Source organism: Nesterenkonia alkaliphila, assembly GCF_009758175.1.
Taxonomy (GTDB): domain Bacteria; phylum Actinomycetota; class Actinomycetes; order Actinomycetales; family Micrococcaceae; genus Nesterenkonia; species Nesterenkonia alkaliphila.
Genome location: NZ_WRPM01000032.1, coordinates 1 through 54,553, shown reverse-complemented (window position 1 = coordinate 54,553; position 54,553 = coordinate 1). Strand labels below are relative to the sequence as shown.

53 protein-coding genes, 2 tRNA genes and 3 pseudogenes are annotated in these 54,553 nt (G+C 66.3%); 20 read left to right on the top strand and 38 right to left on the bottom strand.

The features are described from left to right. Positions 1-195 (top strand): hypothetical protein (locus GNZ21_RS15870; RefSeq protein WP_232532686.1); only part of this gene is annotated, 195 nt, incomplete at its 5' end. A 197-nt stretch (positions 196-392) separates the two neighbouring features. Next, positions 393-465 (top strand) — tRNA-Lys (locus tag GNZ21_RS05415). A 91-nt stretch (positions 466-556) separates the two neighbouring features. Here GNZ21_RS05415 and GNZ21_RS05410 read toward each other — a convergent pair. Further along, on the bottom strand, positions 557-1,099 hold the full coding sequence (locus GNZ21_RS05410) for a hypothetical protein (protein ID WP_157322088.1): 543 nt from the start codon (positions 1,097-1,099) through the stop codon (positions 557-559). Positions 1,100-1,251: 152 nt separating this feature from the next. Between GNZ21_RS05410 and bcp the strand changes: the two genes are divergently transcribed. From bcp to GNZ21_RS05385, 5 genes are all read left to right on the top strand, one after another. Next, positions 1,252-1,722, top strand: a complete 471-nt coding sequence (bcp, locus tag GNZ21_RS05405) for a thioredoxin-dependent thiol peroxidase (RefSeq protein WP_157322086.1) — start codon at positions 1,252-1,254, stop codon at positions 1,720-1,722. A 61-nt stretch (positions 1,723-1,783) separates the two neighbouring features. After that, a tRNA-Leu gene (locus GNZ21_RS05400) sits at positions 1,784-1,865 on the top strand. A gap of 1 nt (position 1,866) precedes the next feature. Beyond that, complete coding sequence (locus GNZ21_RS05395; protein WP_157322083.1) at positions 1,867-3,537, top strand: ABC transporter substrate-binding protein; 1,671 nt, start codon at positions 1,867-1,869, stop codon at positions 3,535-3,537. 70 nt (positions 3,538-3,607) lie between these two features. Beyond that, a complete protein-coding gene (locus tag GNZ21_RS05390; RefSeq protein WP_157322081.1) occupies positions 3,608-5,119 on the top strand; it encodes a malate:quinone oxidoreductase in 1,512 nt (503 codons plus the stop codon). A gap of 42 nt (positions 5,120-5,161) precedes the next feature. Then, complete coding sequence (locus GNZ21_RS05385; protein WP_157322079.1) at positions 5,162-5,944, top strand: alpha/beta fold hydrolase; 783 nt, start codon at positions 5,162-5,164, stop codon at positions 5,942-5,944. Here GNZ21_RS05385 and GNZ21_RS05380 read toward each other — a convergent pair. From GNZ21_RS05380 to GNZ21_RS05370, 3 genes are read right to left on the bottom strand one after another with little or no spacing between them, the layout of a single operon-like run. Further along, positions 5,925-6,440, bottom strand: coding sequence for a hypothetical protein (locus GNZ21_RS05380; RefSeq protein ID WP_157322077.1), 516 nt, complete (start codon positions 6,438-6,440; stop codon positions 5,925-5,927). The genes GNZ21_RS05385 and GNZ21_RS05380 overlap by 20 nt on opposite strands. Further along, a complete protein-coding gene (locus GNZ21_RS05375; protein ID WP_157322075.1) occupies positions 6,437-9,493 on the bottom strand; it encodes an AAA family ATPase in 3,057 nt (1,018 codons plus the stop codon). Before GNZ21_RS05375 ends, GNZ21_RS05380 begins: the two co-directional genes overlap by 4 nt. After that, entirely contained in the window at positions 9,490-10,665 is a 1,176-nt protein-coding gene (locus tag GNZ21_RS05370) for a metallophosphoesterase family protein (protein ID WP_157322073.1), read from the bottom strand. The genes GNZ21_RS05375 and GNZ21_RS05370 overlap by 4 nt, the downstream gene beginning before the upstream one ends. Before the next feature lie 94 nt (positions 10,666-10,759). Between GNZ21_RS05370 and GNZ21_RS05365 the strand changes: the two genes are divergently transcribed. Then, the gene (locus GNZ21_RS05365) at positions 10,760-11,428 is read left to right on the top strand and encodes a hypothetical protein (protein WP_157322071.1); all 669 of its coding nucleotides are present in this window, start codon (positions 10,760-10,762) and stop codon (positions 11,426-11,428) included. A 91-nt stretch (positions 11,429-11,519) separates the two neighbouring features. Here GNZ21_RS05365 and GNZ21_RS05360 read toward each other — a convergent pair whose 3' ends face one another. From GNZ21_RS05360 to clpS, 6 genes are read right to left on the bottom strand one after another with little or no spacing between them, the layout of a single operon-like run. Further along, complete coding sequence (locus tag GNZ21_RS05360) at positions 11,520-12,635, bottom strand: exonuclease domain-containing protein (protein ID WP_229659550.1); 1,116 nt, start codon at positions 12,633-12,635, stop codon at positions 11,520-11,522. 4 nt (positions 12,636-12,639) lie between these two features. Then, a complete protein-coding gene (gene rdgB / locus GNZ21_RS05355; RefSeq protein WP_157322069.1) occupies positions 12,640-13,323 on the bottom strand; it encodes an RdgB/HAM1 family non-canonical purine NTP pyrophosphatase in 684 nt (227 codons plus the stop codon). After that, positions 13,320-14,060 carry a ribonuclease PH gene (rph, locus tag GNZ21_RS05350; protein WP_157322059.1) on the bottom strand — a complete coding sequence of 247 codons (741 nt, stop codon included), beginning with the start codon at positions 14,058-14,060 and terminating at the stop codon, positions 13,320-13,322. The genes rdgB and rph overlap by 4 nt, the downstream gene beginning before the upstream one ends. A 28-nt stretch (positions 14,061-14,088) precedes the next feature. Next, positions 14,089-14,904 carry an MBL fold metallo-hydrolase gene (locus GNZ21_RS05345; RefSeq protein WP_157322057.1) on the bottom strand — a complete coding sequence of 272 codons (816 nt, stop codon included), beginning with the start codon at positions 14,902-14,904 and terminating at the stop codon, positions 14,089-14,091. Between the two features lie 41 nt (positions 14,905-14,945). Continuing rightward, positions 14,946-15,611 carry a DUF2017 family protein gene (locus GNZ21_RS05340; RefSeq protein WP_188503740.1) on the bottom strand — a complete coding sequence of 222 codons (666 nt, stop codon included), beginning with the start codon at positions 15,609-15,611 and terminating at the stop codon, positions 14,946-14,948. Beyond that, positions 15,611-15,910, bottom strand: coding sequence for an ATP-dependent Clp protease adapter ClpS (gene clpS, locus GNZ21_RS05335; protein WP_157322054.1), 300 nt, complete (start codon positions 15,908-15,910; stop codon positions 15,611-15,613). Before clpS ends, GNZ21_RS05340 begins: the two co-directional genes overlap by 1 nt. Positions 15,911-15,933: 23 nt before the next feature. Here clpS and GNZ21_RS05330 point away from each other — a divergent pair, with 23 nt between their 5' ends. Beyond that, on the top strand, positions 15,934-17,274 hold the full coding sequence (locus GNZ21_RS05330) for a nicotinate phosphoribosyltransferase (protein ID WP_229659549.1): 1,341 nt from the start codon (positions 15,934-15,936) through the stop codon (positions 17,272-17,274). A gap of 103 nt (positions 17,275-17,377) precedes the next feature. Continuing rightward, the gene (locus GNZ21_RS05325; RefSeq protein WP_157322052.1) at positions 17,378-18,022 is read left to right on the top strand and encodes an isochorismatase family protein; all 645 of its coding nucleotides are present in this window, start codon (positions 17,378-17,380) and stop codon (positions 18,020-18,022) included. A 5-nt stretch (positions 18,023-18,027) separates the two neighbouring features. Here the strand turns inward: GNZ21_RS05325 and GNZ21_RS05320 are convergent, their stop codons facing one another. The 12 genes and pseudogenes from GNZ21_RS05320 to leuC all read right to left on the bottom strand — a co-directional run bounded on the left by GNZ21_RS05320 (position 18,028) and on the right by leuC (position 30,510). Then, entirely contained in the window at positions 18,028-18,390 is a 363-nt protein-coding gene (locus tag GNZ21_RS05320) for a GntR family transcriptional regulator (protein WP_157322051.1), read from the bottom strand. Beyond that, positions 18,387-19,157: a hypothetical protein gene (locus GNZ21_RS05315; RefSeq protein ID WP_157322050.1), complete on the bottom strand. Its 771-nt coding sequence runs from the start codon at positions 19,155-19,157 to the stop codon at positions 18,387-18,389. Before GNZ21_RS05315 ends, GNZ21_RS05320 begins: the two co-directional genes overlap by 4 nt. Positions 19,158-19,394: 237 nt before the next feature. Further along, positions 19,395-20,072, bottom strand: coding sequence for a hypothetical protein (locus GNZ21_RS05310; RefSeq protein ID WP_157322048.1), 678 nt, complete (start codon positions 20,070-20,072; stop codon positions 19,395-19,397). A 769-nt stretch (positions 20,073-20,841) separates the two neighbouring features. Next, entirely contained in the window at positions 20,842-21,423 is a 582-nt protein-coding gene (locus GNZ21_RS05305) for a GNAT family N-acetyltransferase (protein WP_157322046.1), read from the bottom strand. Between the two features lie 245 nt (positions 21,424-21,668). Next, the gene (locus GNZ21_RS05300; RefSeq protein WP_188503738.1) at positions 21,669-23,447 is read right to left on the bottom strand and encodes a DEAD/DEAH box helicase; all 1,779 of its coding nucleotides are present in this window, start codon (positions 23,445-23,447) and stop codon (positions 21,669-21,671) included. A gap of 10 nt (positions 23,448-23,457) precedes the next feature. Further along, entirely contained in the window at positions 23,458-23,778 is a 321-nt protein-coding gene (locus GNZ21_RS05295) for a DUF3039 domain-containing protein (RefSeq protein ID WP_157322103.1), read from the bottom strand. A gap of 95 nt (positions 23,779-23,873) precedes the next feature. Next, a pseudogene (locus GNZ21_RS05290) lies at positions 23,874-24,989 on the bottom strand (D-alanine--D-alanine ligase family protein); the annotation flags it as partial. Between the two features lie 54 nt (positions 24,990-25,043). Continuing rightward, positions 25,044-26,057: pseudogene (locus GNZ21_RS15865) on the bottom strand (NAD(P)H-dependent glycerol-3-phosphate dehydrogenase); the annotation flags it as partial. Then, positions 26,054-26,815: a lysophospholipid acyltransferase family protein gene (locus GNZ21_RS05285; protein WP_157322044.1), complete on the bottom strand. Its 762-nt coding sequence runs from the start codon at positions 26,813-26,815 to the stop codon at positions 26,054-26,056. The pseudogene GNZ21_RS15865 and the gene GNZ21_RS05285, both read right to left, overlap by 4 nt. Before the next feature lie 81 nt (positions 26,816-26,896). After that, positions 26,897-28,219, bottom strand: a complete 1,323-nt coding sequence (murA, locus tag GNZ21_RS05280) for a UDP-N-acetylglucosamine 1-carboxyvinyltransferase (protein WP_157322098.1) — start codon at positions 28,217-28,219, stop codon at positions 26,897-26,899. Between the two features lie 138 nt (positions 28,220-28,357). Continuing rightward, positions 28,358-28,957, bottom strand: coding sequence for a 3-isopropylmalate dehydratase small subunit (gene leuD, locus GNZ21_RS05275; RefSeq protein WP_157322042.1), 600 nt, complete (start codon positions 28,955-28,957; stop codon positions 28,358-28,360). 53 nt (positions 28,958-29,010) lie between these two features. After that, a complete protein-coding gene (gene leuC / locus GNZ21_RS05270; protein ID WP_157322041.1) occupies positions 29,011-30,510 on the bottom strand; it encodes a 3-isopropylmalate dehydratase large subunit in 1,500 nt (499 codons plus the stop codon). Between the two features lie 167 nt (positions 30,511-30,677). Between leuC and GNZ21_RS05265 the strand changes: the two genes are divergently transcribed. Together GNZ21_RS05265 and GNZ21_RS05260 are read left to right on the top strand one after the other, a co-directional pair. Further along, positions 30,678-31,463, top strand: a complete 786-nt coding sequence (locus tag GNZ21_RS05265) for an IclR family transcriptional regulator (RefSeq protein WP_373868453.1) — start codon at positions 30,678-30,680, stop codon at positions 31,461-31,463. Between the two features lie 46 nt (positions 31,464-31,509). Further along, positions 31,510-32,862, top strand: coding sequence for a UDP-glucose dehydrogenase family protein (locus tag GNZ21_RS05260; protein ID WP_157322039.1), 1,353 nt, complete (start codon positions 31,510-31,512; stop codon positions 32,860-32,862). Here GNZ21_RS05260 and thiL read toward each other — a convergent pair. Continuing rightward, on the bottom strand, positions 32,859-33,962 hold the full coding sequence (gene thiL / locus GNZ21_RS05255; protein WP_157322037.1) for a thiamine-phosphate kinase: 1,104 nt from the start codon (positions 33,960-33,962) through the stop codon (positions 32,859-32,861). The genes GNZ21_RS05260 and thiL overlap by 4 nt on opposite strands. Before the next feature lie 50 nt (positions 33,963-34,012). On the opposite strand from thiL, the gene GNZ21_RS05250 reads away from it, so the two are divergent. From GNZ21_RS05250 to GNZ21_RS05240, 3 genes are read left to right on the top strand one after another with little or no spacing between them, the layout of a single operon-like run. Next, complete coding sequence (locus GNZ21_RS05250; RefSeq protein WP_229659547.1) at positions 34,013-35,236, top strand: aminotransferase class I/II-fold pyridoxal phosphate-dependent enzyme; 1,224 nt, start codon at positions 34,013-34,015, stop codon at positions 35,234-35,236. A gap of 5 nt (positions 35,237-35,241) precedes the next feature. Then, positions 35,242-36,414, top strand: a complete 1,173-nt coding sequence (locus GNZ21_RS05245; protein ID WP_157322033.1) for a trans-sulfuration enzyme family protein — start codon at positions 35,242-35,244, stop codon at positions 36,412-36,414. 12 nt (positions 36,415-36,426) lie between these two features. Next, positions 36,427-37,068 (top strand): LysE family transporter, encoded by a 642-nt coding sequence (locus GNZ21_RS05240; RefSeq protein ID WP_198345971.1) that lies wholly within the window; start codon positions 36,427-36,429, stop codon positions 37,066-37,068. On the opposite strand, the gene GNZ21_RS05235 is transcribed toward GNZ21_RS05240, so the two are convergent. Next, positions 37,061-37,723 carry a TetR/AcrR family transcriptional regulator gene (locus GNZ21_RS05235; RefSeq protein ID WP_157322031.1) on the bottom strand — a complete coding sequence of 221 codons (663 nt, stop codon included), beginning with the start codon at positions 37,721-37,723 and terminating at the stop codon, positions 37,061-37,063. The genes GNZ21_RS05240 and GNZ21_RS05235 overlap by 8 nt on opposite strands. An 85-nt stretch (positions 37,724-37,808) precedes the next feature. On the opposite strand from GNZ21_RS05235, the gene GNZ21_RS05230 reads away from it, so the two are divergent. Together GNZ21_RS05230 and GNZ21_RS05225 are read left to right on the top strand one after the other, a co-directional pair. Beyond that, positions 37,809-38,459, top strand: coding sequence for a hypothetical protein (locus GNZ21_RS05230; RefSeq protein ID WP_157322029.1), 651 nt, complete (start codon positions 37,809-37,811; stop codon positions 38,457-38,459). A gap of 19 nt (positions 38,460-38,478) precedes the next feature. Beyond that, positions 38,479-39,336: a UbiA family prenyltransferase gene (locus tag GNZ21_RS05225; RefSeq protein WP_157322027.1), complete on the top strand. Its 858-nt coding sequence runs from the start codon at positions 38,479-38,481 to the stop codon at positions 39,334-39,336. A 22-nt stretch (positions 39,337-39,358) separates the two neighbouring features. Here GNZ21_RS05225 and GNZ21_RS05220 read toward each other — a convergent pair whose 3' ends face one another. The 8 genes from GNZ21_RS05220 to nudC form a co-directional block, all read right to left on the bottom strand. Then, positions 39,359-40,471 (bottom strand): FAD-dependent oxidoreductase, encoded by a 1,113-nt coding sequence (locus GNZ21_RS05220; RefSeq protein ID WP_188503736.1) that lies wholly within the window; start codon positions 40,469-40,471, stop codon positions 39,359-39,361. Further along, on the bottom strand, positions 40,464-41,159 hold the full coding sequence (locus GNZ21_RS05215) for a methyltransferase domain-containing protein (protein WP_308805467.1): 696 nt from the start codon (positions 41,157-41,159) through the stop codon (positions 40,464-40,466). The genes GNZ21_RS05220 and GNZ21_RS05215 overlap by 8 nt, the downstream gene beginning before the upstream one ends. Positions 41,160-41,163: 4 nt before the next feature. Beyond that, positions 41,164-42,252 carry a type III polyketide synthase gene (locus GNZ21_RS05210; protein ID WP_157322025.1) on the bottom strand — a complete coding sequence of 363 codons (1,089 nt, stop codon included), beginning with the start codon at positions 42,250-42,252 and terminating at the stop codon, positions 41,164-41,166. 12 nt (positions 42,253-42,264) lie between these two features. After that, the gene (locus tag GNZ21_RS05205) at positions 42,265-42,978 is read right to left on the bottom strand and encodes an esterase/lipase family protein (protein ID WP_157322022.1); all 714 of its coding nucleotides are present in this window, start codon (positions 42,976-42,978) and stop codon (positions 42,265-42,267) included. Further along, the gene (locus GNZ21_RS05200) at positions 42,975-43,679 is read right to left on the bottom strand and encodes an alpha/beta fold hydrolase (protein ID WP_157322020.1); all 705 of its coding nucleotides are present in this window, start codon (positions 43,677-43,679) and stop codon (positions 42,975-42,977) included. Before GNZ21_RS05200 ends, GNZ21_RS05205 begins: the two co-directional genes overlap by 4 nt. A gap of 122 nt (positions 43,680-43,801) precedes the next feature. Beyond that, complete coding sequence (locus GNZ21_RS05195; RefSeq protein ID WP_308805466.1) at positions 43,802-44,353, bottom strand: cyclodeaminase/cyclohydrolase family protein; 552 nt, start codon at positions 44,351-44,353, stop codon at positions 43,802-43,804. A 141-nt stretch (positions 44,354-44,494) separates the two neighbouring features. Next, positions 44,495-44,833 (bottom strand): cupin domain-containing protein, encoded by a 339-nt coding sequence (locus tag GNZ21_RS05190; RefSeq protein ID WP_157322018.1) that lies wholly within the window; start codon positions 44,831-44,833, stop codon positions 44,495-44,497. A gap of 75 nt (positions 44,834-44,908) precedes the next feature. Beyond that, a complete protein-coding gene (gene nudC / locus GNZ21_RS05185; RefSeq protein ID WP_157322016.1) occupies positions 44,909-45,910 on the bottom strand; it encodes an NAD(+) diphosphatase in 1,002 nt (333 codons plus the stop codon). 215 nt (positions 45,911-46,125) lie between these two features. Here nudC and GNZ21_RS15860 point away from each other — a divergent pair. Further along, a pseudogene (locus tag GNZ21_RS15860) lies at positions 46,126-46,659 on the top strand (ATP-binding cassette domain-containing protein); the annotation flags it as partial. Positions 46,660-47,339: 680 nt separating this feature from the next. Beyond that, a complete protein-coding gene (locus tag GNZ21_RS15855) occupies positions 47,340-47,840 on the top strand; it encodes an ATP-binding cassette domain-containing protein (RefSeq protein ID WP_232532687.1) in 501 nt (166 codons plus the stop codon). Between the two features lie 18 nt (positions 47,841-47,858). Here the strand turns inward: GNZ21_RS15855 and GNZ21_RS05175 are convergent, their stop codons facing one another. From GNZ21_RS05175 to GNZ21_RS05155, 5 genes are all read right to left on the bottom strand, one after another. Further along, a complete protein-coding gene (locus GNZ21_RS05175) occupies positions 47,859-50,414 on the bottom strand; it encodes a bifunctional metallophosphatase/5'-nucleotidase (protein WP_157322014.1) in 2,556 nt (851 codons plus the stop codon). A 173-nt stretch (positions 50,415-50,587) separates the two neighbouring features. Beyond that, entirely contained in the window at positions 50,588-50,944 is a 357-nt protein-coding gene (locus tag GNZ21_RS05170) for a hypothetical protein (RefSeq protein ID WP_157322012.1), read from the bottom strand. Between the two features lie 20 nt (positions 50,945-50,964). Next, the gene (locus GNZ21_RS05165; protein WP_157322009.1) at positions 50,965-51,336 is read right to left on the bottom strand and encodes a nuclear transport factor 2 family protein; all 372 of its coding nucleotides are present in this window, start codon (positions 51,334-51,336) and stop codon (positions 50,965-50,967) included. 48 nt (positions 51,337-51,384) lie between these two features. Continuing rightward, positions 51,385-52,056, bottom strand: coding sequence for a LysE family translocator (locus GNZ21_RS05160; protein WP_157322008.1), 672 nt, complete (start codon positions 52,054-52,056; stop codon positions 51,385-51,387). A 71-nt stretch (positions 52,057-52,127) separates the two neighbouring features. Further along, complete coding sequence (locus GNZ21_RS05155; RefSeq protein ID WP_157322006.1) at positions 52,128-53,120, bottom strand: saccharopine dehydrogenase family protein; 993 nt, start codon at positions 53,118-53,120, stop codon at positions 52,128-52,130. Between the two features lie 113 nt (positions 53,121-53,233). Here GNZ21_RS05155 and GNZ21_RS05150 point away from each other — a divergent pair, with 113 nt between their 5' ends. Continuing rightward, a complete protein-coding gene (locus GNZ21_RS05150; RefSeq protein ID WP_157322003.1) occupies positions 53,234-53,656 on the top strand; it encodes a RidA family protein in 423 nt (140 codons plus the stop codon). Between the two features lie 95 nt (positions 53,657-53,751). Here GNZ21_RS05150 and GNZ21_RS05145 read toward each other — a convergent pair whose 3' ends face one another. Then, positions 53,752-54,384: a flavin reductase family protein gene (locus GNZ21_RS05145; protein WP_157322001.1), complete on the bottom strand. Its 633-nt coding sequence runs from the start codon at positions 54,382-54,384 to the stop codon at positions 53,752-53,754. Positions 54,385-54,553: the final 169 nt, after the last annotated feature.

Genomic DNA, 54,553 nt, shown 5'->3' with positions numbered 1-54,553 from the left:
TACGCCACTACGCACGCGACCCAGAACTCGCCGCCGAACTCACCGGACTTTGAGAAAGCCCTGCGAATCCTGGGGATCATTAGGACCGACGACGCCGGTGCCACGGCCAGTACGACGACGCCCCAGCCAGCCACGGTCCCGGCAGGCCCCCTGCCCCGCCTTGCCGTTTTCTGTATGGCTTTGCGCTCTGCATAGGGTTATTTCGCTACGTGGTGCGCAAAACCTTATGCAGGACGGAGCAAAGGCGAAGACTCGGTGACGGTTCCCGGCGGACCCCGATCAAGGTTCCCAGCCGCAGCGGGCACGCGGAGTTGGCAGATGGCTGCTAACCGTGATAAGTTTTTCTGTCGTTGCCCACTGAGCGTTCCGCTCGGATTGGGAGCACATCACGAGGGCCTCTAGCTCAACTGGCAGAGCATCAGACTCTTAATCTGCAGGTTGCGGGTTCAAGTCCCGCGGGGCCCACCGGCTTCAACCGCCGATCGGATATTTCAGACTTTCGTCTGGCCTATCCTGGTCGGCGGTTTTTGCGTGTCTGCGCAGGTTTTGGGCCCGATCAACGGTGCTTACGCTCCACCCGGTCCATGAAGTGGTCAAGGAACCCGTAGAAGTCCTCCACATCCAGCTCTTGGTGCAACGGCACCTGGGGAAGCTGCGGAAACTTCACAGAGGACTGCACGCGGAGCCTGACTCGCCGGCCGGTGGAAAGCGCGATCTCGGCGGTGGCATCCTCCACCGCCATACCGGCCAGATTGGTCAGGTTCACCAGCACCGGCACCCGGGGCAGGGGGGCGTCGTCGTCATCTGCTGGGGGCAGCACTGCGGCCGGATCCACCGGGCACAGCACCATCTCCACCGGCTCCCTCCGATACCCGATGAGCAGGTGCCGGGAAGACTCCACGGCCTCCTGGGCGGAGAGCTCGGCAGCGGGGGCCTGTTTGCTGCTGATCAGCATCTCCGGGTGATCCTCCTGGCCGAACAGGTTCTCCGCGTAGAGCAGGTTATAGGAACCGAAGTTCATCACCGATGCGTCGAACACCGCCCGGAAGGCCCCGATCAGGCGTTCCTCCTGAGGGCCGCGTTCGGTCTGGATGACCATTGTGCTCCCTGTCTCGACTCGGACCCGAAGTAGCTGCGGGCCGCTGTAGTAAGTCTACGGGTGGGCTGGGAGATGGTGGCGGCCCGCGCCCTGCCCGCAGTCACATAGGGTAAGAGAAGAAGAGATGACGACGCCGCCGAAGGGAATATCTGATGACTGCCCAGCTCGCCCCCGGGGACACCGCCCCGCAGTTCACCCTGACTGCTGCCGACGGCAGCAGGGTTTCCTTGAGCGACTACCGGGGGAAGCACGTCATCGTGTACTTCTACCCGAAGGCTTCCACGCCGGGGTGCACCACTGAAGCCTGTGACTTCCGGGATTCCCTGGAGCCGCTGCAGGCTGCCGGGTACCAGGTGCTGGGCCTCTCCCCCGATCCGGTGGAGTCGCTGGAGCAGTTCACTGTGCAGCAGTCACTGAGCTTCCCGCTGCTCTCGGACGAGGACCACGCAGTGGCCGAGGCCTACGGGGCCTGGGGTGAGAAGAAGAACTACGGAAAAGTGTTCGAGGGTCTGATCCGTTCCACGGTGGTGGTGGACCGTGAGGGCAGAGTGGCCCTGGCCAAGTACAACGTAAAGGCCACCGGGCATGTGGCACGCCTGCGCAAAGAACTGGGCATCGGCTGAGGCACTAGCGCAGCGACCTGCGCGCGCGGCCGGGACAGGCTAGAATGAGGCGCTGCTGCACGGGCGAGTGGCGGAATTGGTAGACGCGCTGGATTTAGGTTCCAGTGTCTTATGACGTAGGGGTTCAAGTCCCCTCTCGCCCACGTGAATCTCCTTTCCCGGCGCGTGTTCATCGGCGCGTCCTCGGCGGCCGGCACCGCTGCGGCACTGCACTCGGCGGCAACTCCCGAACCCGGGGAAGGCTCAGATGATCCGCTGGAGCAGTATCAGGAGGACTCCGGGACCGGGGAGGCCGCCGGCAGCATCACCATTGCTGGAATACACCTGCCCAGCTCGCTGGACCCAGGAATGGTGGTGGACACCGAGAGCGAGCGGATCATCCGCCAGATCTTCGAGCCCCTGGTGGGCATCGACCAGGAGACGGGGAGTGTGGCCCCGCTGCTGGCCGAGGACTGGGAGGTCAGCCAGGACGAGCTAACCTATACCTTCATCCTGCGTGAGGGCGTGGTCTTCCATGACGGCACAGAGCTCACCGCTGAGGTGGTCGCAGCCAATTTTGAACGATGGGGGCAGTTGGACTACCTCTACGGCTACGGCAATATCAGCCGGGCCACCCCCTTGGCCTTCCCTTCGGTGTTCGGCGGCTTCATGGGCGCTGAGGAATGTGTGTTGGAGGCGGTGGAGGCCGAGGATGAACAGACTGTGGTGCTCACCCTCAGCGAGCCTGTGCATTATCTGCTGCAGGCGCTGACCCTGCCGGCCTTCGGAATCGCCTCGGCTGAAGTCCTGGTGGACAGCGACCCAGGGCTGATCACCCGCCGACCGATCGGCACCGGCCCGTACCGGCTGGCTGAGCCTACGGAGGAGGACAACAGTACCGCCACCCGGCTGCAGGCCTTCGGCGAATACTGGGACGCCCATGAGGGACCGGCCGAGGTGGTGGTGCGGGCCCTGCCCAGGACCTTCGACCGGCTGCGTGAGCTGCAGCGCGGAGAGGTGGATGTCTATGACTTCATCACGGCGGACAACCTGCGCACCCTGGTGCAGTCCGGGAGGCTGATCCTGCAGCGGGACCCGTTCTCGGTGCTGTACATGGGCTTCAACCTCAACCACCCGGTGATGTCCGACTTCACCATCCGGCAGGCGGCAGCCCGAGCGATCAACCGGACGCAGCTGGTGGAGGACTATTTCCTGGACGGCTCCCGGCCCGCCTACCAGTTCACCCCCGCGGCGCTGGGCGTGCACTCCGACACTGCGCTGCAGTATGGGTACAGCCTGACTATGGCCCAGGAGCTGCTGGAGGACTCCGACTATGACGGTGAGCCGCTGGACTTCTACTACCCGATCAGCAGCACCCGCAGCTACCTGCCCCGGCCGGAGGCCGTCTTTGCGGCGATTGCCGCTGACCTTACCGCTGCAGGGTTTGTGATCCGGCCGCGGCCGGTGCGCTGGGAGGACGGCTATGTGGACCAGCTGATGGCCGACTCCAACCGGGCGATGCACCTGCTGGGGCGCAACGGCGGGTTCCGCTCCCCGCACACCTTTTTCTCCCCGCTGTTCGGGCAGCCGAGCCAGGAGTTCCACTTCCGCGACCCCGAGGTGATGGAGCTGCTCGACGAGGCGCGTGCCGAGCCGGATCAGAAGACCCGAACCGAGCTGTACCAGCAGGTGGCTGACCTGGTTCAGGACCAGCTCCCTGCGCTGCCGCTGGCCTATCCCATCTCCGGCATGGCGCTGGGGGCCAGAGTTGCGGACTATCCGATGTCGCCGGTGCTCAATGAGCGTTTCGCAGAGATCCGGCTCACCGAGTCCTGATCAGCTGAGAGCCAATTTCCTGCCGCGCACAGCGCGGCGGTAAAGTCGAACCGAATCATCCCTGTCAACTATGAGGAGCTCTGCCGTGACCGAGTCAGCGTCGACGCCGTCATCCCAACGATTCGATGTGATTCTGGTCGGTGGTGGCATCATGTCCACCACCCTCGGAGCCATCCTCAAGGAGCTCCAGCCGGACTGGAGCATCGCCCTGTTCGAGAAACTCGACGGCGCCGGTCAGGAGTCCTCCGACCCGTGGAACAACGCTGGCACCGGGCATACTGCCTACTGCGAGCTGAACTACACCCCCCGTGGGGCTGACGGTGCGATCTCCACGGCCAAGGCCGCCGGAATCGCCGAGCAGTTCCACGTCTCCCGTCAGCTGTGGTCGCATTGGACCGAGAACGGCACCCTGGGCGCTCCCCGCACGTTCATCAACGCGCTGCCGCATATCAGCTTTGTCTGGGGTGAGAAGAACACCCAGTACCTGCGCGACCGTTATGAGGCAATGCGGAAGGAGCCGCTGTTTGCCCATATTGAGCATGCTGAGGATCTTGACACCATCGGCAGTTGGGCGCCGCTACTGGCCGCCGGGCGCACTGCGGATAAGCCGGTAGCTGCCTCCCAGTTCCGCGACGGCACCGATGTGGACTTCGGCTCCATCACTCGGCAGCTGGCCGGGCACCTGGGCGCTGAGGGCGTAGAGCTGCGCTACGGCCACGAGGTCACCGGCCTCTCCCGGGGCACTGACGGGCGCTGGGAGATGAAGGTGAAGAACACCGCCGGTGGGGAGAAGTTCACCGCCAGCGCCCGGTTCGTGTTTGTGGGTGCCGGGGGTGGGGCCCTGGGGCTGCTGCAGTCCAGTGGGATCCGGGAGATCCGCGGCTTCGGCGGCTTCCCGGTCTCCGGTCAGTTCCTGCGCGCCACCGAGTCTGCGATCGCTGAGCAGCACCATGCCAAGGTGTACGGTCTGGCCTCGGTGGGAGCCCCGCCGATGTCCGTGCCGCATCTGGACACCCGGTTCGTGGAGGGCCGCCGCTCACTGATGTTCGGACCCTATGCCGGATTCTCCACCAACTTCCTGAAGTCCGGTTCCTACCTGGACCTGCCCTTCTCGGTACGGCCGCATAACCTGCTGCCGATGCTGCAGGTCGGTGCCACCAACACCTCGCTGGTGAGCTATCTGCTCAAGGAGGTCACCAAGTCCCAGCGCAAGAAGGTGGCTGCCCTGCAGGAGTTCTACCCCGAGGCTGACGGTGAGCAGTGGGAGCTGATCACCGCCGGCCAGCGGGTGCAGGTGATGAAGAAGGATGAGCGGGGCAAGGGAGTCCTGCAGTTCGGCACCGAGCTCATCGCCGCCGCCGACGGCTCCATCGCCGGGCTGCTCGGCGCATCCCCCGGGGCCTCCACCGCGCCGAGCATCATGTTCAAGCTGCTGGAGCGCTGTTTCCCCGGCCAGATCGAAGGCTGGAGGCCCCAGCTCGAGACCATGGTGCCCTCCTACGGCCAGCTGCTCAACGAGAACGAGAAGCTGCTGGCCGAGGTCACCGAGTCCACGGCCAAGACTCTGCAGCTGGACATCTGAGCCGGTCCGCTCCGGCTGCACCTAAGAACACAGGACGACGCCGTGGCACGACTGCAGTACCCCGCTGATTCCTCCTACCGGACCCCGCACGGGCTGACTGTGCACAGCTGGAAGCATCCGGAGCCTACCGGGGCGCCGGTGCTGCTGGTCCACGGCTTTGCCTCGAACACACTGTTCAACTGGGTCAAGACCGGATGGCTGGACCCTGTGGCCGGCACTGGGCGGAGCATCGTCTCGGTAGATCTACCGGGTCATGGGGCCTCAGCTGAGGTCGATCCGAGCGGGCTCCGCCTGGCAGACATTCTGAACGATCTGCAGCAGACCGCCGAGACTGCCGGCGGCCGGGTGCACCTGCACGGGTACTCCATGGGGTCCAGGATCTCCTGGGAGTTCGCCCACCAGCACCCGCAGCTGGTGGGCTCCCTGGTGATGGGCGGCTCCCCGGTCTCCGATGACGTGTACCAGGTGGCGCCCGCGCAGGCCCGCAGCTGGGCCCGGGGTGGGCCTGAGCCGGCGGATGAGGCTACGCGCCGGTTCATCACAGTGGCTGCGGCCCTGCCGGGGCAGAACCTCCCCCATGTGGTGGAGCTGCGTCTGGCCCTTGCCCAGGACCCCTACCGCCCTGAGGAAACAGTCCCGGCAGTCCCCACCCTGGTGGTGGCCGGAGCCCAGGACAGTATCGCTGCCGGGGCGGCGAGACTGGCCCAACTGGTGCGTGCAGCAGGGGCTGCGGCAGAGTTCGTGGAGATCCCGGGGCGCAACCACATCAATGTGCTGACGGCCCGGGAGTATAAGCAGACGGTGCTCAACTTCCTGGCCGGCTGAGCCCAGCCTCACCCTGGTCGGTGCCGCTGCTGCGCAGCATCACCAGTACCGGGACCGAGGCGGCTGCCGCGACTCCGCAGACCACCAGCGGCACGGCCCATGCGGAGACCAGGCCGCAGACAACCGCCAAAATGAAGCTCAGCGCCACCGCGGTGCGGTCCAGACGGGGGTTAGGCACGCAGACCCGCTCCGCAGGGGCGGCCAGAGCGGCGCCGAGGCTGAGCACCAGCACCAGCCAGAGCAGCTGCTGCTCCACCGCGGCGATGAGCAGCACCAGCAGGATGACGTAGACCACCGCTTGGGCCAGCAGCAGGTTGCGCGGGCTGCTCCAACGGTTCAGGAGCCGGCCCAAGGGCGCAGAGAGGAAGTAGCCTGCCACCGCGGCGGCGCCGATGCCCAGGGCAGCCCACCAGTCGGCGCCTACCAGTGCGAGCCCTACGGCGAAGGGCAGCAGGGTGCCCGGCAGCCGGGCCGCCAGTTCCAGCAGGCGGATCATGCGGTGCCCACCATGGTCAGCGTGGATCCGGTGGTGGTCTTGGTGACCTTCAGCTGGACGGGGATCTGCTGGTGCATCTCCGTAACGTGGCTGACCACACCGATCCGGCGGCCCTCTCCCTGCAGGGTGTGAAGCGCGGTCATCACCGCCTCCAGAGTCTGGTCATCGAGTGAGCCGAAGCCCTCATCGATGAACAGACTCTCCATGCCGAGTCCGCCCGATTCGGACTGCACCGTTTCAGCCAGGCCCAGCGCCATGGCCAGGGAGGCCATGAATGTCTCTCCCCCGGACAGTGAGGAGGTGGGGCGGTACTCATCGGAGTGTTCATCGTGGACCTTCAGATCCAAGCCCTTCTTAGCTGCCCCGGAGCCGCCCTCGTCATCGTGCAGCAGGCGGTACCGGCCTTCTGACATGGTCAGCAAATGCCGGGAGGCCGCCAGGGCCACCTGCTCGAGCTTGGCGGCAAGCACGAAGGTGGTCAGGGTCATTCGCATCGGGTTGTCCTGGCCGCGGCCGTTGACCGCTGCGGCCAGATCTGCGCGCAGCTGCTGCTCCCCGGCCTGGGCGCCCTTGGCCGCCAGCGCCTGACCGAGGGCGCTGATGCAGTCGGTGACCCCCTGCTGTCGGGCTTCGAAGGCGGTCTGCTCCTTTCGGCGGCCCTGCAGCTGCTCCTCGGCGGCAGCTGCCTGTTCGGCTGCGGCCTCCACGGCTTCCTGGCTGGGCAGCTGTTCTGCGGCCTGGTGCCGGCGGCGCCCCGCGGTGACCTCCGCCTGGGCGGCGGTGAACTCCAGGCGCTTGGCCTCGTCCTGGTAGGCGGTGATGATCTGCTCGGCCTCGGCCAGCTGCTGGTCATCCAGCACGGCGGCCGCGGCCTCTTGAGCACCGGCGAAGGGGGATCCTGTGATCTCACGCTGGGCGGCCTCGGCTGTCCTGGCTGCCTGGGCAATACGGCTCTGGTGCTGCCGGTGGGCCTCCAGCGCCTGGTGCAGGGCTTCGGCGCAGGCCTCAACCAGCTGCAGCCGGTCCTGGACGCTGGGATGGACCCCGCGCAGGGTGGCCAGCCGGTGCTCAAGCTGCTGGGCGTCCTGCTCGGCCCGTTGGGCCTGATCGGCGCAGCGTTCAGCCCGGTGCCCGGACTCGGCGTGCTGCTGCTGGAGGGTGTGCATCTGCTCGGTAAGCTCCTGCAGCTGCACGCTCAGGCGGCGCTGCCGAGTGCGCTCAGCGTCGAGCTGGTCCAGTCTCTGCTGGGCCTGCTCGGCGAGCCGAGCTGCCTCGGCGGTGCTTGTCTGGCCGTGTTCACCCAGCGCAGCCCTGAGCTCCTCGAGCCTGGCGCGGGCGGCGTCATAGGCGGCCCGGGCCGATTCTGCCGCGGTGAGCGCCTGACGCTCGGCCTTCCGGGCCCGGTCCACCTCTTGTCGGCTGACCGTGTGTTCGACCGCCTGTAAGGGGGCCGGGTGCTCGGTGCCGCCACAGACCCGGCAGGGCTTGCCGGGCTGAAGCTCCTCGGCGAGCTCCACGGCCAGACCATCGAGCCGGCGGCGCACCGCCTCGGTGTGGGACTGCGCCGCCGCCTGGGCCTGCTGCCGGGCTTCCTCGGCAGCGCGCTGAGTGCGCTGCTGCTGCTGGGCTGCGGCATCGCGCTGCTGGGTCAGCTCCGCGCGATGACTGGCGGCCTGCAGCTGTTGCTGGGCGGCCTGCCGCTGCTGGTCGAGCTGCTCGAGGTCCGTCTGCTCAGCGGCCAGCTCCTCACGTCTGCCACCGAGGGTCTCGATCTCTGCCTGCAGCTGCTCCTGGGCCTGACGAGCCTCCTCCGCCTGCTGCCGCAGCTGCTGAGCCTGGCTGCGCAGCGCGGCCTGCTGATCCTCCAGCTGGCGGGCATCCTGCTCGGTGAGACTGCTGCGCAGGGCGGTGAGCCGCTCCAGCACCGTCTCGATGGCCGCCTCCTGCGGAAGACCCTCGGCATCGGTGAGCGGATCCACGCTCACCTCGTTCTGCTCCGCCAGCACCTGAGCAGCTCGCCTCGCCTCCAGCTGCGCCTCAGCCTGGGCGGAAGCGGCCTGCTGCTGGGCAGATTCAGCCTCCTTCAGCCAGGAGGCGATCTGCACGGCAGCCATATGCCGATCCCTGAGACGCCGGGAGGCCTCAGCCTCCTCAGCCTGCCCCTGGTGGTCAGCAAGATCCTGCTGATACTGCTGGTAGGCCAACAGCTCCCTGCGCCGGGCCGCCTGGTGCTCAGCCTCGCGACGCGCATCCTGGGCCGCCTGGGCGGCCTGCGCGGTGCGGGCAGCCAGCTGCCGCTGCACCGTCGCGGCCTCCTGGGCCACCAACTCCCCCAGCTGGTCCTCAGGTGTGCCGTCAAGATCGAGCTGCTGTTCCTGGCAGTGCTCGGCACCCAGCAGCAGGGCTGCATCGCGGCGCAGCGTGCTGGCCTGGTGTTCGATCTGCGCCTGAAGCCGGCTGATCTGCTCCTCGGAGGCCTTTGCGGCCTCAGCCAACGCCATCTCCAAGGCCCGGAACCGGTGGGTGTCGAAGAGCCGTTCAAGCAGCTCCTGCTTCTCCTTACTGGAGGCGTGCAGGAACTCGGCGAAGTCCCCCTGGGGCAGCAGGATGACCTTGGTGAACTGGTCCACATTCAGCCCCAGGATCTGCTGCAGCTCAGCATTGGCTGCCTGGACACCGGATGTGACCGGCTCCCAGTCTCCACCGAGGAGACGTTTGAGCTGAATAGTGCTGCCCACTGCATTGGCCCGACCGGGGCGCCAGTACGGCGGGGTACGGCGCACCCACCATCGCTGCTCCCCACAGCTGAACTCCAGCTCCACAACGGGCTCGCGCTCCGGCGGGGCGTGGTGGGACTTGAGCATATTGTGGTCCCGCTCGCCGGGGACCTTCCCGTAGAGCGCAAAGGTCACAGCGTCCAGCACAGAGGTCTTTCCGGATCCGGTGCGTCCGCGCAGCAGAAACAGCCCTTCGGCACCTAGTGCGTCGAAGTCCACCGTTTCCTGACCCGGGAAGGGGCCGAAAGCGCAGAGTCTCAGACTGTGCAGCTTCATGGGGCACCTCCCAGCCGGACCGTCTCCATGGCCTCCTGGATCAGCTGCTGCTCGGCTTGACTGGGTCCGCGGCTGCGCACATGTTCCAAGAACCCGGTGATGATCTCAGCATCAGTCCTGGCCTCGGCGATCTTCTGCGAGTAGGTGGTTGCGCTCTGGGCCCGGGCTGCCCCGCTGTAGGTGAAGCTGGCCAGGTAGGGGTAGGCCTCCTGGACCCGCTGGTAGGCGCGCTCGGGCCGCTGATCGTCGACCAGGGTGATCTGGGCGTAGCAGTCCCGGTGCTCGGCCACGGTCTGCGGGTCAAGAATCACCTCGATCTCATCGCGCAGCTGCACCAGCCGCCGGCCGATCTGCCAGTCCAGGGGTTCGGCCTGCCCGGTGTCGGTGTCGTAGAGCCAGGCACCTTTGGCCTGCCGAGTCTCGGAGAAGGAGTACCGGATGGGCGAGCCGGAGTACCGCACAGTCTCGGAGAGCCGCTGACGGCCGTGCAGATGCCCCAGCGCGGTGTAGTCGAAGCCGTCGAAAACACCCAGGGGGACCACTGCCAGGCCCCCGGCACTCCGCTCGTGGTGGTCCAGTTGGTCCCCGGGGGCCGCCTCAGCGCCGATGTTCCGCTCCGATTCGGAGGCCACCCCGGAGGCAGCGAACAGATGCGCCATCACCACCACTCTGCCCCGAAGGCTGCGCCGGTCGCGGTCCTGGTGGATCCGCCGGATGACCTCGGCGGTGACGGCGGTGTGGTTGGCGCGCTCAACGCCCAGCTCTCCGGCCACCAGCTGCGGCTCCAGGTACGGCACCCCATAGACCAGGGTTCCGTCGGCCAGCTCCACCGGGGTCCAGGCGTCGCTGAGCGCAGTCCGGAAGTGCAGACCGGAGGCTGCGGCGACTTTCCGGATGAACCCCAACCGGGCCGCAGAATCGTGATTGCCGGAGGTGATGACCACCTCAGCACCCAGCTGGCGCAGCCGGCCCAGGGTGGTGTCCAGCAGCTGCACCGCCCATTCCGGGGGCAGGGCACGGTCATAGACATCACCGGCCACCAGCACCGCCCCCACCCCGTGCTCCTCCACGGTCCGGCAGACAGTCTGCAGCATCTCCTCCTGCTCATCGCGCAGGGAGAACCCGTGGAACCCCCGCCCGAGGTGCCAGTCGGAGGTGTGCAGCAGCTTCATCTCATCCCTTTCCGCTTAGCCTCGACTCTCACCTTACGGCCCGCCCCGGAGATGAGAATCGCCGGGAGGCTGAGTGTCGGTATTCTTACCCTTCGTGACACCGGATCCCGCCGAAGACGCCCAGCTCATCGCAGCTTTCGAACCTGCCCTGCGCGCTCTGCTGCCCGCCCCCGGGGAGCCTGTGCACGCAGAGACGCTGCTGGCCCTGTGCCTGGCCGAGGGACTGCTGGAGGTGCTGCAGTGGGCCCAGGAGGGCACCGGAGCCGATCCTGCGGCAAGCATGTGGCTGGCCGCTCTGCGCTGGCACCGGGTGGTCACCGGCAGCTTCCCGGCCGGAGCCCCGGAGCCTCCGCCGCGGCCCACTGATCATGCGTGTCAGCTGATTCTGGACTCCGGGAGCCTGCAGCTGCTGCCGCACAGCGCGGAGTCTTCACTCACCGGGCTGCGCACTGCGCTGTCCCGTCCCACTCCGATCGGCTCCCCGGCTCAGCCCGCCCAGCCGGATATCCAGTACGACGACGCCCTGCAGCGGGTCATCCCCATCAGCCTGGTTCCGTACGTGGCGGCTCCCATGAAGCAGGACTGGGCAGCCCAGGCGCTGTGCCTGACCCACGGGCACCCCGAGCTGGTGGCAGAAGCACGACGAGGCGCCCTCCGGACACCAGAGATCAGGGACCCGGGGCCGCGCCAGGAGCTGCTGAGCGTAGTGGTCGAGGATCTGGCCCACCGCTGGCGGGACGCAACCAAACCCGCATCCCGGTGAGGCTCGGAGTTTACCGATCGAGCCGACTTCAGGCGCGAAGGCCGCGGCAACGCGGCCGAGAGGCGAGCGGGGCGTGCACCCGCCGCCGGGACTAGCGCGGCAGCGGCCATCGCTGACCCAGAAGTTCGCGGAACTCTGACTCGGTGAGAATTCTGATCGGTTGGCCCTTGGCTCGGCGGGCCAGCGCCTCACGGACCTTACGGGCCTGCATCGGAGCAACCGGTGCGCCGCCGTGCACAGCCTGTTCGATGTCCTGAAGGCTCACCCCGTCGCCGATGACCAGCATGGTGGTGGCACCGATGACCTTGGAGGAGGTGGTGGCCCCGTGCTCGGCGGCGAGCGCCTTGGCCTCCGGGCGCGGCAGGGCCAGGTTGCCGCTGAAGACCAGGTGCTGGCCGTAGAGCGGATGGCCCGGATCCGCCTCGGGCGAGGGCGGCAGATTCCTCCCCTCCTCCTGCCAGCGCATCAGGTCCGGCATCATAGCGTCAGTGACGCCGGCTGCGGTGGCGTCAAGCAGGTGGGCGTAACTGCGCACCTGCCGGGTGGCCCGGGATTCATAGGCCCGGGGTGCGGTCCATGCTTCCAGCTCCTCGGCCTCGATCTGCTGGGCTGCGAAGAGCTGCTGAAGCCGGTTGGTCCGCTGCCGCTCGGCGATGTCCACCACAATGGCGGCCGCAGCCCGCGCGTCCCAGAGCGCATGGTGGTGGTGTTTGAGGTGGAAACCGGCCTCGGCGGCCGCCTTCGGCAAGGCGTGGGAGTCCAGCTGGTAGACCGCTCTGGCCAGGCGCACTGAGCACAGCATGCGCAGTCCGCCCGGGGAGTCCAGCCCAGAGACCTCCAGGGCAGATTCGAAGACCTCAGCATCGAAGGCAGCATTATGCGCCACCAGGGTGTCAGTTCCGATGAACTCCCGGATCTCGCCGAAGAGTTCGCCGAACCGGGGCTCAGCGGCCACCCGCTGCGGGGTGATGCCGTGGATCTCCACGTTGCGGGGGTCGAACCTGTCGAATCCGGCCGGCGGGCGCATCCGTTTGAAGTAGAGCTCGTCCACATTGCCGTCGCGGATGCGTACCATGCCGATCGCACAGGGCGAGCCGCGGAACCCATTGGCGGTCTCGAAGTCCACAGCGGTGAAGTCCAGGCCCCGCACCCGCGGCGGACGCAGCCCGGCCAGGGCGCCGCCGAGCGGTGATGCTGATGCTGCCATGGGGTTAGCGCAGCACCTCCACGATCCGCGGGGCCAGCTGGGCGAATGCCCTGCCCCGGTGCGAGATGGCGTTCTTCTCCGCCATGGAGAGCTCCGCGCAGGAACGGGTCTCCCCTGCCGGCTGCAGGATCGAGTCGTAGCCGAAGCCGCCCTCGCCCCGCTCCTCGGTGAGCAGGGTGCCCTCAAGCCTGCCCTCCGCGGTGTACTCAGCTGAGGTGACCTCTGAGCTGTTTCCAAGCCCGGCGGCGTCGTCGTACTTCTGGGGCAGCACCAGGGAGGCGACACAGACGAATGCGGCACCCCGGTGCTCTGCGGGGATATCCGCTAACTGCTGGAGCAGCAGGCGCCGGTTGTTGTCATCGCTGGCGCTGATCCCGGCCCAGCGCGCGGAGAAGATCCCGGGGGCTCCGCCGAGGACCTCCACGGCCAGTCCAGAGTCATCTGCCACTGCGGGCAGCCCGGTCTGAGCCGCCACGGTGCGGGCCTTCAGCAGCGAGTTCTGCTCAAAGCTCACCCCGGTCTCCGGGATCTCCCCGACCCCGGCGCTGGCGGCGTCAATGACTACCCGCTCCAGGTCCAGGTGCCCCAGCTGCGGCTGATCAGCCAGCAGCGCCCGGAACTCGCGCAGCTTGCCCGGATTGGCGGTGGCCAGCACAATCCGGGCGCCGAGCATGTCCGGTGCGCTCATTTGGCCAGGGCCTCACGCTGGATCTCGGCCAGGCGCTCACAGCCGGTCACCGCCAGGTCCAGCAGCTCGTTGAGCTGCTCGCGGCTGAACGGGCTGCCCTCGGCGGTTCCCTGAACCTCTACGAACTCCCCTGAGCCGGTGACCACAACGTTCATATCCGTGCCCGCGGTGGAGTCCTCCCCGTAGGGCAGATCCAGCACTGCGGTGCCGTCGGGCAGCACACCGACGGAGACCGCTGAGACGGAATCGGTGAGCACCTCGGCACGCTTGCGCACATGGCCCTCGGCGCGGGCCCATTCGATCGCGTCCACCAGGGCCACAAAGGCCCCGGTGATCGCTGCGGTCCGGGTGCCGCCATCGGCCTGGAGCACATCGCAGTCCAGGGTGATCATGTTCTCGCCCAGCGATTCCAGATCCACTACCGCGCGCAGGGAGCGGCCGATCAGCCGGGAGATCTCATGGGTGCGCCCGCCGATCTTGCCCTTCACAGCCTCCCGGGAGTTGCGGGTGTTGGTGGCCCGCGGCAGCATGGCGTACTCGGCGGTCACCCAGCCCCGGCCCTGGCCGCGGAGCCATCGCGGCACATCGGATTCGAAGCTGGCGGTGCACAGCACTTTGGTGTTGCCGAACTCGATCAGGGCGCTGCCCTCCGCGTGGGCAGACCAGCTGCGGGTGATCTTCACCTCGCGCAGCTGGTGGATGCTGCGTCCGTCCGCGCGTGCGTATTTCTGGCTCATGAACCCTCCTGCATGGTGTTTCTGCTGGTCAGATCTGGTAGGTGACCCCGTCGGCGACCACTGCGATGTTCCCGCTGTAGCGCTTGGCTGCGTGCTCGCGGACCACCTGTGCATCGGTCCAGGCTGGGATATGGGTCAGCAGCATCCGTCCCGCGCCGGCCTCGGCCGCTGCTGCTCCTGCCCGGTCACCGTTGAGGTGGATGCCCTGGAGCTCATCATCGCGGCCGTCCTGGTAGGCGGCCTCGCAGAGGAACACATCGGCGCCGCGGGCCGCCTCGATCAGCCCGGAGCAGGTGTCGGTGTCACCGGAGTAGGTCAGCACCCGGGTCCCGCCAGCTGATTCTGCGGCCTCCGAACCCTCGGGCTCGCTGTGCTCTACCTCGATCCGCAGCGCATAGGGCTCCTCGATCGGGTGCCGCACCGGCACCGGGGTGATCCGGAAGGGCCCGATCTGGGTGGCCCGGCCCGGACTCCAGGTGCGGAAGTCGAACTCGGTGTGCATACCCGGCTGCGGGTCGATGCCGTGGGCCACCGCGATCCGCTCATCGGTGCCGGCGGGCCCGTAGACCGGGATCCGCTCGGCCGGCCAGCCCCCGGGGCGCCATTTGACCGCGATATGCAGTCCGGTCAGGTCCATATAGTGGTCCGGGTGCAGGTGGCTCAGGCACACGGCGTCCAGGTCCTCCAGCGCGATGTGCTTCTGCAGCGGCCCCAGTGCTCCGCTGCCCAGATCCAGGGCGATCCGCCAGGTGCGGCCCTGGTACTCCTGGGAGACCAAGTAGCAGCTTGCTGCAGACTGCGGCCCCGGGAAGGACCCACTGCAGCCGATGATCGTCAGTTTCATATGTGGCTCAGCATAACGGCACCGGCGCTAAGGTGCGGCATTCAGTCCTGGCCCTCGGCCTCATCGGGCATCACATCAAGCATCGCGGAGAACAGGGTCTCCTGCAGCCAGGTGGAGAAGGCGTAGAGCTCGGCCATGAGGTCATCGGTGGTGGCGGCCTTCCCGCGCCCGGCGCGGCGGTGGACCTCCTCGGCATCGGCCTCATCCTCGATGCCCAGCCGGGTGGCCAGGGTCAGCCGCACATCGTTGAGCGCCCGGCCGAACACCGGGGCCTGGTCCTCGCTCAGCGTCACCGGATCGGATTCCAGGGCCATCCGAGCAGCCCGCAGGTCGGCGATCTTGGACTCGCGCAGGGAGCCTTCCGCCAGCCGCCGGAACTGTGCCGCCTGCTCCGGTTCGGCCGAGGCTGAGGGCAGCAGACGGGCCAGGGCCGGATCGGTGGGGGGTGCCACGCCGCCAGCTGCCGTCTCCTCTCCGGTCTGATCCTCGAGCCCGTCTCCCAACCCGGCAAGCTCCCGGCGGAAGTGGGCAAACTCATCCTGGGCGGCGTCGTCGGCTGTGTGCTCGGCGTCCTCGCCGCTGAGCTCTTTGGCGCGGGCCTGGAGCATCGTGATCACATCGGCACAGAGCTGAGAGAGCAGCCGCCGCTCATGGGGCTCCAGCTCTGCCTTATAGCCGCGGGTGGTGGCGCGGAAGGCCCGGGCCACTAGTCGGCCTCCTCGAGGGTGGCCTGCAGGCCGTAGCTGTGCATAGCGGTGACATCGCGCTCGGCCTTCTCCCGCGGGCCGGTGGCCACCACTGCCCGGCCCTCCTGGTGGACTTGGAGCATGAGCTTCTTGGCCTTCTCCTTGGAATGGCCGAAGTAGCTGCGGAAGACCCAGGCCACATAGCTCATCAGGTTCACCGGGTCATTCCACACCACCACCTGGTAGGGCTTGGCGGCCACTGTGCTCAGGTGGAGGTCAGTCTCCTCCTGGGTGAGCGTGGATCCTGCGGTGGAGCTCATAGGCCCAGTCTAGGATGTGGGGCATGGCTGATTCCACTGCGCTGCTCACCGATCAGTACGAACTCACCATGGTCCAGGCTGCGCTGCGCTCGGGGGCCGCGCACCGGCGGTGCACCTTTGAGGTGTTTTCCCGGAAGCTGCCGCCGGGGCGGCGCTACGGAGTGGTGGCTGGCACCGGCCGGGTGCTGGAGGGGCTGGAGCAGTTCCGGTTCGGGCAGGCGGAGCTGGATTTCCTGGAGTCCCGGGGAATAGTCGACGACGCCGCCCTGGACTTCCTCGCCGGCTACCGGTTCTCCGGGGAGATCACCGGCTACGCTGAGGGCGAGGTGTATCTGCCCGGCTCCCCGGTGCTGCAGGTCACCGCCTCCTTTGCCGAGGCCTGCCTGTTGGAGACCTTTGTGCTTTCGATCATGAACCATGACTCTGCGGTGGCCTCCGCCGGCTCCCGGATGGTGATGGCCGCCGGGGGGCCGCCTGAGCGCGGCGGCCGGCCCTGTGTGGAGATGGGGTCCCGGCGCACCCAGGAGCGCTCGGCGACCGCCTCGGCCCGGGCGGCAGCGGTGGTGGGCTTCGCAGCCACCTCCAACCTGGAGGCCGCGCGCACCTGGGGCCTACCCGCTCTGGGCACCGCAGCCCATGCCTTCACCCTGCTGTACGACACTGAGGAGGAGGCCTTCGCCGCGCAGGTGGAGGCCTTCGGCCCCGGCACCACCCTGTTAGTGGACACCTATGATGTGGAGGCCGCTGTGCGCAAGGCCGTGGAGATCGCCGGGCCTGAACTGGGTGCGGTGCGGCTGGACTCCGGGGACCTGGTGGAGCAGGCCTTCTGGGTGCGCAAGCTGCTGGACTCGCTGGGCAATAAGGAGACCAGGATCATCGTCTCCTCTGATCTGGATGAGCACGCCATCGCCCGGCTGGCCGCCGCTCCGGTGGACTCCTACGGGGTGGGCACCCGGCTGGTCACCGGTTCCGGTGCGCCCACCGCCTCGATGGTCTACAAGTTGGTCCAGCGCGAGGACGACTCTGGAACGCCGGTGTCAGTGGAGAAAGCCGCTGCGGGCAAGGCCAGCGCCGGAGGCAGGAAGCAGGCACTGCGCAGCGTGGACGATCACGGGCATGCGGAGGCTGAGGTCCTCGCGGCCGGCACACCGCTGGCCGAGACCGGCTATCTGGGCCGCCAGCTGCAGGTCCCGTTGGTGATCGAGGGCGAGGTCCAGCCCGGATTCACCGGGGCCGAAGGAGTTGAACGCGCCGCCCAGCGGCACCGGGACTCCACGGCTGAACTGCCTGCTGAGGCGCACCGGCTCTCCGAGGGAGACCCGGTGATCCCCACAGTGTTGGTCCCTGCGGCGGGTGCGCCATGACCTGGCAGCTGAGCTCACCCATCTCAAACCGGCCTGCTGTTCCGCTGCCGGGTCTCACCGGTAGGCTTGGTGTCAGCAGCACACCGAGAGTGAGGAGTGGATCATGGCTCAGGCACTGATCATCGTGGATGTGCAGAATGACTTCTGCGAGGGCGGGGCGCTTGCCGTAGAGGGCGGGGCCCAGGTGGCTGCGGACCTCAGTGAGTTCCTGGAGGAGAACCACGCCGAGTACAGCGCCGTGGTCGCCACCCAGGACTGGCATATCGACCCCGGTCCGCACTTCTCCGACAAACCTGATTTTGTGCGCTCCTGGCCGGTGCACTGTGTGGCCGGCACTAAGGGTGCGGAGCTGCACACCGATCTGGACACCGACCATATCGAGGCCCGGTTCCTCAAAGGGCTCTACGACGACGGCTACTCCGGGTTCGAGGGCCAGCTCGGGGACCCCGAGCGGGTAGGCATCCTGGAGGGTGAGAAGGGCATCAAGGTGGAGCCTGAGGATGTCATCCCCGCCGAAGCCCCGGATCTGGACACCTGGCTGCAGCATCAGGGCATCGACGCGGTGACCATCGTAGGCATCGCCACCGACCACTGCGTGCGGGCCACCGCGCTGGACGCCGCTGAGAATGACTACGCGGTCACCGTGATCTCCGACCTCACCGTAGGGGTCAGCCAGGACAAGATTGATCAGACCTATGAGGAGTTCGAAGAGGCCGGGATCACCGTCATCTCCCTGCAGGACCTCTGAGCGCCTCAGGGCAGCCCGGCAGCCTGCTTCAGACAGCTGAGCGCCTTCTCCGGTGTGTAGCCGAGTGACTCCATGGCCCTCAGATAATCCCGGGTGAGGCGGGCGGCGTCGTCGTCTCCCTGGTCCTCGGGGGGAGGCAGGACCACCGTGCCCCGGCGGCCCTGACCCTTCACGTAGCCGGCATGCTCGAGCTCCCGGTAAGTGCGGGCCACAGTATTGGGCGCCACCCCGAGGTCCCCGGCAAGCCGGCGCACCGGCAGCAGCGTCGCGCCAGGTTTCAGTGCCCCGCTGCGAATCTGCTCCACCAGCTGCTCCCGCAGCTGCTCATAGGGAGGCGCGGCGGAGGCGGGATCCAGCCGCAGGATCATAGGCGCTCCTGAGCCGGTGCCGTGTGGAACGGGTGACCGGCCCACAGCCGTCGGAGAACATGATGACCTGCCCCTCGAGCGGCTGCCAGAATCTGCGGCACCGCGGTCACCGCCACGGCGACCAGTCCGCCGGCTAGCATGACCACCCCGGCCAATAGGGTCTCTTCCGCCGCGCCCTCACGCACCTCGGCGGAGGTGACCACCAGGCCCACTGCGCAGACAGCGGTCAGGGCAGTCAGCCAGGAGAAGAGCACTGGCAGTCCACTGGTCTCGCGCAGCGCCTGTGAGCGGCTGTGGTCATCCCAGGCCAGCTCCAGTTCCGAGCGGGCCCGCTGCGGCTGGGCGAGCACATTGCGCAGGAGGACTTCGGTGCCCATCCAGCTGAGGATGGTCAGGCCCAGGCAGAGCCACATGGCCGCCACCCAGCCGGCCCAGGCATTGTTCTCGGGCCGGCCGAAGCTCCCCAGGTGGAGGATCAGCACCGCAGCGAAGGCCGCCAGGGCCGCGGTGACCGGGGCCAATCTCATGGTCAGCCGCTCATAGTGGGAGAGGTAGTCGGCCAGGGAGGTCGCCTGTGCCCTGGCATAGCGCGGGGCCTCTGGGGAGATCTGGTGCTTACCCCTGATGATGGCCAGCGTTCCGCCGAGTCCGGCACCCAGCATCATGGTGATAAGCACCAGCATGCCGTGGTCCTGTTGCCAGCCCATAACCAGGACCAGGACGGCGCCGAGCACCATCCGGCAGCGGCAGCCCTGATCTGCGTGCATAGGTGTCCAGCCAATCCCTGCCCCGCCGGCTGGGGAGTCGCCATCTGGTATCCCCCGCGGAGGCAGCGCTGATCCGGTGCGGAAGCAGCAGTGCGGAAACAATGACCCACATCAGAAGACTCATGCTCTCGCCTTTCGTATTGACACAATCTCAGTATGTATCAATACATAAGCTGCTGCAAGGGGCTCCGGCGCAGCCCTTGGGTTCCACGTTCACAGACTATCCGGGGGGACGATTCAGGCAGCCGTTGTGAACTGACGCAGCGCCCGGTGCGGGACACCGGCCAGCAGCAGCTTCCGGCCCAGCTCCTCAGGATCCTCGAGATCACTCCAGGTCAACCGGACCACGCGGTAGTCCAGCAGCCGCAGTGCATCCTCGCGCAACTTCTCCCACTGCACCACCTGCTCAGCCGCCTGGCCGCTGAACCCGTGGGTGTACTTGATCATCTCGTCGAACTCGCACACCACGTCCTCCCACCAGAAGTCCACACGAATACGCCCGATGCGCGGCACGCTGAGCTCCTTCTGCAGCTGCGGAGCCTGAAACCCGAGCTCATCAATGATCACCCGGCAACGGGACTCCCCCGGACTCTCGGAGCCGGCATCTGCGAACGCCCGCAGCTCCCGCCACCTCGCTGTGTCCCGTATCGGCAGGACATTCTCCGCCCCATCGAGGTCGGGGTCCCGCACTGCTTTGCCATAGCCGTACCGACCGGCGAGCGCGGCGTCGAACACCATCACCGCCTCCTGCCGCGGCATACCGGGCAGGGTGTCCACCAGCGCATAGGGCAGCGGCTCCACCTTGACCTTCACCGGGCCCCCGTCCTGCAGGCTCACTCCCGGCACCTCAACCTCCGTGGCTGGAACGCCGAGCCGCCCGGACTTGATTCTCGCCTCCGCCTCCACCCGGGTCATCCCCGCTGGCTTCAGCGGTACCCGCCCGCAGATGGGGAAGTAGGGGGTTCCGCGGCACCGCACCGCCCCTCGAGAACGGACTCGTCTGTGCACCGTTCGAGGCCAGGTCATGAGCGGAAGGTCATACAGCGAGAGTGCCGTGCGCTGGCAGAACACCGAATCCGGAGTCGTTAACCCCACTGCCGCCGCAAATGCTCGGTGCCGCGCACTGAGCCGCGCAAGGCCCCACTGTTTCGCACAGGTGTAGATCCCAGGCCTCAGGCGCAGGAGCTCTCCCTCTCCCACCCGGCGGTTCAAGGACGACCGCGAGCCGCCACGATTCCGCGCTGCCCGCAGCAGGACTAGCTGTGGCTGTTGATCCATGTGGCCGCTCATAGCCCCTATGCTCCAGCGGGCGGGCTCATGGTGGATGTGCCTCTGGGCATGCTGCGGAGATGGCGGCGTGTCGCACTTCCGCCATCGCGGCTGGGGAAAACTCCGCCTAGTGCAACCCCGGGGCATCGTGCCGCAGACCGAACACAACAGACCCCCTGGGCAGTTCATGACGACACCTCACCCTTCCCGCGAAGGCATCGTCACCTACTGCCCAGTAGACCTCCTCAGGCGCCCCATTCTGGGCAGAAGCCTACGACGCCGCCAACGGAAGCGGGACTCATCGTCACTTACTGCCCATCCGAGGGACAGGGCACTGGGCTCAACATGTCCCTCGCCTCCCCGGAGGCTGCGCGGCCCTGGGCTTGGATCGGAAGCAATCCGCAACGGGATGGGCTCAGAAGGGCCGGCGGTGACGAGCGAAGTACTCCTCGGCCATGATGCCCATGGTGACGTCGTCGTACCATCTGCCCGCGCGCATGACATTGCCCCGACGGCGCCCCTCAACCTGGAACCCGACCTTCTCATAGGTGTGGATCCCACGGTCCGAGTAGCTGAACACCAGCAACTCGACCTTTCGGCAGGCGTACTCGGTGAAGGCGATGCGCAGGGCAAGCTCCAGAATCTCCGTGCCATAGCCCTGGTCCTGGAACTCTGGGCCGACAACGATTCCCAGCTTGCCGATCAAGGCAGGCGCTTTGATCGAATGCACCGAGACCTGACCCACCAGCTGACCCTCAACCTCCGCGGCATAGGAGAATCCACCGGCGTCCTTATTGGCAGCCCAGGACCGGACCATCTCAGCGTTCACCACCCGCGGCCGCCGCACGATATGACTGTCGTTGAACAGGGTGATATCCGGGTTGTCCCACCAATCGCAGATTATCTCGATGTCGTGCTCTTCAATGGGTCGCAGTGTGACCCGCTCACCCTGGAAAAGCCCGGCTGCCCAATCCCGCAGCCTCTGATAGTCGCTCATCGTTCCAGCAGAAGCCTACGACGCCAACAGCGGAAGTCGGACTCATCGTCACCTACTGCCCAGTAGACCCCCTCAGGCGACCCATTCTGGGCAGAAGCCTACGACGCCGCCAGCGCAAGTCGGACTCATCGTCACCTACTGCCCGTCCGAGGGACAGCCACCCCAGGCTCCCAGCATTTCCTGCCTGGCCTGGAACCGGCGCAGCGCGGGGCGGTCAGCGGTCCCAATGCCGGGCGGGTTGCGGCTCAGGCGCGGGTGAACCAGAGCTGGACCTGCTTCAGGCGGGCCTCGAGCTGGTCCTGGGTGGCCTGGCCCACCGGGGGGCCGCCGCACTTCTCGCGCAGCCTGGTGTGGATGGAGCCCTGGTGCATACCGGTCTTGGCGGCATAGGCCGAGACGGACTTGTTGAGTTTGGCGCGCAGCGCTTTGAGCTGACGATGATCCACGACGCCGCCCCGGGGCGCCTCAGTGCCCTTGGGCCGGCGCTTGAGCTGCTCGGCCTGCTGCCTGCGCAGCAGTTCGGAGACCTGGTCGGGCTCCAGCAGCCCGGGGATGCCGAGGAAGTCGAGTTCCTCCTCGGAGCCCACCGCGCCGCCGAGGCCGAACTCCTCGCCGTCGAACATCACCCGGTCGAAGGCCGCTGAGGACCCCAGAGCAGCGAACTCGCCCTTGGTCAGCTCCTCGGAGGCTCGGTCCTCCGCCTGCTCCTCCTCCAGCGGGTCCTGCAGCTCGCCCTCCTCCGGCTGTTCGCCGCCGGGCACACCGAGCGCATGGTCGCGTTCGGCCTCCATGGCTCCTGCCAGGTCGGTGAGCACCGGGACTGAGGGCAGGAAGACGCTGGCCACCTCGGCCTTCTTGCGCAGCCGCACGAAGCGGCCCACGGCCTGGGCGAAGAACAGCGGTGTAGAGGTGGAGGTGGCATAGACCCCCACACAGAGCCGGGGCACATCCACGCCCTCGGAGACCATGCGGACTGCCACCATCCAGTACTTGGAGCCATCCGCGCTGAACTCCTCGATCTTCCGGGATGCCTCCTTGTCATCGGAGAGCACCACCGTGGTGCGCTGACCGGTCAGCGCGTCCAGCTGCGCGGCATAGGCGCGGGCTGCCTCGTGATCGGTGGCGATCACCAGTCCCCCGGCGTCGTTGATCTTGTCCCGGACTTTCAGCAGCCGCTGGTGGGCCGCACGCAGCACGGCCGGGATCCACTCCCCCTCGGGGTTCAGAGCGGTGCGCCAGGCATGGTTGGTGATGTCCTTGGTGGCCGCCCCGCCCAGGGTGGCCTCCATCTCCTCACCGGAGGCGGTGCGCCAGCGCATATTTCCGGAATAGGCCATGAACACCACCGGGCGCACCACGTGGTCGCGCAGGGCGGGCCCGTAGCCGTAGGAGTAGTCGGCCGAGGAGCGCGGGACGCCGTCGGCGTCCTTCACATACTCCACAAAGGGGATGGCGGCGGTGTCGGAGCGGAAGGGGGTGCCGGTCAGTGCCAGGCGCCGCACGGCCGGTTCGAACGCTTCACGCACGCCCTCGCCCCAGCTCAGCGAGTCACCGGCATGGTGGATCTCGTCGAAGATGACCAGGGTGCGCCCGGCCTCGGTCTTGTTACGGTGCAGGGCCGGCTTATTGGCCACCTGGGCGTAGGTGACGGCCACGCCGATGAACTGGGAGCCGTGCCGGCCGTCGCTGTTCTTGAAATTGGGGTCGATGGAAAGACCCACTCGGGCGGCGGCGTCGGCCCATTGCCGCTTCAGATGCTCGGTGGGGGCCACCACGTAGATCCGGTTGACCTCCCCGGAGCCCACCAGGAGTTTGGCCACGCGCAGGGCGAAGGTGGTTTTGCCGGCTCCGGGGGTAGCCACGGTCATGAAGTCCCGCGGACGTTTACGGATGTAGAGGTCCAAGGCTTCCTGCTGCCATTGGCGCAGGGTGCCGGCGGTGCCGTGCGCAGCCCGGTGGGGGTAGACCGGCGGGAGGTCTGATCCGACGTCGGTGCCGACGTCGAAGAGTGTCGGTTCAGTCACGCCCTGCGGACTAGTTCTTGCCGAAGCCGAAGAGTCCGCGGCCGCCCCGGCCGGAGCCTTCGCCGTCTCCGCCGCCCTTGAGTTCCTCGTAGATCTCTTTGCACTCAGGGCAGACCGGGAAGTTCTTGGGATCCCGGGAGGGGATCCAGACCTTGCCGCAGAGCGCGACCACGGCGTTGCCCTCCAGGGCGGACTCCATGATCTTGTCCTTCTTCACATAGTGGCTGAACCGCTCGTGATCGCCGGGCTCGGACAGCTGTGGGGTGTGCTCACGCTCGATGGTGGCCGCCCCGCCCGGAGAAGGGCTGGTGGCAGGATCGGCGGTGTGCATCCGGAACAGGTCTTCGGCGGAGGACTTCATGCTGGTAATTCTAGCGAACCCGGGAGCCTGTGTGCAGTGCCGTCCCCGGCTCAGCGCAGCCCGGCTCAGCGCAGGCCCACTGGGCGATCGAGGGCCAACTGGATCAGCTCGGTGATCAGCTCGGTGTAGTTGAGCCCGCTGGCCTTCCACATCTGGGGGTACATGCTGATCGGGGTGAACCCGGGCATAGTGTTGACCTCGTTGATGACCAGCTCACCCTCACTGGTGTAGAAGAAGTCCACCCGGGAGATGCCTTCGCCATCGATGGCGTTGAAGGCGATCACCGCTTGGCGCCGGATCTCCTCACTGACCCCGGCCGGGAGGTCGGCGGGGCAGGAGAGCTCGGCTGCGGCGTCGTCGGTGTATTTTGCGGTGAAGTCGTAGAACTGGTGGGACTCAGCGCCCTGATGCACCACGATCTCCCCGCACTCTGAGGTGCGGGCGGCAGCCCCGCCGGCGGAGCCCAGCACTCCGCATTCGATCTCGCGGCCCTGGATGCCCTGCTCCACGATGACCTTGGGGTCGAACTTCCGGGCGGTCTCCAGGGCCTGCTCAAGCTGTGACCAGTCGTCCACCCTGGTGATCCCGGTGGAGGATCCGGCGCGGGCAGGTTTGACGAACACCGGCAGGGTCAGCTGCCGTACCCGCTGCAGGCAGGCCTCGGGATCTGCGGCCCACTGCCGGGCGGTGATGGTCTCCCAGGGCCCCACGGTCAGTCCGGCCGCGGCGAAGGCCAGCTTCATGAAGTGCTTGTCCATGCCGACTGCGCTGGTCAGCACGCCAGCGCCCACATAGGGCACCCCGGCCAGCTCCAGCAGGCCCTGGAGTGTGCCGTCCTCGCCGAAGGGTCCGTGCAGCAGCGGCAGCACGGCATCCACCCGGCCCAGGGAGGTGACGCTGAGATCAGGGGCGATCTCCACCAGTTCGGCGCTGCGCTGCGCGGAGCCGCCGGCCCCCGGGTGCAGCTGGACGCTGGAGGCGGTGGGCTCCACCCGCGGCAGCTGGGCTCCGTCAAAGCTGTGACTGCGCGGATCGGTGACCGGCCTGGTCCACTGCCCGGCGGCGGTGATCCCGACTTCCACCACCTCAAACCGGGAGGTGTCGATGGCGCGGAGCACACCGGCAGCGGTGACACAGGAGACGGCGTGCTCGGAGGACTGACCGCCGTAGAGGACCAGGATGCGGGGCTTGGCGCTGCTGGTGGTGGGCGTGGGGGCGCTGGAGCTGCCGGCCTGTTCGGCCTTGAGCTCACGGGCCAGCAGCAGGCTGGCGATGTTCTGCACCGGCAGCCGGCCGGCCAGCACTGCGGTGACGGCCTCGGTGATCGGCATCTCCACACCGTGTTCCCGGGCCAGATCCAGTACCGCGGAGGCGGACTTCATGCCCTCCGCAGTCTGGGTCATCTGTTCGGTCACCTGCTCGGGGGTGAGCCCTTGGCCCAGCAGCCGTCCGGCGCTGCGATTGCGTGAGAGCGGTGAGGCGCAGGTGGCCACCACATCCCCGAGTCCGGCCAGCCCGGAGAAGGTCTCCAGCTTCCCGCCCAGGGCTGTGGCCAGGCGGGTGGCCTCAGCCAGGCCGCGGGTGATCACCGAGGCTTTGGAGTTGTCGCCCAGCTGCTGGCCGTCGCAGACTCCCACCGCCAGGGCGATCACGTTCTTCACGATCCCGGCGATCTCCACGCCGGTGACATCGGTGTTGGTGTAGGGGCGGAAGTACTTGGCGCTGCACAGGGTGGCGATCTGCTCGGCCACCGCCTCGTCCCGGCAGGCCACCACGGAGGCGGTGGGCTCCTCGCGGGCGATCTCCATGGCCAGGTTGGGCCCGGAGACCACGGCGATCTGCCCCTCCGGCAGTCCCAGCTCGGCGGCGATGACCTCTGACATCCGCAGGTTGGTGCCGCGCTCCAGGCCCTTGATCAGCGAGACCACCACCGCCTCTGGGCTCAGCGCTGTCCTGACCTGCGCCAGGTGGCCGCGCAGGTGCTGGGCGGGCAGGGCCAGTACGACGACGCCGGCCCCGGTGACTGCCGCAGCCAGATCGTCAGTGGCGCTGATCGCATCTGGCAGCCGAATATCGCCCAGATAGGTGGTGTTGGTGTGCTGGGCGGTGATCTCTTCAGCCACCTCGCTGCGGCGTGCCCAGAGCTGGATCTGAAGCCCGGCGGCATCGTTGCCGGCATCAGCGAGGACTTTGGCGAACGTGGTGCCCCAGGAGCCTGCTCCCAGCACGGCGATCTTCTGCGGCTTCACGCGCCGTTCTCCTTGCTCTGGCGGGCCTTGAGCTGGTTGCGCGGCACCCGCTGGTTCAGCGCCCGGTCCCAGATGTCCTGCGGCGGCTGCTCGCCGCGCAGCTGCGCCACCCCCTGGGTGAGGGCCTGCTCCACCCGCTGGGTGGCCTCGGTCAGCACGGTGCGCCTGAGCGGCTTCTGACGCAGGTCCTCCAGATTAATGGCCTCGCCCACGGTGAGCCGGTACTTCTTGCGCGGCAGGGGCTTGGGCAGCTTGGCATAGGGCGGCAGAAAGTCCTGGACCCCCCAGTGGGTGATGGGCACCAGTGGGGCGCCGGTGCTCAGCGCCAGCCGGGCTGCCCCGGTCTTGCAGCGCATCGGCCACTGCTCGGGATCACGGCTGAGTGTGCCCTCGGGGTAGATGATGATCACCCCACCGGCGGCAAGCACTTCGCGGGCCACTTCCAGAGAACGGTTGGCTGCAGTGCGGTCGCCGCGGGCCACCGGGATCTGCTGCAGCCCACGGGCCACAGCACCCAGCCCGGGGACTCGGAACAGGGAGTCCTTGGCCAGAAAGTGCGGGGTGTAGCCGGCGGAGTAGACGGCGTGGCCCACGGCCAGCGGGTCGAGCTCGCTGATGTGGTTGGTCACTGCGATGAAGCCGCTGGCCGGCAGATTTTGGGCCCCGCGCCACTGTCTGCCGATTGCGAGGTTCATGGCGGACCGGACGATACCGGCGGCCAGGTGCCACCGGAGTGAGCGGCGCACTGGTTCTGTCATTGTTCGTTCGCTTCCGGTCTCATCGCTGGCATTGAGCCGGGACCCGGCTCGCTCTGTTTTCACCCTACCGGGCAGATCGGTTCAGCGTTCGGAGATCGCAATATCGGCGCCGAGTCCGGCGATCTTGTCAATGAAGTGCTCGTAGCCGCGGGAGATGATCTCGATCCCGGTGACGTTCGAGGTGCCGGCGGCGGCCAGGGCGGCGATCAGGTGGGAGAACCCGCCGCGCAGGTCTGGAATGTCAATGTCTGCGCCTTTGAGCTCGGCCGGGCCTGAGATCACTGCTGAGTGCAGGAAGTTCCGCTGTCCGAACCGGCAGGGGTTGGAGCCCAGGCACTCGCGGTGCAGCTGGATGCCCGCGCCCATCCGCTTCAGTGCGTTGGTGAAGCCGAACCGGTTCTCATAGACGGTCTCATGCACGATCGACACACCGTGGGCCTGGGTCAGGGCCACCACCATGGGCTGCTGCCAGTCGGTCATGAAGCCGGGGTGCACATCAGTCTCTAAGACCAGCGGTTTCAGCGGGCCCCCGGCGTGCCAGAAGCGCATACCTTCCTCGTCCACCTCGAACTCGCCGCCGATTTTGCGGTAGATGTTCAGGAAGGCGGTGAGGTCCCGCTGGGCAGCGCCCCTAACGTAGATATCGCCCTGGGTCACCAGGGCGGCGGAGGCCCAGGAGGCTGATTCGTTGCGATCGGGGATGGCCCGGTGCTTGAATCCGGAGAGTCGGGCTACGCCCTCGATCCGGATGGTCCGGTCGGTGTAGACGGTGATGATCGCGCCCATCTGCTGCAGGATGGCGATCAGGTCGTGGATCTCCGGCTCCACGGCGGCGTTCTTCAGCTCGGTGATGCCCTCGGCCAGCACTGCGGTCAGCAGCACCTGCTCGGTGGCACCCACGGAGGGGTAGGGCAGCTCCAATTTGGCTCCGCGCAGTCCCTTGGGGGCGGAGATGTGGATGCCGTTGGGCTGCTTGTCCACCACCGCCCCGAAGTTCCGCAGCACCTCCAGGTGGTAGTCGATGGGCCGGTCGCCGATCCGGCAGCCGCCCAGATCGGGGATGAAGGCCTCACCGTTCTTGTGCATCAGCGGGCCGCAGAACAGGATCGGGATCCGGGAGTCCCCGGCATAGGCGTCGATCTCGGAGTGCTCAGCGGAGTAGGTCTCCCGCGGGTCCAGGGTCATGGTCCCGCCGGTGGAGTCCCGGTCCACCTTCACCCCGTGGATGGTCAGGAGATTGGTGACAATCTCCACATCCTTGATCTCCGGGACGTTGCGCAGCTGCGAGGGTTCCGATCCCAGCAGCGAGGCGACCATGGCTTTGGGCACCAGGTTCTTGGCTCCCCGGACGTGCACTTCGCCCTGCAGCGGTTTACCGCCCTGAATGGTGAGCAGCTTGGCCATGGAGTCAGGTGGTCCCTTCGGATCAGTCGGCGGATTCTCGGCCATGCCACTGTACCCGAAAAGCATGGGGGTTCCTGGATGCGCAGTGGGGTTGAGCACGACGCCGCCCCACTCACCGGTGCTCTCCGGCGGGAGAGGTCAGACCTTGGCAGGCAGGGTGGTGGGCTTGAACCCGGGCCGGGTGGCCTCATAGGTGGTGATGGTCTCCTCCTGGCGCAGGGTCAGGGAGATATCGTCCAGGCCCTCCATAAGCCGCCAGCGGGTGTAGTTGTCGATCTCGAAGGTGGCATCGACCGAGCCGCAGCGCACAGTGCAGGACTGAAGGTCCACGGTGATCTCGGTGCCGGGCTCCTTCTCCAGCTCCTTCCAGATCAGCTCCACATCGGGCTGGGCGACCTTAGCGGCCAGCAGCCCCTGTTTGGCGGAGTTGCCGTAGAAGATATCGGCGAACCGGGAGGAGATCACCACTCGGAATCCGTAGTCCTTCAACGCCCAGACCGCATGCTCGCGGGAGGAGCCGGTGCCGAAGTCCGGTCCGGCCACCAGTACGGTGCCGCGGCTGTAGGGCTCTTGGTTGAGCACGAACTCGGGCTTCTTGCGCCAGGCGTGGAAGAGGGCGTCGTCGAACCCGGTTTTGGTGATCCGTTTCAGGAACACCGCGGGGATGATCTGGTCGGTGTCCACATTGGACTGCTTCAGCGGTACGCCGATGCCGGTATGGGTGATGATCGGTTCCATCAGAATGTTCTCCTGTGAGGCTCTGTGAGGCGCGAGCGGAGCAAGCGCCGACTTTAGGCGTGAAGGCCGGCGCCCGCCGGCCGAGAGGCGAGCGGGGTCTCCCCGCCGCCGGGACCAGCACCGACGTCGGAGGGGGCGGAGAGGGTGCCGCGGATCGCAGTGGCGGCGGCCACCACTGGGGAGACCAAGTGGGTGCGGCCACCCTTGCCCTGCCGGCCCTCGAAGTTGCGGTTGGAGGTGGAGGCGCAGCGCTCCCCCGGTTCGAGCTGGTCGGGGTTCATGCCCAAGCACATGGAGCAGCCGGCGAACCGCCATTCGGCGCCGAAGTCCTTGAACACCTGGTCCAGCCCCTCGGCCTCGGCGTCGAGGCGGACCTTGGCCGAGCCGGGGACCACGATCATCCGCACATCCGGGTCCTTCTGCCGGCCTTTGATGATCTCAGCTGCCTTGCGCAGGTCCTCCAGACGGGCGTTGGTGCAGGAGCCCAGGAACACAGTGTCCACCCGGATCTCCTTCATCGGGGTGCCGGGTTCCAAGTCCATGTACTGCAGGGCACGTTCGGCCGATTCGCGGTCCACCGGATCGTGGAACTGGGTGGGGTCCGGCACTGATTCGTTGAGGCTGACACCCTGGCCGGGATTGGTGCCCCAGGTCACGAAGGGGTCCAGCTCATCGGCGTCGATGATCACCTCGGCGTCGAACTCCGCGCCCTCATCAGTGCGCAGGGAGCGCCAGTACTCCACCGCGGCGTCCCAGTCCTCACCCTGGGGAGCGTGCGGGCGCCCCTTGACGTATTCGAAAGTGGTCTCGTCCGGGGCGACCATCCCGGCCCGGGCACCGGCCTCGATGCTCATATTGCAGATGGTCATCCGGGCTTCCATGGACAGCTGCTCGATGGCAGTGCCGCGGTACTCCAGCACATAGCCCTGCCCGCCACCGGTGCCGATCTCGGCGATGACCGCCAGGATGATGTCCTTGGAGGAGACCCCAGGGCGCAGGGTGCCGTTGACGGTGATCGCCATGGTCTTGAAGGGCTTCAGCGGCAGGGTCTGGGTGGCCAGCACATGCTCCACCTCGGAGGTGCCGATGCCCATTGCCAGGGAGCCGAAGGCACCGTGGGTGGAGGTGTGTGAGTCCCCGCAGACCACGGTCATCCCGGGCTGGGTCAGGCCCAGCTGAGGGCCCACCACATGCACGATGCCCTGATTGGCGTCACCCAGGGAGTGCAGCCGGATGCCGAACTCCTGACAGTTGCTGCGCAGGGTATCCACCTGTTTGCGGCTGATCGGGTCAGCGATCGGCTTATCGATCTCCAGGGTGGGAGTGTTGTGGTCCTCGGTGGCGATGGTCAGGTCCGGCCGGCGCACCGGGCGCCCGGCCAGCCGCAGCCCCTCGAAGGCCTGCGGGCTGGTGACCTCGTGGACCAGGTGCAGGTCGATATAGAGCAGGTCCGGGCTGCGCTGCCCGTCCTTGTCCTCGCCGCGGGCCACCACATGGTCCCGCCAGACCTTCTCCGCCAAAGTCAGCGGCTTCTCCGCCGAGTTCTCAGCCATGGTTCCTCCAGAAATCTAGTGGGCGCCGTCGTTGGTTTTCATGGTGGTGAAGAACGACGACGCCTTGCCCGGTGGGGCATCACTACTAGGGAACCACTGTTGCCGGGGAGGCTGAAGAGCAGGCAGTCCAGGTCTCATTATGTGAGACCCTGTATAGACTGTTGGGCATGGTTCAGAACACTGCTGCGCGGGGCGGCCCCGGTCCTGAGGGGCTGGCGGCGCTGCGCTCCCCCTCAGGCATCGGCGTGATCGACAAGTCCGTGATGATCATGGACGCCCTGGAGGCCGGACCCGCCACCCTTGCCCAACTGGTGGAATGCACAGGTCTGGCCCGGCCCACAGTGCACCGGCTGGCCAGCGCCCTGGTGCACCACCGGTTCCTGGCCCGGGATGTGCGCGGACGCTATGTGATCGGCTCCCGGATGGAGGAGCTGGCCTCAGCTGCCGGTGATGACCAGCTGGTCTCGGCGGCCGGGCCGATTCTGCTGAAGCTGCGCGATGTCACCGGGGAGTCCTCCCAGATCTTCCGCCGGCAGGGCGATGCGCGAGTATGCGTGGCCTCAGCTGAACGGCCGATCGGGCTGCGGGACTCCATCCCGGTGGGCACCCAGTTGTCGATGAAGGCCGGTTCGGCCGCCCAGGTGCTGCTGGCCTGGGAGGATCATGAGCGCTTGGTGGAGGGCCTGCAGGGGGCGCGATTCACCCCCACTGTGCTGGCCGGGGTGCGGCGCCGCGGCTGGGGCGAATCCCTGGGCGAACGCGAACCCGGGGTGGCCTCGGTATCGGCCCCGGTGCGCGGGCCCTCCGGGCGGGTGATCGCGGCGGTCTCGATCTCCGGTCCCATCGAGCGGCTCTCCCGCCAACCGGGCCGGAAGTTCGCTCCGGCCGTGGTGGGGGCGGCCCATCAGCTCACTGAGCTGGTCCGGGCCAACCCGGAGACCGAGCTGCGTTAGGCGCTTGCAGCGCTGATTGCTCTTTTCCCTCTGCCGACGGCATAGGATGGTGGTTGTGACTGCTCGAGTTGAGAACATCAGTGTTATTGGCACCGGGTATTTGGGTGCGACCCATGCTGCGTGTATGGCCGAGTTGGGCTTCAACGTCATCGGTGTCGATGTTGACCCGGAGAAGATCGATTCGCTCTCCCGCGGTGAGCTGCCTTTCCATGAGCCCGGCCTGCCGGAGCTGATCCGCAAACACGTCGATACAGGACGGCTGCGCTTCACCACCGACATGGACCAGGTCGGGGCCTGGGCTGATGTGCATTTCATCGCGGTGGGCACACCCCAGGTCAAAGGCGGCACCGGAGCGGATCTGCGGTTCGTGGATGCCGCCACCACCTCCCTGGCAGCCTCGATCACCAAGGATGCCCTGATCGTGGGCAAATCCACTGTGCCGGTAGGCACCGCAGCCCGGCTGGCCGACCTGGTCCAAGACACCACACAGGAGGGGGTCCAGGTCTCCCTGGCCTGGAACCCGGAGTTCCTGCGCGAGGGCTTCGCCGTAGAAGACACCCTGCGACCAGACCGGCTGGTCATCGGCACCCGCAACCCGGGTGATGAAGCCACCCTACGTGAGGTCTACGCCGAAGCGTTGGGCCGGGACACCCCGTTCATCAGCACCGACTTTGAAACAGCAGAACTGGTCAAAGTCGCCGCCAACGCATTCTTGGCCACCAAGATCAGCTTCATCAACGCCTTCGCAGAGGTCACCGAAACCGTCGGCGGAGACATCACCACCCTGGCCGATGCCATCGGATACGACACCCGCATCGGACGGAAATTCCTCAACGCCGGAGTCGGCTTCGGCGGCGGCTGCCTGCCCAAAGACATCCGCGCCCTGCAGACCCGGGTGGCGGAACTCGGGCTGGACCACAGCATGAAGTTCCTCGATGAGATCGATCAGATCAACCTGCGCCGGCGCAAGAAAGCCGTCGCCCGAGCCTTTGAACTGCTGGACCAAGACATCGTCGGCAAAAAGATCGCCGTACTGGGCATCACCTTCAAACCCCTCTCCGATGATGTCCGCGACTCCCCCGGACTCGATGTCGCAGCCAGGCTGTTCAACGCCGGAGCCGATGTCGCCGTCTATGACCCCGAAGGCAACCGCAACGCAGCCAAACGCTACCCCCGCCTGGGCTACGTCAACACCCTCACCGAAGCCGTCACCGGGGCCGAACTGGTCATCCTGACCACCGAATGGCAAGAGTTCCGCGCCCTGACCCCCGCAGACCTCAACGACCTCGTCGCCGCCAAACGCTTCATCGACGCCCGCAACGTCCTGCCTGCCACCGACTGGGAAAACCACGGCTGGACCTTCGCCCAACTGGGACGGAAGATGCAGCACAGCAGCTAGAGGATTTGCCGCAGCGAGTCCCAGCCGGTGCCCGAGGGCTCAGCGGCCACCAGGACCCCGGGCTGGCCATCGGCCGGTACCGGCTCCACTGTCCCCAACGCGCGGAAGCCATCGGGCAGCGGGGCATCTGCGGGGAAGGTGGCCAGCAGGCTGTAGTCCTCTCCCCCACTGAGTACCCACTCTGAGCCTGCCGCCGGGCCCAGGCCCAGGATGCCTGCCACCGGTTTCAGCGGCTGCGCCTCGGCGGCCAGAGCGGCATCATCGCACCGGATCTGCACCCGGGAGGCTGCCGCCAGCCGCCCGGCGTCGCGCAGCAGCCCATCGCTGAGGTCCAGACCTGCGCTCGCGCCGGCCGCCAGGGCCGCCGGCCCTGCATTCAGCGGGGGCTGCGGCTGCTGCTGAGCCTGCAGGCATTCCCGGATGATCGCGGCGTGATCCTGCCAGTGCCGGAGCTCATCGCTGCTGACTGATGCCTCCCCGGGCCGCTCCAGCAGGGCCAGGCCGGCTGCGGCACGGCCCAGCTGCCCGCAGACCGCCAGCACATCGCCGGGCTCAGCCCGGTCCCGGCGCAGCAGCTGCCCGCCTGCAGCCGGCTCCCCCAGTGCGGTGATCGTCACCGAGATGGCCTCGCCTGCGCCAAAGTCCCCGCCGGCGACCACGCAGCGGCCCGCACCTGGCGCCTCACAGGCGCGCAGCACCCCGCGGTAGAAGTTCGCCACCCAGGCCACCGTGGTCTGCGGGGGCAGGGTCAGGCTCACCACCAGCGCAGTGGGTACAGCCCCCATGGCGTTGATATCGGAGAGGTTCTGCGCTGCGGCCTTGGTGCCCACATCCTGGGGCCACTCCTCGGCGGGTTCGAACTCTGCGGCACCCAGGGACTCCGGGTCCAGCCACCACTGGCGGCGGAAGTCCTGGCCCTCGCTCATTGTGTCGGTGGTAATCACGGCCTGCCCGCTGCCCAGGGTGAGTGCGGCGGCGTCGTCCCCTGGTCCCAGTGCCAGGCCTGGGCGCTGGGCGTTGAAGGGATCGATTACCTCCCGCACCGCGGCCAGCACGGCATCCTCCCCGGCCTGGCCCACGGTGAGCTGCTGATCAGTCATAGCGTCATCTTTTCACGGCCGCGCCGGTGATCCGGATTAGCATGTGCAGTATGCCTACTCCGCCCTGGGCCCGGTCTGCTGCCGGTGCCAATACATACGACGCCGCCACCGCCACAGTGCTGCCCACCATCTATGAGCGCACCACGGCTGCGGCCATGACCCACGGCGGGATCAACTTGGGCCAGGGCTTCCCCGATGCCGATGGGCCGCAGTGGCTGCGCGAGGCCGCCGCCGAGGCGATCAGCACCAATGCCGGTCCCACCAACCAGTACTCCCCGGGGCCGGGCTTCCCGTGGTTCCGGGAGGCGGTGGCGGCACATCAGCGGCGGTTCTACGGCGTTGAGCTGGATCCCCAAGATCAGGTGCTGCACACCACCGGGGCCACTGAGGCGATCGCGGCCACCATCCTGGCATTCGCACCGGCAGGCAGTGAGGTGCTCGCCTTCGAGCCGTTCTACGACTCCTACGGTGCCATTGCGGCCCTGGCCGGGGCGGAGCTGAAGACGGTTCCGCTGCGGGCCCCGGAGTTCCGGCCCGATATAGCGGCCCTGGAGGCTGCGGTGACTGAGCGGACCTCGATGATCCTGGTCAACTCCCCGCATAACCCCACCGGTGCGGTGTTCACCCGCGAAGAGCTGGAGGCGATTGTGGGCATAGCGGCCGCAGGCGGTGCGGTCGTGATGTCTGATGAGGTCTATGAACACCTGATGCTCGATGATGCTGCGGGGCATTCCACCATCCTGAGCATCCCCGGGGCAGACCAGGTGGCGGTGGCCATCGGTTCGGCAGGCAAGTCCTTCAGCGTCACCGGGTGGAAGGTGGGCTGGGTGACCGGCAGCGCCCGGCTGGTGAATCAGGTGCGCGGGGTCAAGCAGTTCACCACCTTCTGCACCGGTGGGGCGTATCAGTATGCGGTGGCGCAGGGGCTGCAGGATGACCGGGGGTTCTTCGCGCAGAACCAGGCTGAGCTGCGTGCCGGCCGGGACCTGCTGGCGGCAGGGCTTGCAGAGGCGGGGCTGCGGGTCTTCAGCCCTGATGCCGGCTATTTTGTGCTGGCCGATGTGCGGGGCGTGACCCCGAAGACGGCAGCGGAGTTCGCTGCCGAGCTGGTCTCAGCGGCCGGGGTGGGGGCGATCCCGGTCTCCTCACTGACCCTGCCGAGCACCCAGCACAACCCTGAGGATGAGCTGAACTATCTGCTGCGGTTCGCCTTCTGCAAGCGCCACGATGTGCTCGCCGATGCGATCGGCCGCCTCAGCGACTGGCTAGGCTAGTGACGATGCCACAGAATCAGCGCACCCGAGTGGTGGCCGCCGGCCGCCCGCATGAGCCCAACTCCCCGGTGAACCCGCCGGTGGACTTCACCTCCACCTATATGTACCGGCCCAGTGTGGCCTACCCGCAGGTCTACGCCCGGGAGGGGATTCCCAGCTTTGAGCCGCTGGAGCAGCTGCTCGCGGAGCTGGAGGCGGGGGCGCACGGGCTGCTGTTCTCCTCCGGGCAGGCCGCCATCTCCGCGGTGATCAGCCAGCTGCCCCTCGGCGGGCACCTGATCATCCCCAAGCATGCCTATATGGGGTACTACACCCTGGCCGCACAGCTGGCGGCCAAGGGGCACTTCAGCCTGCACCGGGTGGATATCACCGAGACCGAGCAGGTGCTCAGCACGGTCCGTGAGGCCGCCCAGCTGGCGGCGGCCCAGAACACGCAGGCTCTGCTGTGGATCGAGTCACCCACCAATCCGATGCTGGAGGTGGCTGATGTACCTGCGCTGATTGCCGGGGCCCGTCAGCTGGGGGTGCGCACTGCGGTGGACAACACCTTCGCCACCCCGCTGCGGCAGAACCCGCTGAAGCATGGGGCGGATGTGGTGATCCATTCGGTTACCAAGTTCATCTCCGGGCATTCGGATGTGATCATGGGCGCGGCGGTCACCGCTGATCCCGCGCTGCACACGGCCCTGCATGCACACCGGAACCTTCACGGGACTATCCCGGGGCCCATGGAGGTGTTCCTGGCGCTGCGCGGGGTGCGCACCCTGGCGGTGCGGTTGGATGCCGCCGAGCGCAACGCGGAGATATTGGCCCGCCGTCTTGATGAGTTGAGCAAGGACGACGCCGTCCCCCTCACCAGGGTCACCTACCCCGGGCTGGACAGCCACCCTCAGCACGAGCGGGCGAAGGCTCAGTTCGGCGGTGAGGACGGAGGCTTCGGGGCGATCATCACCATCGACACCGGCAGCCTGGAGGCTGCCGACGCAGTGCTGGAGAGCCTGCAGGTGTGGACCCCGGCAACCAGCCTGGGCGGGGTGGAGTCTCTGGCGGAGCGGCGTCGTCGCCATCCCGGTGAGCCGGAGACTGTCCCTGAAGGGCTGATCAGGCTCTCAGTGGGCATTGAGGCGGCTGAGGACCTGTATCAGGACCTGGCCCAGGCCTTGCGCGCCGCCGCATGAGGCTTGTGCACTATGGGTGAGATGATTCAGGTCATCCTCACCGGATTCTGGTTGGGCCTGGTCTTCAACGCAGCACCCGGCCCCATCTTCACCGAATCGCTCCGGCGTGGGGTACGCGGCGGATTCCGGCCCGCTTTCGCAGTGCAGGTGGGCTCTCTAGTGGGAGACGCCGCCTGGGCGATCCTCGGGCTGGCAGGTGCTGCCGCGCTGTTGACCCAGCCTCAGCTGCATATCCCGATCACCCTGGCCGGCTGCCTGGTGCTCACCTTTCTAGGGGCCCAAGGGGTGTATGCCGCAGTCAGGCCGCCGGAGGCTGAGGAAATCCAGGCCAGCGGCGCGTCCTCCAGCCCGCTGCGCGGTCCGCTGGTGGCCGGTGCCCTGATGTCGCTGGCCAGCGTGTGGAATGTGGCCTACTGGGGCGGGGCCGGTGGCGCGGTGGGCGGGGCGCTCGGGGAGACGGCTCCACTGAACTCACTGCTGGTGTTCTTCGCCGCGTTCATGGCCTCCTCGCTGATCTGGTGCTTTGTCTGCGCCTGGTTCATCGCCGGGCTGCGCCGCGCGGCGAGCCTGCGCTGGACCCGGATCATCGAGGGCGGGGCCGGGGCATCCCTGGTGGTGATGGCAGCACTGCTGGCCGTGCAGGCTTTCAGGTGATCTCCGAGGGGGCTTCGGCGCCGGACTGACGCTGCTGTTGAGCCTCGAGTATCTGATTCCAGAGGTGATCGGCGGGATCAGCCGTGCCGACAAAATGTCCGCCCAGCTCCAGGACCAGGGCGCCCACCAACTGGGAAGTCTCCGCCAATGCCTGGCCGAGCTGCGCGGGTGAGACGCCGAAGTCCCGGGCTGGGCCCGCCAGTTGCGCATGGAGGGAGGCGTTCAGGTGCTCCTGCGGCGTATCAGGCACACGTGAGATGAACACAGCCGCCACCCGAGCTGCGGCCGCCACAGTCTCCACCGGTGCTCGGTAGCCGGGCACCGGGGTTCCGTAGATCAGCAGGAACTCATGGCGATGCCGCAGCGCCCAGGCCCTCAGTGCCTGTGCTGCCCGGCGCCAGGAATCGCCGGCGATCCGGGTCCCCACGGCCGCCTCCAGGGTTTCGGCAAGGCTGGTGTAGGCGTCGAGGATGAGTTGGGTCAGGAGGGCATCGCGGGACTCGAAATGCCGATAGACCGCCGAGGGAACCACCCCGGCGCGCCGGGCCACGCCTCGTAAGGACAGTGCCGAGGCGCCCTCCTTCTGCACTGCCTCCTGCGCGGCGGACAGCAGCTGCTGCCTGGTGCGGGCCTTTGCTTCGGAACGAGCGATCATACCTCCATAGTAGTTCAGTGAACACTGTTCACCTACGTGTTAGACTCCCCTTGAGAGAACATCGTTCACTGAAAAGGAGAGCCAGATGGCCCGCGATTCTCACTCCCAACGGCGAGTCAGTCCCCTCACCTTCACCCTGATGGGACTCAGCGGCGCTGCGTTCGCCGCTTTTCCGCTGCTGCGCCCCTGGGGAGATAAGGCCGGCAGTCCCGAGGCTCAGGCCGCCGCCTTTGCCGATTCGCTCTGGGTGTTCTCCCATCTCAGCGGCATGGTGGGATGGGCACTTCTGGCCACGGCAGCAGTAGTGTCAGCTGGACTGGCAATCAGAACCAAGGCGCTGTTAGTCCTGGGGGTCGCCGCACTGCTGCCCTACTACGGGGCTGAGACCTTCGCTCTGCATGTGCTGGGCCGCGCCGCCCTCCGGCGGGAAGACCTCTCGCTGATGGAGTTCGAAGCTGTGATTCGAGGAGAACCCGTGGCAGTAGTGCTTTTCGGACTGGGGCTCATCGTGGCTGCAATCGGAGCGATCCTCGTAGCCGTGGACACCTGGCGAGCCGGGCACCTGCGGTGGTCCGGTATTCCACTTGCCGTGCTGATCGCCCTCTATCTGCCGCAGTTCTTCGCTGCCGGCGGCGCGCGGATTGTTCATGGGCTGCTGCTCGGTGTCGCCTGCCTACTGTGGGCAATGGCCTCGCAGCGGACCCCCGTTGAGGTGACATCTGCCGCCCAGCCCTAGGGTGAGAGACTTAGATGTCATGAGGGCTGCGCAGGTCAAGACGCTACTGAGCCTGTGGAGGTCCGCTCACCCCGGGCCCACAGCAGTCGTCACTGTGCTTGCTGCCGCGCTGGGCTTCGGAGTGGGGCTGAGCCCTTGGCGGATCGCGCTGCTTGCGGCCGCCGTGTTCGCAGGGCAGCTCTCCGTCGGCATCTCCAATGATGCGATTGACGCCGAGCGGGACCGTGCGGTGGGCCGGCAGGACAAGCCGATTGCCTGCGGTGAGCTCAGGGTCCGCACAGCGTGGATCGCAGCTGTGAGCTGCTTGGCAGCGGCGCTGATCCTTTCGGCACCCATGGGCCCGGGGCTGCTGGGTGCCCACGCGGTGGTGCTGGTCTCGGCGTGGTCCTACAACGCCGGTCTCAAATCCACAGCACTGTCTGTGCTGCCCTACATCATCACCTTCGGGCTCTTCCCCTCGTTAGCCACACTCTCGGCACCCCAGCCGCAGCTGGCAGCACCCTGGGCGTGCTTCGCCGGCGGCATTCTGGGCATCGCCCTGCACCTGACCAATGTGCTGCCGGACCTCGACGACGACGCCCGCACCGGAGTGCGGGGACTTCCGCACCGACTCGGCGGCAGAGTCTCAGCAGCTGTCGCCTCGGTTGCCGTGCTGCTGGGTGCCGCAGCCGTCACAGTTGGGCCGCTGAACGGACGTGTCTTGGAGGTCCCCAGCGTCTCCTGGGTCTTCTTCGCAGCTGTGGTCGGCGTGGCCCTTGCGACTCTGATCCTCAACCGCGCCGGGAGGTCCGGGCGTGCGCTTTTCCGGCTGGTCATGCTCGCCGCAATGCTGCTCACCGCGCAGTTGGTGGCCGCAGGCGGCTCTCTGGCCGGATAGCTGGTCACCGGTCTGCTCGGCGTCACGCGTGCAGGTCTAGGCCCATGGCGTATGCGTGGGCAAAGAACCGCCCACTGCCTGGTCCCAGCATCATACGCACCCCTTGACGGCGGGCAGCGTGTGCCGCGGCGCCTGCGGGCCGGCCCAGGCGTGTGTTCAGCTCGGCCAGGGCCGCAGCCCGGCTGGCGGAATGGATCCGCCTGCGCTCCCACTGCCTCAGATCCGCCTCGGGGGACTCCCCGGTCCGCACCCAGGCCGCCAGCAGGGGTGCTAAGGTCACTGCGTCCAGGAGCCCCAGATTAAGACCCTGACCGCCGATGGGGCTGACCTCATGGGCGGCATCACCGATCACGAAGACTCGATCATTGCGCAGGCGGGGTGCTACGTAGCGGCGTACTCCGAATCCAGTCACCTCACCGATTGTCGCCTCAGCGCGGCCCTTCAATGCCTGCCCCATCCGGATACGCCTGTGCTCGGGATCCGGGGAGGCCCCTGGAGCATCCCAGGTGACAAACCGCCGCTGGTTCCCCGGGAGCGGAAAGGACTCCAGCACGCCGGTGGAGTCCAGATGCACTACGGCTGTGCGACTGGCGGCGGACTCAGGAACTGGCGCGTCGGACATCAGGTAGCGGTCCGGGTAGTTCCTTCCCTCGGGGCTGCGGTATACCAGGTGGCGGGAGCGCGCTCCGCCGGCCAGCACCACCAGAGGTGATCGCCGCTGGCCCGAGCAGGTCTCAAGCCGGACCTCACTGCTGGTGAGGTGTATGGCGTGCACGCCTACTCCCCTGCTCGGCGCCGGCGCAGCCCGTGCCAGAATCGCCTCCGTGGCCGGCTGCGGGAGTGTGGCGACGAAGGGGAATCGGGTGTGGAGCTGGTCGAAGCGCACCGTGCCCAGAAGCCGACCCTGCGAGCGCGCTTCGCCGCGCTCCACCCGCAGCGCATGCTCCAGCAGCTCCGCGGTCAGGCCTGCGTCCTCTAGGGCGGCGAGCACCGGTGGGTGCACGCCGATGGCGCGGCTGCCCGGACCTGCCTGCTCCCGCTGTTCCAGCAGCTCCACTGCGACTCCGCGGCGGTGCAGCTGCGCGGCGAGCAGCAGACCGACTGGGCCGGCTCCAATCACGGTCACCTCAGGCACAGCCGGGCGCCTCGGCGATGAGTCGGAAGGGCACCGGTGAGCTGACCTGCCACTGGGGGCCCAGGGCAGCGGAGAGCTCGTCCTGCCGGTAGCTGCGGCGGATCGAGCGCAGCCCATCGGTGCGCAGGAACGTCCCGGGACTCAGCGGCGCCACACCCAGGGAGAAGAGCCGGTAGGCCAGCCGGCTGCGCGCGATATCACTGTGCAGGGCCCGCACTGTGGCCAGCTGTCGGGAAGCGGCTGTGAAGGCTGAGAGCTCATCAGCGGTCAAGTGGTGCAGCACGTGGTTGGACAGCACCAGATCGAAGCTGTTGCCCTGCGCTATCAGATCCTCTGCCGCACAGCACATAAAGGTGATGCCGGGTGCTTGCCGCTGCCGTGCGGCATGATGGGCGCGCGGGTCGGGGTCGACGCCGGTCCACGTGACCTCTAAACCGTCGCGGGAGGCCAGGCGCGCCAGGCGGACCAGCACGTCACCGCCACCGGACCCCAGATCCAGCACTCGCGCCGGCCGGTCTAGATCTGCCAGCATGGGCCGCAGTCGGGTGCGGTAGACCTTCTCCCATCCGGACACCAGCCGGTTCACCACGCCGAAGCGCCGCAGGGTGGCGTGCAGGCGTTGGGGGTCACAGTTGGGATCGTCCATGAGCTCGCGCAGATCCGGGTCGCGTACTGAGAGGTTCATCATCTGCTCAGGTCACCGGTTCCTTGTACATCAGTGCTGATTCGACAGTCAGTCCCGGGCCGAAGGCCAGGGCCGCTATGCCGCCGCTCACCTCTGGGTCCGCCATCAGCTGCTGAAGGATGAACAGTATGGTCGCGCTGGACATATTGCCGTAGTCCCGCAGCACCTGCCTGGAGGCAGTCAGGGCCTGGGAGCTCAGGTTCAGGCCTGTCTCCACCCGGTCCAGCACGCTGCGCCCGCCGGGGTGGACCGCCCAGGTGTCCGGGGGCGGAGTATCTGCCAGAAATCCGCTGACTGCTGCGCGGATTTCGCGTCCGATGATACGGGGCACTTCGGCGGAGAGAGTCATCTGGAATCCATGGTCTCCGATGGTCCAGGCCATATCTGACTCGCCCTCTTCTGTGAGTGCGGTGGCGAAGCGCTCCAGGATCAGGCCTGCGCCGTTCTTCCCAATCTCACCACCGGTCACCACTGCGGCAGCAGCACCATCGGCGAAGACGGAGGCGGCCACAATCTGTTCGGGGTCCGAGGTGTGGCGGATATGGAGTGAGCACAGTTCTACGCACACCACCAGCACAACAGCCTCCGGGCGGGCCTCGGTAACCTGTGCGGCCAGGCGGAGTCCAGGAAGCGCGGCGGCGCATCCCATGAACCCCAGGTGGCTGCGTTCCACGGTGCTGGAGAGCCCCAGGTCCCGGATGAGGCGGTAGTCGATGCCGGGGGCAAAGAAGCCAGTGCATGAAACGGAGACCACGTGAGTGACCTGATCCGGGTGGATATTTCCCCCGGTCAGCGCCCGGCGCGCAGCGTCCGCCGCCAGAGGCGGGGCCTGCTGTTTGTAGAGATCATTGCGCAGACCGGTCCCGGGGGTCTGCAGGGTGCCGTCCTCGGCGATGAACGCACTGTCTGGGGCCCCGCTGAGACCCTCCAGAACTGTGTGTCTTCGATCAATCCCCGCGGCGTCGAACGCGGCGGGGATGAGTCGCCGGGTGAGCCTGTCAGCTGTGGGCTGCGCGGCGAAGAAGGCACTGAGCTCCTGCTGGCTCACACAGGTCTCGGGTACCGCGGTGCCGATGGAGGTGATGCGCGTTGGCATGCCTCCAGCTAATCACGGGACTAGGTGTCGGATCCCCTCGAGAACTGCGGTGTGGACCTGGGCATCACCGAGCGGAAGGAAATGCCCGCGGGTATCCAGCTGCACATTATGCGCACCCTCCAGGTGGCTTCCCCCCGGAATGTGGGGGTCAAATTGCCCGTAGATCGAGACGATCTGCCGATTGAGCCGCGGGTTCGCGCGGAGGTTAGTCAGTTCCGGGGATCGCGGGAGGAATACGCGCAGCGCCGGCAGCGGCAGCAGGCGAGCCAGCGGGGACCCTTCGAACGGGGTGTTGATAGCCACCAGGCCTCGGATGGCACTGGCCCGGTGGCGGCGGGCGAGCAGCAGCTTGCCGATGAGTCCGCCCTTGCTGTGAGCCACTAATACGCAGTCTGAGATGGTGTTGCGCTCTAGATAGCTCTCTACCAGGTCTGCCATGTCCTCGATGGTGCCGCCGTTGTATCCCAAATCGACCACGGGGTGGACGTCATAGCCGTGCTGGCGCAGCACATCTGCCACCGGGCGCAAGAATGCCCAGGTTTCATAGATTCCAGGCAGCAGTATGACCGCGGGCCTGCCCGTACCGTGCCGGCGGTAGGCCAGGGGGTCAGGTCGGCGCAGCAGTCCATTGGCCTGGCGGCTCAGCGCGTAGGCGTAGTCCCGTACCCAGGCGTTGAGATTGATGCTGGCCTGGGTCAGCACCTCAAGCAGGCGGCTTGGACTCATCGGCCGCCAGCTGCTCTGAGAAAGGGTCTGCAGGCGGCGAGAAGTTCCTGCGGTCTGTTGTGCTGCAGGGCGTGGGGGCCATCTGGGACTTCTAGGGCCCGGGCGTCCGGGGCTAGTCGGCTCAGTTGGCGCACCCAGTCGTGGGAGGCGATCGGATCGCGTGCGCCGCGGATGATCAGTCCAGGAACAGCACAGGTCTGAATCGTCTCATCCAGGCGGTCGGCGAGCATGTACTGGCTGGTGCGCAGGTACCGCAGCGGGCCCATCCTCAGGTAGTTGCGGAAGATCACGGCATTGCTGAGGAGCGGTTCGCGCATGCTGTCCCGCAGCAGCCGCCAGGCTTGGGCGGGCAGACTGCGGGCAGCCGGGTCAACAGTGGGGCCGATGAGGATGTATCCGGCACAGAGTTCCGAGTGCCGGGAGACGGTCTGGGCAACGATCTGACATCCCATGGAATGGCCCACGACGACGGGGCTGTCCAGTCCCAGCGAAGCAATCGCCTCCGCAACCACCTCACCCAGTTCCGGAACGGTCAGCGCACGGTCCGGCTTGGGTGTCTTGCCGTAACCGGGAAGGTCAAGGGCGTATACGTCATGAGTGGCGGCGAGCGCCTCAGCATAGGGCAGGAAGTACTCCCCCGACATTCCGATCCCGTGGACCAGCACGATCGGCGGCCCCTGAGCAGAGAAGGTACCCCGCACGTGAAGAATGTGGCCGCCGGCACGGAGCCTTCGGATCCGGAGCCCATCGGCCGCCCCAGGTTCCGGGGACAGTCTGCGCTCCCCGGACGGTGGGTGGGGCGCCGTCCTGTATCTTCTTCTTCTCATCGGGAGGCGGTGGGTACGGCCCGGTCAGCAATGCGGGCGAGTATCTGGTCCACGTGTTCCAAACCCTCATTCAGCCGTTTCACGGTGTCCCACAGCTCAGGATGGTTTTGTTCCACGTCGTCGAGGGTGCTGTCACCGCAGGTGAGGGCGGCCAGATCGTAGCTGACGTTGGTCCGCGCGCCAGTCATCGCTGCCCTGAGTGCGCCGAGGGAGACCACAACATCGGCGATCAGTGCAGACTTGCCGTTGAGGACAAGCCACTCCAGGTCCTCGATTGCAGCCAGAGCCTCCACCCCGACTACGGCAGAGGCTTTAGCAGCCAGGATGGAGGCGCGGTGTATCGCGTCCTCGCGATCTGGTCCGGGCTTGCGGCGGAACGCTGCTCCGAACGCCTGGGAGGCTGTGGCATCGTCATCGGCCAGCGTCAGGGCTTTCTCGCGCAGACCACGTGCCCGGCGGTGCACCGCAGTCAGGTGCTCCTGCTGGTGCTGCTCGGGTTCGGTGTACCCAGCGACCATTGAGGTCAGCGCCGCTGCAATAGAGAGCATCACTCCGGCTGCGGCACCTCCCCCCCGGGGACCCTTTGGACTCAGCCAGTTCCTGGGTCCACTGCTTGACGGTTGAGCGCTGCGTTGTGGCTGCCTCAGCATCATTCATACGTCTAAGTGTGCCCTCTAAGACGCTCAGCGTCAGTCCACCTCGTGCTCGATCAGCTCCGGTGAGGCGTGGATGCACATCATCTTCAGTGAGTCTGCGCCGATATTGCGGAACTGGTGAACAGTCTCGGCGGTGACCGTGATGATGTCCCCGGTCCTGCCGTGCACTGTCTCGCCGTTCGCCAGCACCTCTACCTCACCCTCGATCACTGCCCAGGTTTCTGTGTAGGGGTGCCAATGAGCCTCCGGTCCGGTCCCCGGCGGGGTGTCCACCCAGAAAAATGTCACGCCGGAGGAGTGGTACTTCCCCTCGAACAGGGCGGTCTGGCTGTCCGGGGCCTTCAAGTCTTCGCGGGTGGTTACGGTAATCATCGGGAACTCATCCTCCTGAGCTGTCGGGTCAGTTCATTGATCTTGCCCGTGTCCGCACACACATGACAAGGTTTGTCAGCGGTGTGCTCCCGGGCGCTCCAGGGGTCCGCCGTACCAGCGCTCAATGAGACCTCGTGAAATAGAAGACCTGGCGGGCAGTGTGATGGAGCCGCGGGATACGCAGTCGTGAAGTTCTTGGCGCGTGAACCACCGGACCTCACGGATCTCCTCCAGATCGGCGGCAGCTTCAACATCCCTGGTGCGCCCAAAGAAGCCGATCATGAGCGAGCGTGGGAATGGCCAGGCCTGGGAACTGACGTACTCGACCCGATCCACCGTAACCCCGGCTTCTTCCTTCACTTCGCGGACCACGGCATCCTCAAGGGATTCTCCGGCCTCCACAAAACCAGCGAAGGTGGAGTACCGGCGGACGTCCCATAGCACTGCTGAACCCAGCAGTAGCCGGTCGTCCGCATCCGTCACCGCGGTGATCACCGCAGGGTCGGTGCGCGGGAAGTGCTCAGCATCGCAGTTCATGCAGCTGCGCGCCCAGCCTGAGCTGCGCGGTTCAGTGACTCCGCCACAGCCAGGACAGAACGCCGCCGAAGCGTGCCAACCGGTGAGAGCAGCGGCGTGGGTCAGCAGTTTTGCCTCGACAGCTGGCAGCTGGTGGCCCACGCGGCGCAGGTCTTCCCAACTCAGGCTCGTCTGGTCTAAGGCGCCTGGCGGCCCTGCCGGTGGGGTGGTAGCGGGCACCGCTACTACGTGGCGGATGGGATGTTCCTCAGCCGACTCCAGTGTGTCCTCGGCAACCACTTCCCCGAGATACACTGCCTGCCCCGGGAGCTCACCCTGCGGAGCAGAGAAATGCAGGTGAAGCTCATAGTCGGCGATCTCTCCTTCTGATTGCTGGGCAACGTTGGTCACCGGAGCCTTCCCCTGGGCCAGCATGAGCACTCCAGTATTCGGCCGTTCCCAGACACGCGCCAACCAGTCGGTGGCCCGGCGCTCCTGGCTGTGGGCAGCCAACTGTGATCCGGAGAGGACACGTTTGGGCCTTTCAGCGTCAGAGGGCACTGACCCACCGTATACCGTGAGCTGTGATGGGGGTGGCCGATGGGGGTGGCCGAGACGCGTTTAGGATCGCAGTTAATCTGTGTGGCGGCGTCGTACCGTCACCTACTGGGCACCTGCTAAGGTTGCTGGCATGACCGATAAGTGATCTTCGTCAGTTCCCGCGTCTGGCGGCGCAATGCGCCCGGTGGGAAATCACGTCACTGTGAAGGTCTCTTATGTCTGCATCCCCTGGATCCCATCTCCGCGTCTCCGGAGTTTCCCACTCGTTCGGCGATCACCGCGTGCTCACCGACCTCTCTTTCACCGTTGCCGGCGACGAACTGGCCGGGCTCATCGGCGAGAACGGCTCTGGGAAGTCAACTCTGCTGCGCATCATCGCAGGATTGACCGCCCCCGATGCGGGCGAGGTTCGGCTCAGCGTCCCTGGTGTGCCCCAGCCGCGGGTAGGGCTGCTGCACCAGGAACCACCGTTCTCTGCCGAAGCAACCCTCTCAGAAGCGGTTGAAGATGCTGTGGCACCTCTGCGCCGCGCTGCCCGGGAGGTGGCCGAAGCCGCTCAACAACTAGCGCATCAGCCGGATGACCGCGAGCTGGCCGGCAGCTATGCCAGAGCTCTGGAACGCGCAGAACAGATGGACATCTGGCAGACCGACACTCGCATCTCACAGGTGCTGGCCGGCGTCGGGCTTTCTGAGGTGCTTGCAGACCAACCAACGGGCAGTCTCTCCGGAGGACAGCGCGCCCGCCTCTCCTTGGCTTGGGTGCTGCTGAGCTCCCCCGACATCCTGCTGTTGGACGAACCGACGAATCACCTGGACGAGGAAGCCACCTCATACCTCCGCGCCGTCCTTGAGTCCTGGCGAGGACCAGTGCTCATCGCCAGCCACGACCGGGCGTTCTTGGACGAGGCGGTCACCACGTTGATCGATATCGATCCCTCGCCGCTCCCCCACGAGGTTGCCGCACCTCTGCTGCAGAATGGCGCCGGAACGGGTATCGGCCTCACCCGGTTCACCGGGACGTATACCGAATACCTCAATGCACGCCTGGATGCTCGTGAACACTGGGAGCATCAGTATCGAGTCGAACAGGCGCAGCTGAAACGCCTACGTGCTGCAGTGCGTGGGAACCAGACCGTAGGTCATGACACGTGGAAGCCTCGTTCCGAAGTGCGCTCGGCCGCAAAATTCTATGCCGACCGGAACGCCAGGACGGTGAGCCGCCGTGTCAATGATGCCCGGGCACGGCTTGCGGAGCTGGAAGAAACGCAGATCCGCAAACCTCCGCGAGAGCTACGGTTCCAGGGATTTGCGGCGGTGCCCGCAGCGACTAAGCCGCACCGGGGGCAGCACCCGGTGCGGCTGCCTCCGAGGCCGCTGTTGAAGGCCGTCTCAGCCCCACGACATTCTCGCTCTCATCCACTGAGAAGCTGCTCATCACCGGCTCAAACGGCGCTGGGAAGTCCACGCTGCTCGCGGCCCTCGCGGGCAAGGTTGAGCCCACCCAGGGCACAATTCATCGGGCCGAGGACCTCCGTACCGCGATGCTTCACCAGGAAGTCCAGCTGCCCGACCCCAGGAACCGCGGGGCGCAGCGAACGGTGCTGCAGACTTACGATGACCTCCTGAGCGAACAAGGAACCGCCGCTGTGCCTCTGTCCACCTTTGGGCTCATTCACCCGCGGGATTACGAGCGCCCTGTGGAACAGCTCAGCACCGGGCAGCAGCGCCGGCTCGAACTCGCCGTCCTTCTGGCTGAACCCCCGGAGCTGCTGCTGCTCGACGAACCGACCAACCACTACTCCTTGCTGCTGGCTACGGAACTGGAAGCGGCAATCCCCCACTACCCTGGCGCCGTCGTGATCGCCTCGCACGACCGCTGGCTCCGGCGCACCTGGCAGGGCAGCCGCCTCCACCTGGTCAGGCCTTGACCGCCCAGCAGGCGGCGCTCAGGCTGCCGCGTTGCGCCGGGAGCGGTAGAACATGAAGCCACCTGCGATCAGCAGCAACAGCGCTGCGAGCACCACTGCGGTGATAGTGGCGCCGGTGGAGGCCAACCGGGAGTCATCCTCGGTGCCCTCATCCTCGGTGGCGAGGTCCGCCGCGGGCACCGGTGCAAGGACAGTCAGCTCGGCTGCGCCCTGACCGGACTCACCGGTGACGGTCAGCAGGTACTCCCCGGCCTCAGTGTCCTCCGGGATGGTCACCTCGGCGCTCAGCTCACCTGATGCGTCGGTGGTGAACTCACCCAGAACCGGGTTGAGTTCGACGACGACGTCCTCCTCGGCTTCAAATCCGCTGGCAATGACAGTGACCGCCTCACCGGCAACAACCTCTTCGGAGCTCACGCTCACCGAAACGCTGGTCTCCTCCTCGTCTCCGCCGGGCGAGGGTGACTGCGCCTCGTTCTCTTCGACCTGGACAGACAGTGCCAGCTCAGTGCCGGTGACCGGCTCGGTCAGCACCAGGGGCAGTTGGCCGCCGGACTCCTCAGGGACCTCCAGCCGGACTTCGGCCCGGCCGCGCTCATCAGAGTCCTCGAACCAGGTGGCATCGATGTCGAACTCGGCGAGGACCGTCTCGCCCAGCTGAACCTGAAGAGTCTCGCCCACCGGGATGTCCTCATGTGACCACGCCAGGGAGGAGACATCAATGGCCAGCTCATCACCTGGGGCGTAGACCTCGTGTTCGCCAGTCACCCAATGCACACCGATGCCGCCGCGGTCCAACTCTGGCTGCAGGACGGCCTGCTCACGGGCGTAGTCAACGATGGCTTCGAGGTCGTTCTGCCCGGTGTCCTGCATCTGAGCAGCCTCGGGGGCGATGGAGAGCCCGCCACCGCCGCCTGCCATGTGACTGTTCAGGACCACCTGGTAGGTCCCGGCCGGATCCACCGGTTCTCCCTCGATCCACAGACCGGTGATGCGCTCGCCGAATCCAGCCTCGGGGTCATAGGTGTAGAACACATTGCTGGACTGCCCGTGCCGGGAGAAGCGTCCCTGGTCTTCGCGCCACTGCTGCTCGAAGATCGTGTACACCTGTTCGCCGGTGAAGGTGCCCACCATCAGCGTATTGGCGAAGGGCTGGGCATTGCCCAGGTCGCGGATGCTCAGCTCACCCAGGGGAAGATCGTCGCGCAGCCCGCCGGAGTTCGTGATGGCGAAGTCGGCCTCAGGGTTGGTGCGGCGCACCGCTGAGAGCTGGGCATCGGCGACGAGCTCGCCGAGGGTGGAGGCTGCTGCGCGGTTGTCGGGCTCGCCGGGTCCCGACTGGGCCCGGGCGAAGGGGATCTCCCCCTCGACTGTGGCGACCACCTCGGATCCCAGCTGATCGGCAACCTCGACAGCCTCTGCGACGATGGCGTCCACCTCGGGGTGGGAGCCACAGACCAGCCCGTCAGTGGTCCCCTCCAGGTTCAGGTCGATCAGCCGGGCCTCCGAACTGACGATCTCACCGGCCGCTGTGTCGAAGGCAAGCTCCAGGTGGGAGAGATACTCACCGTACTCGCCGCCCTGGGTGACCCACATATCGCCCTGCTGCACCGCATAGGTCTGGTGGGTGTGACCGGAGAACACTGCATCGATGGCCGGATGAGCGTTCTCGATCAGCTCAGCGAATCCGGCACCGCCGTACCCCTCGTGCACCAGGAGAACGACGACGTCGGCTCCCTCTACCTCCGCCAGGTGCTCGGCGTAGAAGTTGGCCTCCTCAGTCAGGGAGGTCCATTCGATGTGGGCAATGCCATCGGGGCTGACCAGCCGGGGCATATCGAGGGTGTTCAGGCCGATGAACCCCACCTCGACGCCACCGACCTCATGGATTTCGTAAGGTTCGTAGAGGTGCTCGCCAGTGTCCACATGGCGGGCGTTGGCTCCCAGCCAGGTGAAGTCGGAGAGCGGCATCACGCGGCTGTCGAAGTCCTCAGCGCCCTGGTCGAACTCGTGGTTGCCGATGCTGGTCACGTCCAGGCCCATGGCGTTGAGCGCCTCAATGGTGGGCTCGTCCTGCTGGATGAAGCTGGTGAAGGTGGAGGCTCCGATATGATCCCCGGATCCGGTGAACAGGGTGTTGGGATTCTGCTCCCGGTATGCGTCTACCGTGCATGCGACAGTGGAGGCTGATTCCTGGAGCCGACCGTGGAAGTCGTTGATGTTGAGGATCTGCAGCTCGACGACCTCATCCTCGGCCTCGGGGTCATCATCCTGCTCGTCGATGTCGCCTGCGTCCTGCCCGGGGTCTTCCTCTCCGCCTTCAGGTGTGTCTTCACCGATACCAGAGGAGCCCGCGTCGTCGTTCTCAGGGCTGTCGTTCCCAGTGCCGTCGTTCTCAGCGCCAGAGTTCTCGCCGACCTCCTGTTCGGTGATCTCCCCGTTCTCCTCGGTCTCCGCCTGGGCTGCCGGCGAGACGCCGAGCAGGGCCAGGGCCAGGCCCCCGGCAGTGATCGCTTTGGCCAGTCGAGAGGCTCGGCGCGGGTCCTGGGCAGGCAGGTATGTGGTTAGGGCCATCGGGGAATTCCAGTCCTCATCTGATGCGGCGTACAGTGATTACTCCGCGCACCGGAACAGACCCCCGGCGCGCAGGCAACACTCTAGGCAGAACCAGGTAAACGGCGCGCAAACAGTGCATGACATCTGCCGTTTTCAGGGATGATCCCGGTTGGTAGGCTGGTCCGTGGGGTCTATCCGTTCAGCAGCCTCAATGTGCTGGGGATCGGAAAGGGCAGCACATAGGCCTGTGCTCCGGAGCCTACGGCTGAGGCGGCGCCAAACTCATCCTCCACTACGCGGACGCCCTCCGGGCTCACCTCCGTGATCCGTACCCGGACTTCGCTGCCATCGGGCTGCTGAAGAGACCAGGGTTCGGCGAGGAAGGAGAGCCCACGCTCCTCGAGAGCCTCCTCAGCTTCCAACCACTCGACCTCACCGGTCACGTCACTTCCCAGCACGTCGACGGCAACGAACTGCTCACCCTGCATGCGTATCCAGCCGATGCGCTCACCGTCCTCGCGCCGGTGCTCAATCCAGGAATCATCCATCTGACCTCACCGCCTCTCTGTCAGGATCCGGGCGGGATAGGTGTCTGCTGATAGCACGCCAACCGCCATGTGTTCTCATGGCGTACGTAGACACTGGACATCAGGGCCCGGAACTCCGGCTCAGACTCACCGCGCCAGGCCCTGCCCTGATACACCAAAACAGCGCAGGACGCATCCAGCGGGATCAGCCGCTGCTCCGAAATCTCGTACCGGTCCCAGGGCGGTGCATCGTTCAGCGAGGCGATGACCTGTTCCCGGCTGAACACGAATCCGTGGGCCAGGATCATGACTCCGTCCTCGGTCATGATCTGGCCATAGAAGTCTGCACCTGTGCTGGAGCACAGCGACTGCCAGCCTTGGTGCTCCAGTTCGAGCAGCTCCTCGATGATCATGTCTTCATACTAGACAGTCACTGAAGCGGACCTCCCGCAGTTCGGACCTCATCGTCCAGCAGAGAGGGCCCCTGCTTGCCGGGGCGGGTCCAGGAACATTAGAACGGCTCCAAAAATGATGAGAAGACTTCCGGAGATCCGGGCGGTCAGAGTGCGGAACCGCGCCTGGCCGAGCATTTTCTTGAACAGCACGACGCCGTAGACGAACCCCATCCACCAGACCACGCCCAACAAGATGTCGAGGACTCCTAACAAGAGGATCTGGGCGACCACGTTCTGCCCTGGGGTGATGAACTGAGGCAATACCGCTACAAAGAACATTGCCGCCTGTGGGTTCAGCACGTTAGCGGTGAAGGACTTCCAGAACACTCCACTTCTGCGATCGCGTGGTTCTACTTCCTTGAGGTTATCGTGCACCTGCTCAGCAGCTTTTCGGGATCCCCACAGGCTCTGGAATCCCAAGAAGATCAGATAAGCAGCACCTGCGTACTTGAGGATGGAGAACGCGGTAGCACTGGCCAGAACGACAGCTGTCACCCCTAGGGATGCAGCAACCATATGCGCTGACAGCCCCGCCTGGACCCCCAGGGCAGATACGATGCCGCTGCGCCTGGCCGAGGCAGAATGGCGCATCACCACAAACCAGTCAGGCCCCGGAGTGAGATAGGCGATCGTGCAGACCCCCAGGAAAACCAGGATCGTCTCTACACTCAGCAGCATGAGCTCAATGCTTGCATACCAAGTACCGGAACACCTGAGAGCAGCATCCAGTCACCGTCCGTGCCGACAGGTCATTGCCAAAGGCTCATCCGGTCTTTCCCGAAAGCCCATGCCATGTCCTCAAGCCGCATAAAGTCCATCGGAAGAAGCACACCGGCGAGGTCGGCCTGGTGGTTCACCATATATCGGACAACGCATGCAGTGACTAACGCAGTAGCGCCATAGTCGCTGCAAGCCTCCACCCTGATCGTTCTGGTCCCGGTTTCTCCCTCCGATGCGGCAAGGCTTTTGGCTTCCACCATCAGCGAAGCATTCTGCGGTTTCCGAGGGTTATGTTTCGGCGCGATCTGAAGAGAGCTTCTCGCCAGCAGGGCCAGCACGCCTAGACGCTTCATCTCCGCGATAACTGCTGTGAGTGCTGGACTCGACCATGCCGTGTAATACCCAATCTCACTGACGCCGAGGCGCTCAGTCAGAAACTCCTGCTCGTCGTAGTGGATCCTGCGCACTGTTCGCTTCTGGTTCCCGAACCGCATCTGCTTCTTATACCTGAAACCTGGCAACCCGCCTTCTCGAGTGGAGACTGGCTCGCTGATTTTCCTCAGCATGTCTTTGACGCCTGTGGGCCCGACTTTGGCATTGGCACTCTGCAGCAGAGCAACACTGACCTCGTCAACAAATTCGAGTTCCTGGACTACATGCGCAGCGAGAATACCGCTCAGCCCCGGAAAGAAGCCGCACATCAACACAGAGGGCACCGTGATGCCCTGGAGCTCATTCTGTACCTGTCGTAGGAGTTGACCATGCGGAGAGACGTCAACACACGGAATCGCACGCTCAGCACACACGCGCTGAACAACAGGGTCTCGTTGCGGGGCTGCCACTACCACCACATCGATCTGTTGAACCGCAAGGTAGATGCTCTCTGCTGAGGCGACGTCAACCGCAGTATCCGCTTTTGCGCGTGATGCCGTCACCACCTCAACAGCGTCAACTGCATCTAGAGCGGAGCAGATCTCAGCGCCCAGCGCCCCAGCGGCCCTAATCACTAGAACTCGCTTCATCGCCCCCCACCCTGAGTCATACGCTCAATGCTTCCACAGCCCGCAGTTGGTAGGGGAAGGAATCCTGCGATCTTCTTTCCAAAACTACACATGTCATTTGATTGAATGAGGACATGACCACCCCTGTTCAGCTCGTCCGTTCAGCTCGTCTCTCTGACGCTGCAGAGTACGCTTACGCTGCCAAACTCCCCGCTGATGCAGAACTGATCTTCCTGGCAGGATCCTGTCCACTGAACATCGACGGTTCCACCGCCGCCATTGGTGACTACGCAGGGCAGGCAGCCAAGTGCATCGAGAACATGCACATCGCACTGGAAGAAGCCGGAGCCACAATCAAGAATGTAGTCAGCACCCGTGTGCTCGTCGCCTCGAATAAGCAAGCAGACCTAGTAGAAGCGTGGGAAGTCGTCCGCGATGCCTTCGGTGACCACGATGTACCCAGCACACTGATGGGCGTAACCGTCCTTGGCTACGACGACCAACTCGTGGAAGTGGAGGCTGTTGCTGCGATTGGCGGCACCCCACGTACTGCCTGACCGTCGATCGGGCACCGGCACCGGCCGGCGTAACTCATCCGGACATACGGCGAATCCGTTTCCAGAACCCGTCCACGACCAACTGCCCCCAGGTCCTATGGCCGGGGAAGAGCTGGGCGATGCATTTCCAAGCGGTTGTCTTCTTGAACTCTGAAGTAGGTCGACGGTCCACCTCCACGGACCACTGGTTTTCCTGCCGTGGTCTGGTAGACGCCCTGGGACAGCAACGTCTTGTGAATATGGACCCCGATGACCTCGCCGAAGACGACTTGTGTCACCGTGGCTTCACCGTTGGCGGTGACTAAGGGCACAATTTGGGTGGTGCGGCATTCGAAGACTGCACGTGCTTCTGCCACATGAGGGACACGTATCCGCTGGGAGGGTGCTGGGGTCAGTCCTGCCAGCTCGAACTCATCGACGTCAGCTGCGACCTCTGCTGATGTGGCGTTCATCTGCTCTGCTAGATCTTCACTGACCAGGTTCCAGCAGAACTCGCCTGTGGCTTCGGCGTTAGCCAAAGTGTCTTTAGCGCCGTTACTGGCGAAGCCGATGATAGGCGGGGTGTAGTTGAAGGCGTTGAAAAAACTATAGGGTGCCAGGTTCAACACACCCTGAGCGTCTTGGGAGGAGATCCACCCGATGGGACGTGGAGCGATGATCGCGTTGAAGGGAGAATGCGGCAATCCGTGACCGGAGCCGGGTTCGTAGAAGTGGTATTCACTGCTCATTTTCTGTTCCTTTGGACACCAGAAGCGCCAGATCCATGTGCAGCCATTCGGCGCTCTCCGGCAGGTACGCGAAAACCCCAGATCGGGCTGACCTGGGGTTTTATTCGTGACCCCAGCGGGATTCGAACCCGCGTTACCGCCGTGAGAGGGCGGCGTACTAGGCCGCTAT

Coding starts and splice junctions, on each gene's coding strand:
- murA (WP_157322098.1), bottom strand. CDS start 28,219: ATGGCCAAGCTGCTCACCATTCAGGGCGGTAAACCGCTGCAGGGCGAA.
- leuD (WP_157322042.1), bottom strand. CDS start 28,957: ATGGAACCGATCATCACCCATACCGGCATCGGCGTACCGCTGAAGCAG.
- GNZ21_RS05145 (WP_157322001.1), bottom strand. CDS start 54,384: ATGAGCAGTGAATACCACTTCTACGAACCCGGCTCCGGTCACGGATTG.
- clpS (WP_157322054.1), bottom strand. CDS start 15,910: ATGAGCTCCACCGCAGGATCCACGCTCACCCAGGAGGAGACTGACCTC.
- GNZ21_RS05205 (WP_157322022.1), bottom strand. CDS start 42,978: ATGAGTCCAAGCCGCCTGCTTGAGGTGCTGACCCAGGCCAGCATCAAT.
- GNZ21_RS05160 (WP_157322008.1), bottom strand. CDS start 52,056: ATGCTGCTGAGTGTAGAGACGATCCTGGTTTTCCTGGGGGTCTGCACG.
- GNZ21_RS05195 (WP_308805466.1), bottom strand. CDS start 44,353: ATGCTCTCTATTGCAGCGGCGCTGACCTCAATGGTCGCTGGGTACACC.
- rph (WP_157322059.1), bottom strand. CDS start 14,060: ATGAGCCAGAAATACGCACGCGCGGACGGACGCAGCATCCACCAGCTG.
- GNZ21_RS05390 (WP_157322081.1), top strand. CDS start 3,608: ATGAGGAGCTCTGCCGTGACCGAGTCAGCGTCGACGCCGTCATCCCAA.
- GNZ21_RS05295 (WP_157322103.1), bottom strand. CDS start 23,778: ATGCACACCGCCGATCCTGCCACCAGCCCTTCTCCGGGCGGGGCGGCC.
- GNZ21_RS05410 (WP_157322088.1), bottom strand. CDS start 1,099: ATGGTCATCCAGACCGAACGCGGCCCTCAGGAGGAACGCCTGATCGGG.
- GNZ21_RS05360 (WP_229659550.1), bottom strand. CDS start 12,635: ATGGCAGCATCAGCATCACCGCTCGGCGGCGCCCTGGCCGGGCTGCGT.
- GNZ21_RS05305 (WP_157322046.1), bottom strand. CDS start 21,423: ATGAGCGACTATCAGAGGCTGCGGGATTGGGCAGCCGGGCTTTTCCAG.
- leuC (WP_157322041.1), bottom strand. CDS start 30,510: ATGGCTGAGAACTCGGCGGAGAAGCCGCTGACTTTGGCGGAGAAGGTC.
- GNZ21_RS05345 (WP_157322057.1), bottom strand. CDS start 14,904: ATGAAACTGACGATCATCGGCTGCAGTGGGTCCTTCCCGGGGCCGCAG.
- GNZ21_RS05315 (WP_157322050.1), bottom strand. CDS start 19,157: ATGCACGCAGATCAGGGCTGCCGCTGCCGGATGGTGCTCGGCGCCGTC.
- GNZ21_RS05380 (WP_157322077.1), bottom strand. CDS start 6,440: ATGATCCGCCTGCTGGAACTGGCGGCCCGGCTGCCGGGCACCCTGCTG.
- GNZ21_RS05170 (WP_157322012.1), bottom strand. CDS start 50,944: ATGGATGATTCCTGGATTGAGCACCGGCGCGAGGACGGTGAGCGCATC.
- GNZ21_RS05370 (WP_157322073.1), bottom strand. CDS start 10,665: ATGAAGCTGCTGCACACCTCCGACTGGCACCTCGGGCGGGGGTTCCAC.
- GNZ21_RS05190 (WP_157322018.1), bottom strand. CDS start 44,833: ATGATTACCGTAACCACCCGCGAAGACTTGAAGGCCCCGGACAGCCAG.
- GNZ21_RS05235 (WP_157322031.1), bottom strand. CDS start 37,723: ATGATCGCTCGTTCCGAAGCAAAGGCCCGCACCAGGCAGCAGCTGCTG.
- GNZ21_RS05230 (WP_157322029.1), top strand. CDS start 37,809: ATGGCCCGCGATTCTCACTCCCAACGGCGAGTCAGTCCCCTCACCTTC.
- GNZ21_RS05150 (WP_157322003.1), top strand. CDS start 53,234: ATGACCACCCCTGTTCAGCTCGTCCGTTCAGCTCGTCTCTCTGACGCT.
- GNZ21_RS05285 (WP_157322044.1), bottom strand. CDS start 26,815: ATGACAGAACCAGTGCGCCGCTCACTCCGGTGGCACCTGGCCGCCGGT.
- bcp (WP_157322086.1), top strand. CDS start 1,252: ATGACTGCCCAGCTCGCCCCCGGGGACACCGCCCCGCAGTTCACCCTG.
- GNZ21_RS05250 (WP_229659547.1), top strand. CDS start 34,013: ATGCCTACTCCGCCCTGGGCCCGGTCTGCTGCCGGTGCCAATACATAC.
- GNZ21_RS05175 (WP_157322014.1), bottom strand. CDS start 50,414: ATGGCCCTAACCACATACCTGCCTGCCCAGGACCCGCGCCGAGCCTCT.
- thiL (WP_157322037.1), bottom strand. CDS start 33,962: ATGACTGATCAGCAGCTCACCGTGGGCCAGGCCGGGGAGGATGCCGTG.
- GNZ21_RS05240 (WP_198345971.1), top strand. CDS start 36,427: ATGGGTGAGATGATTCAGGTCATCCTCACCGGATTCTGGTTGGGCCTG.
- GNZ21_RS05325 (WP_157322052.1), top strand. CDS start 17,378: ATGGCTCAGGCACTGATCATCGTGGATGTGCAGAATGACTTCTGCGAG.
- GNZ21_RS05155 (WP_157322006.1), bottom strand. CDS start 53,120: ATGAAGCGAGTTCTAGTGATTAGGGCCGCTGGGGCGCTGGGCGCTGAG.
- rdgB (WP_157322069.1), bottom strand. CDS start 13,323: ATGAGCGCACCGGACATGCTCGGCGCCCGGATTGTGCTGGCCACCGCC.
- GNZ21_RS05215 (WP_308805467.1), bottom strand. CDS start 41,159: ATGATGAACCTCTCAGTACGCGACCCGGATCTGCGCGAGCTCATGGAC.
- GNZ21_RS05320 (WP_157322051.1), bottom strand. CDS start 18,390: ATGATCCTGCGGCTGGATCCCGCCTCCGCCGCGCCTCCCTATGAGCAG.
- GNZ21_RS05260 (WP_157322039.1), top strand. CDS start 31,510: ATGGTGGTTGTGACTGCTCGAGTTGAGAACATCAGTGTTATTGGCACC.
- GNZ21_RS05310 (WP_157322048.1), bottom strand. CDS start 20,072: ATGACCCGGGTGGAGGCGGAGGCGAGAATCAAGTCCGGGCGGCTCGGC.
- GNZ21_RS05265 (WP_373868453.1), top strand. CDS start 30,678: ATGGTTCAGAACACTGCTGCGCGGGGCGGCCCCGGTCCTGAGGGGCTG.
- GNZ21_RS05225 (WP_157322027.1), top strand. CDS start 38,479: ATGAGGGCTGCGCAGGTCAAGACGCTACTGAGCCTGTGGAGGTCCGCT.
- GNZ21_RS05330 (WP_229659549.1), top strand. CDS start 15,934: ATGGCTGATTCCACTGCGCTGCTCACCGATCAGTACGAACTCACCATG.
- GNZ21_RS05375 (WP_157322075.1), bottom strand. CDS start 9,493: ATGAAGCTGCACAGTCTGAGACTCTGCGCTTTCGGCCCCTTCCCGGGT.
- GNZ21_RS05245 (WP_157322033.1), top strand. CDS start 35,242: ATGCCACAGAATCAGCGCACCCGAGTGGTGGCCGCCGGCCGCCCGCAT.
- GNZ21_RS05165 (WP_157322009.1), bottom strand. CDS start 51,336: ATGATCATCGAGGAGCTGCTCGAACTGGAGCACCAAGGCTGGCAGTCG.
- GNZ21_RS05210 (WP_157322025.1), bottom strand. CDS start 42,252: ATGCCAACGCGCATCACCTCCATCGGCACCGCGGTACCCGAGACCTGT.